The sequence below is a fragment of the Flavobacterium sp. PL12 genome (assembly GCF_039123485.1).
GTDB classification, from domain to species: Bacteria; Bacteroidota; Bacteroidia; order Flavobacteriales; family Flavobacteriaceae; genus Flavobacterium; species Flavobacterium weaverense.
Map to the genome: position 1 here is coordinate 1 of NZ_JBANDI010000007.1, position 57,671 is coordinate 57,671.

The following is a 57,671-nucleotide window of genomic DNA, read 5'->3' on the forward strand; positions in this document are numbered from 1 at the left end:
TATCTCCGATTTTAGCCAGGAAACTGGAAAATAAAACTAAAAAAAAACTATCTTAAGTTTTTGAAAAAGTTGTCTTAACAAAGGGTCGCATCATATTAGTAAACCTAATAATACAGTCATACCATAAATCGCTAATGCTCCTAATGTAGTGAAATCTGGAATTTCTACCATCAGCGAAGCCATTAATGCAAATACTCCGATTGGAGCCGCAAGCATTATAATATCAATAATTTTTAAAATAACTTCATTTAATCCTTTGAAAAAATCAACTACAGGTTGCGATTTTTTTTCATCAACTAATATAATTCCAATTCCTAAAAGAATAGTAAACAAAATTACTTTCAACATACTTGCATTATCAGTCAACGCTTGGAAAAAATTCTCTGGAACAACATCTATCAAAGGTTGTAAAGGACCTTGATTTTTAGCGGTTTCAGCCATTTGAATTTTAGCATTAGCATCGCCAGTAAAACTTGATAAAAGAGTATCTCTCGATACTTCATTGATGTAACTTCCAGGTTTAATTACGTTTGCTAAAACTAAACCTATGCACACTGCAAATACGGTAGTAAACAAGTAAAGAGCAACAGTCCTTCCTCCTAATTTTGAAAGCTTAGAAATATCTTTTAAATCAGCAAGTCCAGTTATTAATGAAACCACAATTAGTGGAACGGCAATCATTTTTAAAAGGTTAATAAAAATTGTCCCAAAAGGTTTTATCCAATCAGTTACGGCACCCACCATTCCGATATTCTTCATGAATATTCCAAACAGCAGACCGAGAATCATCCCAATCAATATTTTCCAATGTAAAGCTAATTTCATTTCAAAGTTTTATTAATCAAGTGGAAATCAGCCAATACAATAGCAGCCATTGCCTCAACAATAGGTACAGCGCGTGGAACAACACAAGGATCGTGACGACCTTTTCCAGTCATCTCAGTGATGTTGCCTTTGTTATCTAGCGATTCTTGTTTTTGCATAATTGTTGCAACAGGCTTAAATGCAACACGAAAATATATATCCATTCCGTTACTTATTCCGCCTTGTATTCCTCCTGAAAGATTAGTTTTTGTAGTTCCGTCAGTGTTATACAAATCATTATGTTCGCTACCTTTCATTTTTGCTCCACAAAAGCCGCTACCGTATTCAAAACCTTTAACAGCATTGATTGATAACATTGCCTTTCCTAGTTCCGCATGAAGTTTATCAAAAACCGGTTCGCCTAATCCTACTGGTACATTTTGAATAACGCAAGTTACTGTTCCACCAACGGTATCACCCTGTTTTCTAATATCGCGTATATAATCTTCCATTACAATTGCCATCTCTGGATCTGGACAACGCACTGGATTATCTTCAATTTTCGAAAAATCTAAATCTTGATATGGTTTTTCTAGAAATAATGGACCAACCGAAGAAACGTAAGCATTAATCTTAATTTCAGGTAACATTTGCTTTGCAACTGCGCCAGCAACAACTCTACTTGCTGTTTCTCTTGCAGAACTACGTCCACCTCCACGGTAATCACGTACGCCATATTTTTGCTCGTAAACGTAATCAGCATGACTAGGTCTGAAATTATCTTTTATATGCGAGTAATCGTCTGATTTTTGATTGGTGTTAGGTATAATAAAACCGATTGGTGTTCCTGTAGTTTTTCCTTCAAAAATTCCGGAAAGAAACTGAACAGCATCTGGTTCTTTACGCTGCGTTACAATTGCAGATTGACCCGGTTTTCTGCGTGACATCTCGAATTGAATTGCTTCTAAATCTATTGTTATTCCTGGAGGACAACCATCTATGATTCCGCCTAAAGCTTCACCGTGAGATTCTCCAAAAGTTGTTATTCTAAATAGTGTTCCGTAGCTATTACCTGCCATTATAAATAGTTTTAAACAAAAGTAACCTTTTACTTTAAAGTTCAAAATTTTTGCATTCAAAGTTTTATGAAATAAAGGCTTAATTTGTATGATTCAATTTTTTCTCATGAAATTTATAAATTATTATAAATTTCATTTCTCTTTCGAAGATTACAAAAGTTTTAATGAAATTGTGCAACAATAGTGCAGAATAAATCACAAAATTTTATTGCTAACAAATCATTAAACCCCAGTATATTAATCAAAATAAAACACCTCGGATACGCAGTAGCGCTAAGAAAATTGAAAAAATAAATGTGGTAATTATATAACTTTTTGCGAGAATTACATAAATGGTAAGAACTCTAATTAGATACATTTGTACCAATAAAAACAAACTTATGAAAAAAATAATTTTATCCGCTATAATGCTAATGGGTTTAGCGTTTACAGCACAAGCACAAGATATTTCTAAAAACGCTTTAGGATTGCGTTTTGGTAGCAATGGTGGATTTGGAACTGAAATTTCTTATCAAAGAGAGCTTTCTAAAAACAATAGACTAGAATTAGATTTAGGTTGGAGAAACAGAAAAGATTATAATGATGATGATTTTGATGATACTGCAATCAAATTAACTGGTTTATACCAATGGGTTTGGAATATTGATGGTGGTTTCAACTGGTACGCAGGTGTTGGTGGTGGTGTAGGAAGCTACAACAGAGATTATTATGATAAAAGAACTTACAATAATGATGTTTTTGTTTTTGCTGCTGGAGATATCGGTATTGAGTATAACTTCGACTTTCCTTTATTGATCTCTTTAGATTTCAGACCTGAATTTGGTGGAAATGGTGGATACTATAAAAATAATTATGGTTCTGATGTAGCTTTAGCTCTTAGATACCAATTCTAATATTATTTAGAATCTTATTGAAAAAATAGGCTGTTCACTATGAACAGCCTATTTTTTTTTACTTTATAATTATTTCCTTTTTTGAATTTATTTTAACCACACAAAATGGATTTGTCAAAGCCTGCGTAACCATACTTCCCGCGGCGGGAACATTTTCTTTTACCGTTACAACAATATTTTTCTCCGTTTCTACCACATTGTCAATTCCTATGCTATATCCACCGGATGTTTTCTCACCCATATTTAATATAATAAAATTAGATTTTTGAATATCAGTTGGACTAATTTTATTTTTTAAGTTCTCATCTTGTTGAAGCATCTTAATTTCTTCTGGCAGAGATAGTATTTCAAAAAATCGAATGCTTGCTCCTCCATACGATTCTTGCGATAAAACTTCGTATAATTTATTTGTTTCGACAGTTTTAATCGAAGCACTACTACAAGATACTAACGAGATTGCAAATAATGATAGAATGACATTTTTCATTTATTTTCTTGTTTACTTAAAGTGCGTTTGAATTTATTTAATAAAATAGCAAAGAACAATTAAGCGTTATTAAAATTTAGATGTACTTATTTATAGCTTTCTGATATAACGATTCGTACAAAGGTAAGATGTTTTTAATGTCAAATTGTTTAGCAACGGACAGCGCATTTTCTTTAAATTTATTCAAAGTGTCATCGTCTTTTAAAATTCGCAATGCATTTTGTGCCATTTCTTCTATGTTCCCAACGTCACTTAAATATCCGGAAATACCTTCAAAATTAACCTCAGACAATCCTCCTGAATTACTAGAAATAACTGGAACACTGCATGCCATCGCTTCAAGAGCTGCTAATCCGAAGCTTTCAGTTTCTGATGGAAGCAAAAACAAATCTGTTAAACATAAAATTTTATCAATTTCATTACTGTTTCCAAAGAAAATAACTTTGTCTTCAATTCCCAATTCTTCACATAATTTTTCTGCCTTTTCTTTTTCAGGTCCGTCTCCTACCATCATCAACTTAGCAGGAATTTCTTTCTGAATGTTATAGAAAATTTTAATAACATCCGGAATTCTTTTTACTTTTCGAAAGTTACTAATATGCGTAATAATCCGTTCGCCTTCTTTCGCCATTACAGAGCGCTGACAAGGTTCGCCTGAATCTTTTGTGTTTTTATTTATTTCGATAAAGTTTGGAATAACCTCAATCTCATTTTTAATATTGAATAATTTAATCGTATCGTCTTTTAAACTTTGGGAAACCGAAGTAACAAAATCAGATTTATTGATGCTAAACGTAACTGCAGGTTTGTAAAATGGATGATTACCTACTAATGTAATATCGGTACCATGCAACGTTGTTACCATAGGAAGATTAATTCCTTCGTCTTTTAGCATTTGTTGAGCCATGTATCCCGCGTAAGCATGAGGAATCGCATAATGCACGTGAAGTATTTCAATTTTATACAACTTCACCATATCAACTAGCTTACTTGATAAAGCTAATTCATAAGGCTGGTAATGAAACAGTGGATATTCAGGAACATTCACTTCGTGATAATGTACATTGGGACTTAAAAGCGCTAACCTCACTGGCTGACTGTACGTTATGAAATGTATTTCATGTCCTCTACGAGCTAACTCTAGACCTAATTCTGTAGCGACAACACCACTTCCTCCGAAGGTTGGATAACAAACTATTGCAATTTTCATGTATGTAATTTAATAAAAACGAATTTAATAAAAATAGAGCCTAATTTTATGGAAATTTAAGTTAAAACTTCTAATTAATTAGAATTTCATCCTTTGGATTCGTACCGCGTTTAATATAGCCAACAACGCAACGCCGACATCAGCAAAAACCGCTTCCCACATAGTTGCTAATCCACCAGCACCTAAAACTAATACAATCAGTTTTACTGCAAAAGCTAATGTAATATTCTGCCAAACTATTTGTTTAGTCTTTCGACCAATGTTAATGGCTGTGAAAATCTTTGTAGGTTGATCGTTTTGAATTACTATATCTGCGGTTTCAATTGTAGCGTCACTTCCCAGGCCACCCATAGCAATTCCAGCATCAGCAAGTGCAATAACTGGTGCATCATTTACTCCATCACCTACAAAAGCAACTTTGTACTTTTGCTTCAGTAAATCTTCGACTTTTTGCACTTTATTTTCCGGTAATAAACCTCCATGTGCCTCATCAATATTCAACTCTTTTGCGACAGCATCCACCACAGCTTGATTGTCCCCTGACAACAAAATTGTTTTAATTTTTATTTTGTGTAAACTTTGAATAGCAGCTTTAGCATCTTCTTTAATTTCGTCAGCAATTATAAAATACCCTGCATATTTCTGATTGATGGCTACAACAATTGTAGTAAATGGAATAGAATCTAAGACTACATCATAAGCAATATTTAATTTCTTCATCAGTTTTGGACTGCCGACAGCGATATCGTTTCCATCCACTTTTCCTTTAAGTCCTAATCCTGGAATTTCTACTACTTCACTAACAATAACATCTTCAAAACTTAAATTGGCATATTGTACTATGGCAGAACCAACAGGATGCGTCGACTTAGACTCAATAGCTGCAGTATAGCACACTAGATTTGCTTCATCATTTTCAACTGAAACTACTTTTTGTACTTTAAAAACACCCTTTGTTAGCGTTCCTGTTTTATCCATTACTACGACTTGAATACTTGCCATAATGTCTAGAAAAGTAGAACCTTTAAATAAGATACCGTTTTTACTTGCTGCACCAATTCCTCCAAAATAACCTAATGGAATAGAAATGACTAATGCGCAAGGACAAGAAATTACTAAGAAAATTAATGCTCGATATAACCAGTCTTTAAAAACATAATCATCTACAATCAAAATTGGAACAAGACAAATTGCGATAGATAAATAGACAACTATAGGAGTGTAGACTTTTGCAAACTTTCTAATGAATAATTCTGTTTGCGCTTTCTTTGTAGTTGCGTCTTGCACCATCTCTAGAATTTTAGACAATTTGCTGTCTTCAAATGCTGTAGTAACTTCGACAAGCGCTATGGAATTTAAATTAATCATTCCTGCTAGTATAAAATCGCCCTTCGACTTAGAATCTGGTTTACTTTCTCCAGTTAAAGCTGCAGTATTAAATGTTGCAGTATCTGACAGTAATATTCCATCAAGCGCTAATTTTTCTCCCACTTTTAATTCGATAATCTCACCTATTTTTATTTCTGATGCTTTTTTAGATATAGACTTTTGCCCTTCTATCACGGTAGCTTCGTCAGGTCTCTGATCTAAAAGTAATTTTATATTTGATTTGGCTTTTGTCACAGCCAATGTTTGAAACAATTCTCCAATACCGTAAAACAACATCACAGTCACACCTTCAGCATATTGACCGATTCCAAATGCACCAACAGTTGCAATACTCATCAAGAAAAATTCAGAAAAGACATCTCCTTTTACAATACTGGAATAAGCATCTCTTAGGACAGGAATTCCAACGGGAATGTAAGCGGCAACGTATAAAGCAATTCGTATCCATCCTGTAAACCAAGATTGAGGAAATAAATTATCTATTGCTAAACCTATTCCTAATAATACAAATGTTATCATCGCTGGCAAAAACAATAGGAATTTATTGCCGTCTAAATCATCGTGTTCATGGCTGTGATCGTGTCCAGAATGATCGTCTAATTGCTCATCATCAATTGTACAGCAAGATGATTTTTTTCGCGATTTTTTATTAGCTGAACTGCTGTTTTCTTCCTTTTTATGAAGGTGAGTGCTATGGTCTTCTGTAGTATTCATTACGAATTTATATTTTTAAGTAGGTTGGATATTGTATTATTAGAGAAGTCTTTCATTTCTTAACTCTTTTCTTATTTACCCATTTGTTCATTTTGTAACTTAGATATGCAGCTCCGCTACCTACAAGCGCACCTGCCAAAACATCAGTGGGATAATGAACTCCTAAATGCATTCTGGAATAACCTACAGCTGTTGCCCATGCAAAGGTGGGTGCAATAACATACCATTTAGGATATTCTATACTTAGTGAGGTTGCAGTTGCAAATGCAGTTGAAGTGTGACCTGAAGGAAATGAATATCCCGATGCATGTCTAACTTCTTCAATATCGAGATATGAGTTAAACGGTCTTTCCCTTTTTATTGAATATTTTAAAGCAGTAGTAACAAAGGCAGAAACTAAAAAAGTTTGACCTATAAAAAGTGCCTGCTTTTTAACTGTACTATCTTTCTTAATCAAACCTATTGAGTATATCACCAAGGGCGTGCCAATACTGATAGGAACTGCACTTTTAGTGATTAAGATAAAAGCAGGATCTAATGAAGTGTTCCTATTCACATTGATATCGCGGAGTAATTCAATATCAATATTTTGAGCAAATGAAAAGTTAACACAAAATAATAATGTTATTAAATTTAAAACAGTTGAAAATTTATTCCTTCTACTCATAATGAATGCATTCAACCCAAATATAACATAATCCTCTTAAAAAAATAAAACATAATAACAAAAATATAATGTAAAGCTAAAAGTTAAAACAAAAAAAAATACTCTCAAAAATATTGAGAGCATTTGATAAATTCTATCAATAGTTTTATTCTAATTTAAATAAGATTTAATTTATAATTGCCTCATAAATCACTTGCTGAATATCCTCTCGAATATTAGCTTTAGATAATCTGTTTTCTGCAGCTACTGGAAAAGTTCTATTAGACAGAAAAACATAAACGATTTGATTTTCAGGATCAGCCCACGCCATTGTCCCTGTGTACCCTGTATGACCAAAACTAGTCATTGAAGCACAACCACATGTTGGTCCTGAAGAACCTAATTGCGGTTTATCAAAACCGACGCCTCTCCTATTTCCCGCAGCACAAAAATAACAGGTGTTGAAATCTTCAAAAGTTTTCTCCGAAAAATACCGGTGATTTCCATAACTCCCTTTTTGCAGATAAAGCTGCATCAACTTAGCAACATCCATAGCATTCGAAAAAACTCCTGCATGGCCCGATACTCCACCTTCTAATGCAGCTGATAAATCATTTACATATCCTTGTAAAAGTTGACGACGAAAATAAGTATCGGTTTCTGTAGGCGGTATTCTGTTCTTATCGAAATTATTTAGCGGATTAAAACTTGAATTATTCATACCAAGCGATCGGTAGAAATTTTCTTGAATTAAAACATCTAATGTTTTGCCTGTAGTTTTTTCTAAATAATCTTTTAATATCATAAAAGTAAGATCACTGTACTTATACTCTTTCTTTCCAGATAGTTTACTTTTTACAATCATATCAACCATTTTATCACTAAAATCATTTCGTATGTAAAGGCTATCGCCAACTCGTTTATTAAAATTTTCTTCAGGAGATTTTCGAAAATAAATATCAGAAGGTAATTTTGCTTCATTCATTGCCGCTTTGTAAAAGGAAAGTCCGGCAGCTAAACCTGCATAATGTGATAATAAATCCTTTAAATTGATGCTCTCTTTATTCGAACCTTTAAAAACAGGAGACATGGTTCCTAAAGTTGTTTCTAAATTTATCTTTTGCTCATCATATTGCAACATTACATTTGGCAAAGTTGCTAGGATTTTAGTTAAAGATGCCACATCATAAATATCAGAATTTTGTACTTTAATTGATTTTTCATACCTGTGGTAACCAAATGATTTTTGATAAATCACCTTTCCCTTTCGAGCCACCAAAACCTGAATTCCGGGTGTCATTTTTAAATTGATTGCTTTATTAGCAATACCATCAATTTTAGAAAGTATTTCAGAATTCATACCTACATTTTCAGCGGTAGTAAATCCTAGACGATCTAATTTTTCTGTTGACAATCCGTCATTTACTTTAAACTTAGAATTAATGGAAACTGGTAATTTACCTTTCGCTTCTACCGCTCCAAAGATTAATTCAGCTGATACAATTTGGGATATAGCACTATTTTGATACGAAATTACTAATCCTTCAAAAGCATCAAAGTTGTCAAAAGGAAGTAATGCATACGGTTTTGAAAATAGATTTAAAATAACATTATTATTCTGTGCTATAAAATTAATTTTAGCTAATTCATCTAATCGTAAATCATCATTTTTAAAGGCACCATCCGCTTTGTGAAAGCCAATAATTACAGTTGTAAAAGATTTTAACTTTACTTGTAAACTGTCTAAATTTCGATCTTCGACCACAGTGACATCCGCATATTTTTGTAAGGTCGAAATAAAAGAATCGTTGTTACCATCACCAATTTTTACATAAGCTATCTTTTGCTCTGCTAAATTTTTAATTGGCAAAATAGCATTTGTGTTTTTAAGGACAGTAATAGCATTCTCGTAAAGCTCATATTGTAAAACTTCATTTTCAGCTTTATTTAAATCTTTATACAAATTATCTGTTACAATAGACTGATACTTATTTAAGCCAGCTTTAAATTTAAATTTTAATATTTTCTTTACGGAGAAAGCTAGTCGTTCTTCCGGTAATATATTTTGAGAATACGCTTCTTTAAATTTTTCAATCGTCGCAGGAACATTTTCAGGGAAAAGTAAAACGTCATTTCCAGCCATGAAAGCTTCAAAATTCACTTCACTAGGAATTTTAAAATCACTAACTCCTTTCATGTTCAAAGCATCAGTAAAAATAAGTCCTTTAAAACCAAGTTCTTTTTGAAGAACATTTGTAACTACATCGTAGGAAATCGAAGAAGGATAATTGCGACGTGATTCTAAGCTTGGAACGTTTAAATGTCCAACCATCACCGAAGAAAGACCTTCGTGAAACATTTTTTGGTATGGGTAAAATTCGATATCAATCAAACTTTCTTTTGTCGAACTTATAGTTGGTAGTTCTTTATGAGAATCCTTAGAAGTGTCACCATGTCCTGGGAAATGTTTTGCTGTTGCAAAAACATTCTGACTCTGTAATCCTTTCATTAAAGAAACCGCACGTTCCGCGACTTTGAATTTATCTTCGCCAAATGAGCGAAAACCAATAATAGGGTTTTTAGGATTTGAATTGATGTCTACTACTGGAGCAAAGTTAAATTGTAGTCCTAACCTTCTACTTTGCTGACCCATTTGGACTCCAAGTTTCTCAATCAACTTTAAGTCTTGAATGGCGCCAAGGGTCATATTCCAAGGATAACGATACGTAGAGTCAAGTCTCATTCCTAATCCCCACTCCGCATCAACACCAATAAATAAAGGAATTTTTGAAATCGATTGATATCTATTAGTCAATTTAGCTTGACGTAATGGACCTCCTTGAAAGAAAATAATGCCGCCAACTTTACTTTCTTTAACCAGTTTTTCAATAGAATTAACATGTTTAGCATCTTTATTAGAATAAGCGGCAATCATAAACAATTGACCGAACTTTTCCTCTAAACTCATTGAGCTGTAAACGCTATCAACCCACTTCATGCCCTCTAACTTAACATCAAAAAGTAACGGAGTATTGGTAATTGCAATACTATCAACATTTTTAATTTTGACAGGAATGTTGGTGACAATTACTTCATTCTTATTAATTTTTGTACCAACACAACTAGCAGCAACAAAAAGAATTAAGACACAAAAAGTAAAAATTTTAATGTCTATTTTTTTCATTGGACAGTATTTTATTTAAAAGAAGCGACTATGCCAGCTATCAATTGCTGGTACTTCCCATGATTCATTAAATTCTTCAATATTATTTACTAAGTTGTTAAAGACAACTGTATTCTCTGTAACGGCTTTATCTTTAACCATTTTTTTAAAATCAATCAATGGTTTGTGTGCGATATGTTCACCTAATTTAAAAGTAACATTCATTTTGTCCAAAAGATCAACTGAATACTTTTGTTCTAAACTTTGGATAAATTCTACAGATGAATCGATTGAGCAACCTGTAGCAGCTTGCACGTCTTGATTTACCGCAATAATAATAAATCTATTGTATTTTAATTGGTATGAAGATTCTAGACTTGTACCATGCGCAGCCCAATCCTCAAGAAAAGCTTTAAGAGCGATTTCTATTTCAGAAAATTCTGCATCAGAAAATTTTCTATTCGATTGATATATCCAGATTTTAGATTCTTCGGGTAAATTTTCAAATGGAACGTACATTATAATTTATAATTTTAAGTGCAGATTAAATTAATTCAGATTTACTACAAATCTTGAGCATTTGCGATCAATTCAGCTATATCCATAACTTTCACATCACCTTCTTTATCTTTAGCTTTGATTCCGTCAGTCATCATTGTATTACAGAACGGGCAACCTGTAGCAATTATTTCAGATTGTATCTCTAAAGCATCTTCCGTTCTTTCAACGTTGATTTCTTTATTTCCAGGTTCAGCATCTTTAAACATTTGAGCACCTCCTGCGCCACAGCATAAACCGTTTGCTTTAGAACGTTTCATTTCAACCAACTCAGCATCTAATTTAAGAATCAAGTCTCTAGGCGCTTCATAAACTTTATTAGCTCTTCCTAAGTAACATGGATCATGAAACGTAATACGCTTTCCTTTAAATTGACCACCTTCAATGGTTAGTCTACCATCATCGAGTAAGGATTTTAAAAACTCAGTGTGATGAACTACTTCATACTTACCACCTAATTCTGGATATTCATTTTTTATTGTATTAAAGCAGTGCGGACAAGCTGTTACAATCTTTTTTGCTTCGTATGCATTTAAGACCTCGATATTCATCATGGCTTGCATTTGAAATAAAAACTCATTCCCTGCTCTTTTTGCAGGATCTCCGGTACAACTCTCTTCAGTTCCTAAAACTGCAAATGAAATATTAGCACGGTTCAATATTCGAACAAATGCTTTAGTAATTTTTTTTGCTCTATCATCAAAACTCCCAGCACAACCTACCCAAAATAAAACCTCTGGTTGTTTGCCTTGAGCTAACATTTCAGCCATTGTTGGCACTATTAAATCCTCTGACATAACTTTTATTTTTTTTCAAATAGTTAAAAAACCATCTGTAATTATATTTTATATTCTAATGCGGGAATAAACTTTTTAATTCTCGTTTTTCCAATTCAATCGGTCTTGCTGATTGTATTGCCATGGAGCTCCGTTATTTTCAATATTAGTCATCATAGCATTTAGTGGCATTGGCGCAGCACTTTGCTCCATAACTAAATAACGACGCATATCCATAATTATCGAAAGAGGACTAATATTTACTGGACATTCTTCAACACAAGCATTACATGATGTACATGCCCACAATTCTTCAGCTGTGATATAATCGTTTAGTAAAGATTTGTTGTCTGGAATAAAAATTCCTTTATTAGCATCTATATTTTTACCTACTTCCTCTAATCGATCTCTTGTATCCATCATAATTTTACGAGGAGACAATTTTTTACCTGTAATATTTGCTGGACAAGCTGAAGTACATCTACCACATTCAGTACATGTGTACGCATTTAGTAGTTGTACCCAATTCAAATCTTGAACATCGCTAGCACCAAATTTACTTGGCACAGCATTCGCATCTACGGGCGCTGCTGCAAAAGGATCAGCATTAGGATCCATCATTAATTTTACCTCAGTAGTCACAGAAGCTAAATTATCAAATTGACCTAATGGATTTAAGTTTGAAAAATAAGTATTAGGAAAAGCTAATAGAATGTGTAAATGTTTTGAAAAGTACAAGTAATTCATAAAAATCAAAATACCTGTAATATGCAACCACCAGAAAACTTCCGTTAAAAGCATAACTAACTCATTTGACATTCCATTAAAAACAGGTTCAATAAATTGACTAATAGGAAAATATCCCGCTTTTATAAAATGAGAAAAACCACCTGGAACATTTTGTAAATGTAAATCAGAGGCGTTCATTAATAAAAACAAGGTCATCAAAACAACTTCAAAATATAGAATGTAGTTAGCATCGTTTTTCGGCCATCCTGTTAAATCAGAGCTTATGAAGCGCTTTAACTTTATAACATTTCTTCTAATCCAAAAAACAAATACAGCTATAAGAACTAAAACAGCTAATATTTCGAAGGAAGCAATCAAAACGTCATAAGTAGTTCCAAGGAAAGCAAAAATACGATGTGTGCCAAAAAGCCCATCGATTATGATTTCGAGTAACTCAATGTTAATAATTATGAAACCTAAGTAAACAATAATATGCATGATTCCAGCCACAGGTCTTTTAACCATTTTTGACTGACCTAATGCAATCATGGCCATATTTGCCCATCTTGCTTTAGGATTATCATAACGATCAACGTCAGTTCCCAAATTAATGTTTCGTCGGATTTTCTTTACACTCATAAAGAAATAACCGAATCCAACAGCTAGAAGAATTGCAAATAAAATATTGTCTAAATAACTCATAGGAACTAATTTTTTATAGTAGAAACAGAATCTTGTACGGGAGCAACATAAGGTTTATCTTTTTTACCAAAAACAGATATGTTTACATAACGTGTTGGGTGAAGTCTCACATCCTGCAGTAGTAATTCAAGTTCTTTTGTAGAAGTTTTAATGTTTTGGTAGAAAGCCTCATCGTTTAGCAATTTACCCATAGAACCTTTCCCTGATTCTAATCCATTGACAATTCCATCTACTTTTGCCAAAGTTGCATTTAAATTAGTTACTGTTTTACCAACGTCAGCTTTGTTTAATGATGCAGAAATTTGAGAGAAGTCTCCGCTAATTTTATCAAACTTAGTAACAACACTTGTTATTTGAGATCTATTGTCGTCAAGTAAACCGTTAACATTTTTAGATGCTTTATGGAATTGCTCCATAGTTTTACTTAATTCTGCTAAAGTAAGTTTTAACTCTTGCTGCCCTTGTTGATCTAACACATTATTTAAGCCTGATATTAGTTTTTCAGTACTTCCTAAAAGTTTTTCAAGTTTTTCCTGAAGTGGCGCTAGTTGATCTCCTACTTTATCAGTAAGACCCATTTTTACTCCTGCTTTAAGCCTTTGACCATCGACTGCTAAAGTTTTGTCAGCAAAATTCGGAATAATAGCAATTTGTTTTCCTCCAATGAATCCTGGCTCATAAATAGAAGCCACACTAGATTTAGAGATTGGAAAATCAGTTTTCAGCTGTAATTCTACTAATAATGTACCCGTGTTTTCATTGATAGCAATACTACTTACCTTACCGACTACTAAACCGTTTAAAGTTACGGGAGCAGAAGTAGCTAAACCTTCGACACTTTTATATTCAACGTAAAAAGTTTTATAGTTAATAAAAAGGTCTCTTCCTTTCAAAAAACTATATCCCCAAATGAATAATAATATTGACGCTATTACTAGAATAGCCGTTTTAATTTCTCTTGTTATTTTCAAAATTTAAGTATTTTTGACAAATTTAATATAAAATATTTGACTTGTTGTTATTATTTCAGCGCTTCTTCGACACTGACGTTTTTTCCGTCTTTAAATGCTATAATATACGCTGAAGTGTAGCCTTTGGATTTCACTTCTTTCAAATCTTTTTTAGATTGGTTGTAATCATCAGTTTGTCCATAAGCGTACTTATAAAAATTTCCGTTGTTTGTTCGAACTGATACATTCTTTAATCCTTTAAAGTTAGAAGGTACTAATTTAATGTTTTGATTTCCTGCCGCAAACTGCACTTTAAAAATAACATTTGCACTTTTCGACTTTTGGCCACTAGCATTGTTTTTATCCTTAGCAGATGCTGAAGATTCACTTATTTCCTTACCGCTTGTTTTATTCGAACTCGCTTTGTCATTTTTTGATGAATAGCCATTCCCAAAATATTCTTTCTTATAGGAAATAATAGCAGAAGCAATTGCCCCAGCCATAGCTTCTTGCCCTGCATTAGAATTTAGATAAAGTCCTTCTTTATTATTAGACAAAAAACCAAGCTCAATCAAAACGCTAGGCATATATGCCGCATCAAGCACCCATAGAGGAGATTGCTTTATACCACGTGATTTGCGGTTTAATTTGTGTTTAAAATTACTTTCAATCTTTGACGCGAGTTGAATGCTTCGCTCCAGATAATCTTCTTGAAGCATTTTTAAACCAATTAAAGTAGTAGGATTTTTTGGATCAAAACCTTTATAAGTTTGCTTATAATTTTTCTCCAATAAAATAACAGAATTCTCTTGCTTTGCAATTTCTAAATTGCCTTTGCTTCGAGTCAAACCCATTACAAAAGTTTCAGTACCAAAAGGAATTGGATTACTAACGGAATTACAGTGAATGGATACAAATAAATTAGCATCCATACTATTAGCTTTCTTAGGTCTATCTACTAATTCAATAAAAACATCTGACTTACGTGTGTGAACGACTTCAATGTCGCTATCTTTTTTTAAAAACTTTTCTAATTTCAGCGCTGTTTTAAGCGCAATCTCCTTTTCGACAAAACCGTGATATGAATTCCCAGGGTCTTTACCACCGTGACCTGCGTCTAAAATAATTACAAATTTATTCTTGGATTGTGAGAAAGTATTTTTTGGAGATAATACTATTAAGAGTACAATTATTGTTTTAATCGTTCTAACTAAAGTCAAAGTTTTATTTTTTTGTTTATAATAATAAGTCGGAAATAGAAATTATTTCAAGGCGTCTTGAACGTTTATTTTTTCTCCGTTTTTAAAGGCAATTAGAAAAGCTGTATCATAACCTTTTAATTTTGCTTCTTGCAACTGCTGTTTTGCTTCGTCATAATCAGAAGTTTCACCATACATATATTTGTATACCCTGTTTTCATATGCAACAGAAATATTTCGTAGTCCATTAAAATTTCTAGGAATTAAATCTAGCCTTTTACTGCTTGCTGATAACTGCACTTTAAAAATTGGTTTAGTTGTATCAACTACTTTTCTTGTTTGGATTGGTTCCTCAACTACAGGTACTGGTTTTGCCTTAATTGGAACAATGTTTTCTTGTATTGGTTTCTCATTGATTTTTTGAGAAGGCAATTCCCCTATTAATTCAATTTCGCCATTACCGTAATACTCTTTTTTATAGCTTATAATTGCTTCAGCAATCGCTTTAGAAATTTCAACTTGTCCTTCTTCTGAATTTAATAAGTTTCCTTCAGTAGTATTGGATATAAATCCAGTTTCTATCAAAACTCTAGGCATATAAGCTTTATGAAGTACCATAAAAGGAGCTTGTTTCACTCCACCGCCTCTAATCTTTTTTCCTAAATCAGCAAAAGCATCTTCTATTTTGCTCGCCAATGAAATACTATTATCTAAATATTCCTCTTGCATTAATGTCATTCCAATCATTGTCTCAGGCGAATTCGGATCAAAACCTTCGTATTTCTGCTTGTAATCTTTTTCTAAAGTAATTACCGAGTTTTCCTTTTTTGCAGCAGCAAGATTAGAAGCTACTTTACTCAAACCCATTACATACGTTTCAGTTCCGTCTGCAGCGGTATTTCTATTAGCATTACAGTGAATTGAAACAAAAATATTAGCATTAAATCGATTGGCGATATTGGCTCTTTCGATTAAATCAATAAAAACATCTGTTTTGCGAGTGTAATTAACCTGCATTTGTGGAGTCGATTCCAATATTTTCCCAACTTTTAAAGCAATTGCGAGCGCAATATTTTTTTCGATCCTGCCTTCATAAACTGCACCGAAATCATGTGCTCCGTGACCCGCATCTAAAGTTACTTTGAACGTATTAGATTGACTAAATCCAGATGCCGAAATCATGATTAAAATAAAAGTTACTACTATTTTAATTTTATATATTTTATGCATAAAGCTATAAGTTAATTTAATTAAAAGACTACCGCCATAAATTTATTTATTTGTCTATTTTTGACAAATAATAATATGTAATTCTGAGATGTCAAAAAACAAGCCACAAATTACAAAAATAGCATTTAAACCTTTGTATACAAACTTATTTAATATCGTTTTAATATCATTTTTCCTATCATTAGGTTCTGGTAAATTATACTCTCAAGATATAATAAAAAAAAAGACGGCTATACCCGCTAATAAACAAACAGATAGCGCTAACAAGATCATTTCACCAATTGAGAAACCTAATTTGATTCCAATTAAAGAAAATGACACTATAAAAAAGGATACGGTAAAAGGTAAAAAACCATTTCTCGATGGAAAAGTAAGATACAAAGCAGATAAATACGCAAAGATTGATCAAAAGAAAAAATTACTGACATTGTACGACAAGGCAGAACTTTTTTATCAAGATATCGAATTAAAATCAGGAATCATAGTTATGGACTATGAGAAAAATGAAGTTTACGCAGGACGAATTAAGGATTCTACTGGAAAATATACACAGTTTCCAAATTTCAAACAAGGTACAAATGTTATTGAACCCGATTCCATCCGATTTAATTTTAAGACAAAAAAAGCCTTAATTTGGAATTCTCGATCTGAACAAGGAGAGTTTAAAATAAAAGCAGCAATTACTAAAAAGGAAAACGACTCGGTTTATTTCTTAAAAGGAGCTCGTTTTACTACTTCAAAAGATATAGACAATCCAGAATATTATTTCCAAACCAATAAAGTGAAATTTATTCCAGGTAAAAAAGTAGTTACAGGATTGACAAATATGGTTATTGCTAATGTACCAACTCCTATAGCTTTACCGTTTGCTTTTTTTCCTATGAGTAAAGAAACTAGTATTTCAGGACTCATTCTACCAAGTTACAATGACTCAAATGATAGAGGTTTTTCATTACAAAATTTAGGATATTATTTTGCACTGAGCGATAATTACGATTTAACTGTTTTAGGTGACTACTATACTAATGGTAGTTACGGAATGCGTTTTGAGTCTAGTTATGCCAAAAGATATAATTTTAGAGGAAATGTAAACGTTAGATTCGAAAATTTAATTAGTAGTGAACGTGGATATCCTGATTATTCGAAACAAAATATCTATAATATTCAGTGGTCTCATTCTAAAGACAATAAATCAAGTCCAAATTCTAGTTTCTCAGCATCTGTGAATCTTGGTAGTAGTAAATATTTTAAACAGTCAATAAACCAAGTCAATATTGGTTCCAACTTGAATAACACATTGAGTTCGTCAGTTTCGTATTCAAAAACATTCAATTCTGTTCCTCAAGTACGAATGTCTTTGACCGCTACACATTCGCAAAATACGCAAACCGAGGAAATTAATATGACCTTACCAACATTGCAGTTGAGTGTTGACAGAATTTATCCTTTTGTAGGGAAAGATGGCGTTAAAAAAGGTTTTTTCAAAAACATAAATTTACAATATAACTTAAACGGACGCAACAGTATCGTTACAACCGATTCTCTATTTTTTAAACCGCAAATGTTTAGAGATGCAAAAGTTGGTTTTCAACACAGTATTCCTTTGAGCACTAATTTCAAAATATTCAAATATTTCAGTGCATCCACTTCGATGAACTACGAGGAAATTTGGTATACAAAAACAATTGAAAGAGGATACGATAACGACTTAAGTAAGGTAACAGACAAAGTAGTCAATGGATTTGATGCTTTTAGAACGTATTCATTCTCGTCCAGCGTAGGAACAACGGTTTACGGTACATTTAATTTTGGAGAAAACAAAAAAATTAAATCGATTCGTCACGTCATGAGACCTTCCGTATCGTATGGCTACACTCCTAGTTTCGAAAAGTATTACGATACTTATGCTTCAGATGCTAGTGGGACAATGGACAAGCAATATACACGATTTGAAAATGGAATTTTTGGTGCGCCAGGCTTAACAAATTCTAACACTTTAGGTTTTGATTTGAGTAATACCTTTGAAGCAAAAGTTACTGACAAAGACAGTACAAGAACGGAAGCCAAGAAAATTATGTTATTAAATAACTTAAACTTCTCTACTAGTTATAATCTAAATGCGGACGGTGTTAACTCGCTTGCCCTGGCTCCTGTTAGAGTTAGTGGTGGAACGCAGTTATTAGATAATAAAATGAATGTGAATTTTGGTGCGACTTTAGATCCTTATGCGATAGATAATTCTGGAAAGAGAATCAATAGATTTAATATCGATAATGGCGGAAGCCTTTTTAGAATGACAAGTTCAAATATGACTTTAAATTACTCTCTTTCAAGTAAAGGGAAAGATGATACGAAAAAGGATAAAAACGAACAAAGTCAGCGGAATGGTGGTCGTGCAGATGATTTGTTCGGAACCAACACCGATTTAGGAGACAGCAGAAAAAGTCAATTTGGCGACGAAGAGTCAGAGGGTGAAGACAAAATTTCAGAATTTTTTAATTCGAAATTACCATGGGATATGACTTTTGCTTATTCCTTAACCTACGGAAATAACAACAGAGAGAATAAAATTATTGGGAACTCAATAATGATTTCTGCTAATGCTGATATAACTCCTAAATGGAAAGCAGGAGTTTCTACTGGTTATGATTTTGTACAAAAAGGCGTTACGTTCACACAGTTTAGATTTGAACGAGATTTGCTTAGCTGGAGAATGGATTTTAACTGGTCTCCTTTTGGAGATAATGCGAATTGGGGATTCTTTATAGGAATAAAATCTGGAGTGCTTAGCGATATCAAATGGGATAAGCGAAGCGTTATTAACCGATAATCTTCTCAAAAAATCTACCTACCAATAATTAAGTATTTAAAATATAAAACAAATATGAAAAAGATAATTTTTACTGAAAATGCTCCAGCTCCAATAGGACCTTACAATCAAGCCGTTTTAAAAGGAAATACTTTATATACTTCTGGCCAAATTGCTATTAATCCAGCAACGGGAGAGTTAGTAACTACGAGTATCGAAGAGGAAACGAAGCAAGTTATGGAAAACATGAAAGCAGTTTTAACAGCTGCAGGAATGACATTTGATCAAGTTGTAAAAACTACGATATTCATTATGGACATGAATGACTTCGCTAAAATAAATACAGTTTATGGATCTTACTTCGACGAAAAAACGGCACCAGCTCGCGAGACCGTTCAAGTAGCTTGCTTACCAAGAAACGTTAATGTAGAAATATCGATGATTGCAATTTTATAATACCATTTGATATTAAATAAGAAATTCCAAACTCCTTTGTATTACATTGGAATTTGGAATTTTTTATTTACTTTTTTTTGTACTACTTATTTGCTACGTGATAGGCAATAAGTCCGTCAATAGGTCTTCTAAGTACATTTCCTAGCTGAAGTTCATATTTATCAAAAGTCTCCTGCAATTCATCTTTTAAATAGAATGCTATAGAACCTACAAAGTGTACTGGAACTTCTTTATGATTATCAAACTGTTTGATATAATTTTTTACGAAAGATTTCATCCCTTTGAAAATTATTTTTCTACAAAACTCAGTTTCCTTATTTTGAATTAAGAATTTAGCAAAAGTCGCTAAATAAGCATTAGGATTTGGTTCTTTGTACAATTTGCTTTTTACAGCGTCTGCGCTCATATCATATTCTTTTTCAAATTTTGCCGCTAATTCTTTTGGCATCTTATTGAAATAATATTTTCTGATTAATTCTTTACCAAAAACATTTCCGCTGCAATCATCCATTACAATATATCCTAAAGACTGCACTTTTTGATGCAATTCTTTACCATCGAAATAACTACAATTTGATCCAGTACCTAAAATACTAACGATCGCTTTTTCTCCTTTAGGAGTCGTAGCGTAAACTGCCGCATACGTATCTTCTTCCACAGAAATAATAGCATTCGGAAAATACTCTTGAAAAACTTGAGATAACATAATTTTCATTCGATCTGTACCACAACCAGCGCCATAAAAAAATAAGTGAGTAGCGGCTTTCTTGTTTTGTAAAATATCAAAACGATCATTCAATCGGTCAATTATTTCATCTTTCTCCAATATTTCTGGATTCAAGCCTAATGTTTGCGTTGTAAAAAGCACTTTTCCTTCTTCATTTATCGCTATCCAATCGGCTTTGGTTGAGCCACTATCAACAATTAATCTCATTTCGTTTGGTTTTTTTGGTTTTTGGTTAAATTAACCGAATATAAAATTGAATTTTTGTAAAAAAATAAAATCCCGCTAAAATGAAAATAACGGGATTTTTGTAAATATAGATAATTATTTTAGTCCTGCAATGTGTACCGATAAATCGATTAATTTACTAGAATAACCATATTCATTATCGTACCAAGATATAATTTTAAAGAATGTAGAATTCAATCCAATACCTGCATTTGCGTCAATAATTGAAGTTCTAGGATCAGAAACGAAATCTTGCGAAACTACCAAATCTTCAGTGTAACCTAGAACACCTTTCATCGTGGTTTCAGAAGCAGTTTTCAATACCGCCATGATTTCTTCATAGCTCGTTTCTTTTGCCACTTTCACAGTTAAATCTACAGCCGAAACATCTGTTGTAGGAACACGGAAAGCCATTCCAGTTAATTTACCGTTCAACTCAGGAATTACTTTTCCTACCGCTTTAGCAGCACCAGTTGATGATGGTATAATATTACATGAAGCTGCTCGTCCACCTCTCCAGTCTTTTTTTGATGGACCATCAGTAGTCATTTGTGTTGAAGTAGTAGCGTGAACTGTAGTCATTAACGCTTCAACTATTCCAAAATTATCATTGATAACTTTAGCTAATGGAGCAAGACAATTTGTAGTACAAGATGCATTTGAAACAATCGTATCTGAAGCTAAAGCCTTGTGATGATTAACTCCCATAACAAACATTGGTGCATCTGCAGATGGCGCCGAAATAATAACTTTTTTAGCTCCACCAGTGATATGTGCGTTTGCAGTTTCTAGAGTGGTAAAAAATCCGGTACATTCAGCAACAACATCAACATCAACTTCATTCCATTTTAAATCAGCAGGATTTTTCTCTGCAGTAACTCTAATATGTTTATCGTTCACATAAAGATTACCGTCTTTTACTTCTACTTTTTCAGAAAAACGACCGTGAACCGAATCATATTTCAGTAAATATGCTAGGTGATCAACATCTAATAAGTCATTAATTGCAACTACCTCTACGTTATCTCTATTATATGATTCTCTAAATACAATTCTTCCTATTCTTCCAAAACCGTTTATTCCTAATTTAACTTTTGACATTTTACTTTAATTTTTTAGTTTATTTTATTACCTCCACATAAAGTCTAATTTCCTCACAATAAACTTTAACAAATCTTGTAGACATGCTGTCTGATATTCTCTTTATTCTTAATTTTCCAAATTTTTAACATAATCTAACTTTCTCACGATAGATTAAAACAATTTAGGTCGACATGATATCTGAAACTCTTAATAATTCTCTATCAATCTCTGTTTTTCCTTTTATGGCTTGTACCAAAGGAGTCAATGAAATTTTATCACACTGAAGTCCTACCATATAACTTGACTTACCTTCGATTAACGATTCAACAGCTTTAACTCCTAACCTACTTGCAAGAACTCTATCAAAACAAGAAGGTGAACCGCCACGTTGCATATGACCTAAAACTGAAACTCTAACATCGTATTCGGGTAAATTAGCTTCTACATAATCTTTTAATTCGAAAACATTTTTACCAATTTTGTCTCCTTCAGCGATCACAACGATACTAGAAGACTTTCCAGAAGCTTTACTTTTTTGTAATGATTCTAAAAGACGCTCTAAACCTAAATCTTCCTCAGGGATTAGAATCTCTTCAGCACCAGCGCCAATTCCAGCATTCAAAGCAAGATGTCCGGCATCTCTACCCATCACCTCTACAAAGAACAAACGATTGTGCGAACTGGCTGTATCTCTAATTTTATCAATTACTTCAATAACTGTGTTTAAAGCAGTATCATAACCAAGTGTGTGACTTGTTCCAAAAATATCATTATCAATAGTACCTGGAATTCCCATTATTGGAAAATTAAATTCGTTACTAAATAATAAACCTCCTGTAAACGTTCCATCACCACCAATAACAACCAAAGCATCAACTCCAGCTTTTAAAAGATTTTCATGAGCTCTTTTACGACCTTCAGCCGTTTTGAATTCATTTGAACGAGCCGACTTTAAAATCGTTCCTCCTTTATTGACAATATTATTTACACTTCGAGGTCCCATATCTTTGAAGTCGCCTTCAATCATTCCTTGATACCCTCTATAAATTCCGATACATTCTATATTATGATAAGCGCAAGTTCTAACAACCGAACGAATAGCAGCATTCATTCCTGGTGAGTCTCCTCCTGAAGTAAGAACTCCTACTTTTTTTATTGTTTTTGGCATTTCTTTAAAGTATTAAAGTGTAAATTTAACAAACATTACCCACTTTCAAGGCTGCGTTATTGATAAATTAGGAAAGCCTTTTAAATTCAAACGTTTTCGTTGATAAGTTTTTAGAAAACTCAATAAATTGAATAATATTTAATAAAATTAAAAAATATTCAAATTATGTTTAATGATTTTCGAATCAGACCCTTATTTTACTATAAATCAGTAGTTATAAAAATAGTAATTTTAAAAGTGAAATCATGGAGGTTTAATTGTGCATATTTAAAAATAAACACATTTATAATGTATAGAGATTACGATTTAAAAAAACGTAAATTCAAATAAAACTGGTAACGAATCATATACGTCTTTCGGGAAAAATAGATTCTTTGGGATATAAAAAAGCCTGCAAGATTACTTTAATCTTGCAGGCTTTATAAATTTTAAATTTAACGGGGTTATATTAAATTTCGTCCGGAATTAATCCTTCCTGATTTTTTTTGACCTTCTCTGTTGAAGATTTTTTGGACCTTTGAAACTTAATATATTCAGGTGATAAATTAGAATCTTGATCTTCAGATGCAGGGCTTGAAACTTTTTCGAATTTTAGATTCTTAAAAATCTTATTTACAAATTCTTTGAATGTATCAAAATCGACTTCATAAGAAACCCCTAAACCTTGTGTATATCCTATTCCTTGACCAACGTAATTAATGTCATTTTCTTTGTTGAAAAGCCTTAAGTTTAATGTACCATCCTCATTCACTCTAAAAAGAACTTCAACATCACCTACAATAGCAGATTCATTGATTCCACCAAAAGGAACTCCTAATTTTCCATTAATGGTAACTCGATCATTAATTTTCGACGAAATTGTTGCTACAAATCGACCATCTGTTTCTTTCCCTATTCTTCTATCAGCACCAATAAAATTCAGACCAACTTTAAATTTCTCGTCATCAGACTGAATAATTCCTCCAAGAATGCTAGAAGCTGTCTCAAATAAACTTCCTGAAAAATCAGACTGACTCACTCCTTCTGGGCTTAAGAAAGTACCTGATGATAATAAGTATAGAGCTTGTGTTTGTCTGACGTCTTTATCATTCAACTTATATTGAATCTCTGATTTTAACACATTACTAACTGTTGGGAACTCAATATTAAAATCGGGTTCTGGACTCGTTAAATCGCCTCTTACTCCTATTATAACTTCTACAGGAACTTTAGTATTAAAAGAAGAATTATCTAACAAAACAGCTGGATTTGCAGAAGTTTTATAAATGGCCTCAAGATTTAGTTGCGCTTTCATAGGATTTCCTTCCCACGTAATCGAACCTCCTTTTTTAACCTCAAACTTCTTATCAATCAAACCACCATATTTAAAATTATAACTTCCTTCATATGCCTGGAAATCTCCCCACATATTAAATCTACCAAGCGTATTAATTTTGAACAATAATGATCCGAATCCTTTTCCACGCATTCCATGACCCGTATTACGATCTAGAATAACTTCTACCTCCGCATCTGGTGTAATATCAAAATCAAATTCTAATTCAAGTCCGTTGTAATTTCTAGTATTGTCAACAATACCATTTTGTAAATTGTACTTTTCCTTTTCTGTTACAAAATGTATAAATATATTGTCACTTACACTTTCGGCATTATTGATAGGAATTTTAACGGCTGTTCCCTTTTCTGACTTCGCATCAACTTTAATGAATAGAGAATTTGTAGGTCCTTTAATAGTTGCTGTACCATCAATGAAGGCAGTTCCATAATAAGCAGCATCCTCACTGTCCTTTGTGTCCAAAGCGAGTAAACGTTTAGATCGAATAGCCAAATCTAGCTTCCAGTCGGTAAAATTATTATGTTCTATATTTCCATTGAGACTTCCCGTTGTTCCGTATTTTGTATCGGTCAGCGTATTGTTTCTAAATAAAAATTTCTCGTCCGTCAAATCAATGATAGTATTATCGCCCAAGCCGTAATCAACATTTAAATAAGGGATTGTAATTCCCGCCTTATCTAAGAACAAGCGACCGTTAATATTAGGTTTTTTCACGTTACCTTCAATTGTTGCATTACCAGAGATTGAACCTCTAATATTAGATAAAACATCACCTCCCAAAGAATTTAAAGCAGCAATGTTGAACTTATCAAATTTTAATTTCAGATCTAAAAGAGTCTCCTTGTTTACAATTTCTAAACTACCATCAGCATCAAAGGATTCTAAATTCTTGTTTTCTAGATTAGAATTAATTTTAAATTTCTGAAGGTTTTCATCTCCTTCAATATCAAAGTTTAACGTCCCTAAATCAGTTTTATTTACGTTTAAATTGTCAATGATAATTGAAGCCGTGGGTTGGTAAACATCCTTGTTCTGTTTAAAACTCACTTCACCATTAATATTTCCTTCCAATAGGAATTTTTCGTTTGTAGGTGTGATTTGATTTAAATCTACATCTTTGAAACTTAGCTTTAAATCCTTGACTGTGGGTCCTTTAAAAATACCACCTAATGCAATAGATTGTTCTTCGTGCGAAAGAATGATATTATCTATCGTAAAGTTTTTAAACGATTTATCAAAAACGATTTGGTTATCAGCTGATTCATTTTCATTCAGAAACCATAAATAATCCTTGAATTTCACTTCAGATTTACTAATGCCCACTACATTATTATTATCCTTATTAATAGTGTGATATAAATTCAGATTGTAATAATCTTCGGCATTTTTCCCTCCTTTAAATTCAGACCTAAAATACAAAGTATCTTTCATGGTAACATTGATCAAACTAAAATCTTGAATTTTATAGTATTTAGTTTTGATACTGTCTAGTTCGATGTACGCGTTATAAAGCGGATTTTTGTTATCGATTGATACATTAATATTATCAAAAGTATTATCAGAAGCAACGATTTGCGGAGAGTTGAAATTAAGTTTGAATTCCTGATTGTCAGAATTCATATTTCCTTTAACAATGGTATTTGCTCCTATCGCAATGTCTGGAAAAAATATTTCGATGATTTTATTATAGATCGAAAAGTTGAATTTTAAAAACTGTCCCTTTTTAACTTTATGTGGCTTAAAATTAGTGTATAAACTACCTAAAGAGTTTTTTACTAAATTCTCTAATTGATTGAATTCATATCTTCCTACGATCTCTCCTTGTACAATATCTGGAGAGTTAACAGTTATTGTTCGTACTCTATTTTGATCAAATACAGAATTAATGGTAAAATCATCAAAATTGTAAGTGTCTTTTGCATTTTGATAAGAAGTCTTGTTGATATAAACATTACCCTGGAAATTTTCTATATTATTTCCACTGGCTTGTACAACAACATCTCCTCTAAATATTGATACCGAATCTTTTACTAATTTTAATTTATTCAAATCAGCATTTTCAACATTTAAATGAAAATCATAACGGCTGTCTTTTTTAGTAATATCAAGTAAACCGTCAAATGTCATACTTAAATTTGGGTCGTTAACTGATATTTGGCCTTTATACATTGGGCTTTTAAGCGTTCCATCGACAACAATATTAGAATAAGTATAATTCCTAAAATCTACCTTTGTAATATCACCTTTAATTGCTGTATCTAGAAATTTTTGCTTAAAACCTTTACCGTCAACGTCTATATTCAAACTTACTCTTCCTAAGTCTTTTTCTTCTAACAAGTTTCCAATGTCAAAATTATCTAAAATTACATTTCCAACATAAGAAGCTTTGTCAATTACATCAATATTTTGAATTGCTAAATTTGAAGTTACATTTCCTAAAGCAGTTATCATGAAGAAATCAGCTTCTACGGCAGTAGTCGAAACGGTAGAAGTTCCTTTTGCAGAGAATCTACCTAATTTTTTTAATGAAGTCGGTAATTTATTTCCTAAGATATTTGGTAAAATAACCACTAAGTCTTCATAGGTTGAAGTCAATTTGTCAAACTTAGCGTCCATTGAAAACTTTTGTCCTTTCTTGGCAAAAAGATTATTAAAGTGAATATCTCCAACAATCTCTGTTTTTCGATCATCAATTAATTTAAGATTATTCAATTTCAAATTATTCAATGTTCCTTTTACATTCGATTTTACATAAAAATGCTGGTTTTTCCCAATTTCTTTATAGAAGTGACGAATGTCATTTGAACCAATAGAACCTGACTTTATCTTAATATCAAAAACGACCTTGTCATTAAAGTTTATAAAATCCTCAATTTTATAATTTAAAAGAACGGTTCCCACTAAAGCGGATTCTTTAGTAAGTAAGTCTAATTCCTCTAGTTTAATACTCTTCTTGGAATACGAAAATTTAGATTTCAGGTTTTTTACGTATAATCCTCTGAAATCCATGAACGACATTTTATTGATGTTAGTGGTAACATCTGGACCAAAAATCATAAAGTCAGTTACCGATGCATTTAATTTAGTAAAATCAACATCTTTAGGATTTTCTCTATTCTCATCCGTTAAAATGAAATGTCCATTATAGATTTGTAAATTATTAGCCTTCAGTAAAAATTTTCTAGTAGATGGTTTTCCGCTTTCAAATGCCTCTACAAATTTATCTAGATTAGAATCCTTTTCATTTTTATAAGTCTTTAGGTTAAATAATAGACCCTTAAGTTCTAAACCATCAAAAATCAAATCACCATCTAACAACTTTTTTCCTTCTAGAATTGTCGTAGCTATTCTTTGTGAATAGATTAGGGTGTCTTTGTGATGATCCCGAATCAAAACGTTTTTAAACTTTATTCCTCCAAAAACAGATACAGCAACGCCCTCTATGGCGATATTTGTGCCAAAGTCTTTGTTAATACTGTTTGTAAAATAGTGAGCAATTTTTGTTTGAACAACTGGCAAAGTAAGTGCAATAGCAGCAACCAACAAAAGGAGGATTAGTCCAAGAAGGAAACGAAATACTATTTTTATTATTTTTTTGATACCTATTTATTGTTTAAATTTTCTAATATTTCATTTTGCCTTTGTAAACGCAGCACCTTTGATAAAAATTTTCTAATTTTGGACTTTGACAAAAAGAATATTTTTTGTGGTAATTCACTTGTCAAAAGTAATTCAAAATTTGTGCCTTTTTATGCAAAATCCCGAGGTTTTTATTCTTGCTATCGAAAGTTCCTGCGATGATACTGCTGCAGCCATTTTACAGAACGATAAAGTGCTATCAAATGTTGTAGCAAATCAGTTAATTCACAACCAATATGGTGGTGTCGTACCTGAGCTAGCTTCCCGTGCACACCAGCAAAATATCGTTCCTGTTGTTGACGCAGCGCTTCGTAAAGCAAATATACAAAAAGAACAGTTATCTGCAATTGCATTTACTCAAGGTCCAGGACTAATGGGCTCACTATTAGTGGGAAGCTCTTTTGCTAAATCGATGGCATTAGCATTGCAAATACCATTAATTGCTGTTAATCATATGCAAGCGCATGTCCTAGCACATTTTATAGCTGAAGAAAATTTCGAAAAACCTAAATTTCCATTTTTAGCTTTAACCATTAGTGGTGGACATACACAGATTATTAAAGTTGATGATTTTTTTGAAATGAAGGTAATTGGCGAAACTACAGATGATGCTGTAGGTGAAGCATTCGACAAAAGCGCAAAAATCTTAGGTCTTCCGTATCCTGGAGGTCCTCTAATTGATAAATATGCACAACTAGGAAATCCAAAAGCTTTTGTATTTACAAAGCCAAAAGTTCCCGGATTAGACTTTAGTTTCTCTGGATTAAAAACGGCAATATTATATTTTATTCAAAAGAAAAAAATAGAAAATCCGAATTTTGTTGACGAAAATTTAAATGACATCTGTGCGTCAATACAACATACAATAATCGAAATTTTAATGGATAAATTAAAATTAGCGGTTAAGGAAACAGGAATCAAACAAATCGCAATTGGCGGAGGAGTGTCCGCAAATTCAGGAATTAGAAATACATTAAAGAAAGCAGAAGATTTATACGGCTGGAAAACTTTTGTTCCAAAATTTGAGTACACTACGGATAATGCTGCAATGATTGGAATTGTAGGTTATCAAAAATTTTTAAATCAAACATTTGAAACTTCATCTGTCGTTTCTAAAGCAAGAATTCAATTATAGGTTATGCAATTATTTTACAATCCCAACATAAACGAAGCAACAGAAAGTTTTTCTTTTGATAAAGAAGAGAGTAAACATATAATTAAAGTATTACGTAAAAAAGATACAGATATATTACACGTTACTAATGGATTAGGTTTTTTATTTACTACTGAAATTACTTTAGCTTCTGACAGTAAATGTACCGTTAAAATTATTTCGATAGAAAAAGCAGAAGCTTCAAAATTCAGATTGCATCTTGCTGTCGCACCAACAAAAATGAACGATCGTTTCGAGTGGTTTTTAGAAAAAGCGACTGAAATAGGGATACACGAAATAACGCCAATCATCTGTGATCGTTCCGAAAGAAAAACGATTAATAAGGAACGTTTTGATAAGATCTTATTAGCCGCAATGAAACAATCCAATGAATTATTTCTGCCAATTTTAAATCCTGCAATGACTTTTAAAGAATTTGTAAATAGTGAAAATCAAGATTTAAAAATGATTGCGCATTGTGAAGAGACAGATAAAAAAACATTTAAATCTATCTTACGACCTAATGAAAAAATAACCATGTTAATAGGTCCAGAGGGTGATTTTTCAGAAAAAGAAATAGGATTAGCTCTCAGTAATAATTTCACAGCTGTTTCTCTTGGAAACACTAGATTACGTACAGAAACTGCCGCAATTGTCGCTTGTCACAGTGTACTATTTGTTAATGAAGTCTAATATAAGCCATTGGTTATGAAAAAAATATTTTATTTATTAGTGCTCTTATTTTCTTTATCGTCGTATTCGCAAGAAATTGCTTTGCTGAAGTATAACGGCGGCGGCGATTGGTATGCAAATCCAACTTCATTGCCTAATTTAATAAAATATTGTAATTCAAATATTAATACGCAAATTAAACTTAAACCAGCTACTGTTGAACCAAGCAGTCCAGAATTATTTTTGTATCCATTAGTTCATATGACAGGCCATGGAAATGTGGTTTTTAATGAGAATGAGGTAAGTAATTTAAGCAATTACCTTTCGGCCGGAGGTTTTCTTCATATCGATGACAATTACGGGATGGATCAATACGTTCGAAAGGAAATAAAAAAAATATTCCCAAATAATGATTTAGTAGAAATTCCAGCCAATCATTTAATTTTTCAAAAACCAAATTTTTTTCCAAATGGATTACCAAAAATTCATGAACACGACGGAAAACGACCTCAAGCATTTGGTATATTTTTAGAAGGTAAACTAGTTTTACTTTACACTTATGAATGTGATCTAGGAGACGGATGGGAAGATGCAGAAGTAAATAACGACCCTAAAGAAGTTCGCGAAAAAGCATTAAAAATGGGAGCAAATATTGTAAATTATATATTTAATAATTAGATAGTTAAATTTAATTTTTATCCTGTTCTTTAATTCTAACTTCAGAAAGATTTAGAAAAATTCTAAGTCAATTTTATTGTAGACATTCTAGAAGGTTACTAGACTATATGATCTTTCCAAATAATTTGAATTTTCATCTTTACTAGCTAGTTATAATTATTTTAAGGATTTAGAAATTTACATTTAGTAAGAATATACTTTATTTTTATAAATATCCATATTGCTGTTTCTGCAGTAAAACCACCTTAAAATTTTTATTTTTATAAAAAAAACATATAAAAATTTTTTATATTGATAAAATGTTATAAAATTGTGAAATAATTAACTAAAACCACTAATTTATAACAAACCATTTATGAAAAAAATCTTTTTACCAGCTGCGGCATTATTAATGCTATTTTCTTGTCAGAACGACACAACAGAAACAGATTTTCAAACAAACGCAGTTTTACAGCGTGGTTGTGCATCACAAGAAGTGTTAGCCGCACAAATGAAAGCTGATCCAACATTAGCTTTGAGAATGAACAAAATTGAGGACTTTACTCAAAAATCAATGTTAAACGGTCGAATTGTTAATGGAAAAGTCGAAATTCCAGTAGTAGTCAACGTTTTATACAAAACAGCTTCTGAAAATATTTCAACAGCTCAAATTCAATCACAAATTGATGTTTTAAACCGTGACTTTAATGCTGCGAATTCTGATTTCAATAAAGTTCCATCATTATTTTCAGGAGTAAAAGCTAATGTCGGGATTAAATTTGTTTTGCAAAATATAGTAAGAAGATCAACTACTATAGCTTCTTGGTCTACTGATGATGCTATGAAAAAATCAGCGTCCGGAATTGCACCTACGTCACCAGCTACAGTACTTAACATGTGGGCATGTAATTTAGGTGGTGGAATATTGGGTTACGCTCAATTTCCAGGAGGATCATTATCCACTGATGGAGTTGTAATTGACAATAATGCTTTTGGAACAACTGGATCAGTTAGTGCTCCATTCAATTTAGGAAGAACAGCTACTCACGAAGTGGGTCACTGGATGAATTTACGCCACATTTGGGGTGATGCAAACTGTGGAAGTGATTACGTTTCTGATACACCAACACATAATGAACCTAATTACGGTGTTTTGAATTATCCTCATTATAGTACTTGTTCAGGAACTCCGGTTGAAATGACTATGAACTATATGGATTACTCAGATGATAGTGGAATGTATATGTTTACAAATGGACAAAAGTCTAGAATGGCAACGTTATTCGTTTCTGGAGGTTCTAGATCAAGTTTTAGAAATTAATATTTTTTGTTTTTTTTTTTGAATTTAAAACTCGCTACTTGTTAGCGAGTTTTTTTTATATTTACCAATTAAATTCAAAACATGATTACATCAAAAATTATTTCTAATGGTATCCTTCGATCAGTACTGACGATAGTTGTAGTAGGATTGATACTTTTATTTTTATACAAAATACAATCGGTGCTTATCTATCTTGTGATATCTCTAATACTTGCCTTGATAGGTACTCCAATTCTAGATTTTTTCAAACGAAGACTGAAATTCAATCATATTTTTGCAACGATAGCTGTATTAGTGATATTCATATTAATAATATTTGGTTTCATAATGTTGTTTGTACCATTAATACTCTCACAGGGGCAAAACTTATCGCTTTTAAATACTGGTGAAATCGAACAAAAAATAATACTACTAGTAAATCAAATTACTGCTTTTTTAGATAATCACAGTATCGATTCAGCGCAGGTTTTGAAAGAAGCGAATATAACTTCAAAAATTAACTTCAACTTTATTCCAGACTTTTTAAATGCATTACTAGGAACAATTAGTAGTTTCGGAATGGGACTCGCTTCTGTATTATTTATTACATTTTTCTTTTTAAAGGATAGCAAAAAGTTCTTAATAGGATCAAAAAAGTTAATTCCAGATAGTCATGAAGATCAAGTTATAAACTCTGTGGAAAAAACAAATCATTTATTGTCTCGTTATTTCATTGGTTTACTGCTACAATTATTTATTGTTTTCATTTGTTACCTAATCGTTTTAATAATTTTTGGTCTACCAAATGCTATTATAATTGCTTTTCTATGCGCAGTGTTAAACATCATTCCATACATAGGTCCATTAATCGCTTCGCTTTTAGCAGCGCTTTTAACAATGCTTAGTAATTTAGGTAGCGATTTTCAATCTGAAATTTTACCTACAACTATCTACGTTTTAATTGGTTTCTGGATTGTTCAAATTATAGATAATAATTTATCACAGCCTATTATTTTTTCGAAAAGTGTAAGTTCACATCCTTTAGAAATTTTTCTTGTGATTCTTATTGCTGGTTTTCTGTTTGGAATTTTAGGAATGATCATCGCAGTTCCATTATACACTATACTTAAAGTTATTAGTAAAGAGTTCTTTCCTGAAAACCCGGTTATCAAGCTATTAACTAAAGATCTGTAATGTTGGATTTAAAGATTCTTAATGATAATGCACAAAAGTTTATAAATGAAAATATTGGTAAAAGTATATCAAAATTAGCATTGCAGAAAAATCCTTTTCCTTACTTGAATTGGCTTTCAGTTTTAAACCAAATTGAAGCAAAATCCAAAGCGAGGGAAAAACTCCCAACTTGGTTTGCAACTGAAAATATAATATATCCTGCCAAAATTTCGATTGAACAAACTTCGTCAGAGAAAACAGCCTCTTATAAGGCATCACTTGTGGATGGTGAAACATTAATAGATTTAACGGGCGGTTTCGGAGTTGACGATTATTACTTTTCGAAAAAAATCAAGCATATCACTCATTGCGAAATCAATACGGAACTTTCCATGATGGTGGCTCATAATTTCACGCAATTAAATGTCAATAACATTAAATGCTATGCAGAGGATAGCATAGAGACTCTAAAACGGTTAGATATTAAGTGGGATTGGATTTATATTGATCCTTCCCGAAGAAATGATGAAAAGGGAAAAGTTTTTTTACTAAAAGACTGCTTGCCTAACGTGCCTGAAAATCTAGATTTCTATTTAGCGAAATCGAAATCAATTCTGATCAAAACAGCTCCGTTACTAGACATTTCTGCTGGATTATCAGAACTAAAAAATGTAAAAGCGATTCATATTGTAGCAGTAGAAAATGAAGTCAAAGAATTATTGTGGGAAATAAATCCGTTGTTCTCAGGATCTACTAGTATTAAAACTGTAAACATTTTAAAAGACCGATTGGAAACTTTTGATTTTACACTTAACCAAGAGATTGATTACGTTCCATATACTAAACCGCAAGCCTTTCTTTATGAACCCAATAGTGCAATTATGAAATCAGGTGGTTTTGATGAAGTTGGTGCTTTCTACAAAGTAAATAAGCTTCACAAGCATTCTCATTTATATACTTCAAATGAACTAGTACCTTTTCCAGGACGTGCCTTTGAAATTCGAAAAAGCATTCCTTATAATAAGGTCGCTATGAAAGAATTTTTAGAAAGTAAACAAGCAAATATTACCACCAGAAATTTTCCTGATAGTGTTGACAGTATTAGAAAAAAATGGAAAGTAAAAGATGGAGGAAATACATATTGTTTTTTTACAACTGATATGAATAATGATAAAATAGTTTTAATTTGCACCAAAATTTAATCATAATGAAAAACGTAATTGTAATAGCTTTTTTTCTTTTTAGTATTAGTGTATTGGCTCAAAAGCCATGTGATTATAGCGCTAATGTTACTGACTCAATTGGTACTTACAAAGAAACTAAAGAATATATAATTTCTGAAAAGCATTTTGCAAGTAGTTCTAGCTATATTTTTTATTCGCTAGCGAACACAGATGGTATACCAACATTGAACTTACAATTGCTACAAAAAAGTAAGGATTTTATAAAAGCCAATTGTTTTGATAAAAATTCAAGGCTGTTTTTACAACTAAATAATGGAAAGATAGTTACGTTAATTCATATCGACCAAGAGAATTGCGGAACGATGATTCGCGATGAAAAAGGTTTTGACAACCGAGTAAATTCTGGAGTATTTATGTTTGCAAAAGATAATTATGAAGAACTTAAAAATTCGCCAGTATCAATGATGCGTATTAAATATCTCACTGAAACAGAAGATTATATTTTAAAGAAAGAGCTTAAATCAGAGCTGAATAATCAAACCTATTATCCAGAAACTTACTTTATTGATAATCTTAGATGTATTGAATAATCTAGTTACATTCCCATTTCACATTAGATACTTTGTCATTTAAACCTTCTTTAAGATTATAATGCCACCACTCTGAATTAAACGGATTAAATCCACTTTCCATCATTACTGACTTAAGCAATATTCTATTGTCTTTTATATTTTGAGATAAGTTGGTATAGTTATGACCCGCTTCTATTCCAAAAAAATCAAAACCAGTACCCATTTCTAACTCTTTACCAGAGCTATCAACTAAAGTGATATCAACCGCTCCTCCTCTATTGTGAATTGAACCTTTTGCAGGATTTGCAACATACTCAGGGTTTGACACGATGGTCCACATTTTCTTTTGAATATCTAAAGGACGATAACAATCAAATAATTTAATGCGATAACCTTTTTTAATAAATTTTTTATTTGCCTCAACTAATGCGGTAACTGTTTTTAATCGTAGAAAACACTCCGCACAGTCGTAAACTTGTGCTTTTAAAAAATTATCTGAAGTAGCATATTTCATATCATATATAAAATCCTCGCTATAGTCTTTCAAATTTACAAATGTGGTATCACTTAAAACTACGACAGCTGTTGAACTTGCATTTACAGTTCTGTTTTGTGATTTGCAAGATATGATGCAAAAAAAGGAGAAGATGGCTAAAATTAATTTACTGCTTTGAGACATAAAAAGTTTTTTATAAAAATAAGATAAATTGAATAAGTACCGGCACGTACATTTCGAAATAAAATTTCAAGTTACATTATATCTTTAATTATTCTTATAAATAGAAATTTACTATTCACTTTTTGAAAATTAAACGTACTACCAATACGAAACATCAACACTTAATATAGTCATAGAATGTTTGTATCGCTTAGTACTCTTATAATACTAAATTTAGACAACATTTATTGTAAATTAAGTCTGAATTTAATTTCTAAAATTCTAAAAAAAAGGTTATAAAAACAAATAAAAGAGCCATTTTTCCAAGGGTATTAAGGTTCTGAATTTGGAAATAAAGGCTAAAAATCGTATTTTAGCAGTATTACCGAATTACATAATTCAAAACGGAAGATTTACTAATTGGTCATCGACCAATTTATTTCCATTTTTAGAGTCTTGCACTCTATCCGCTGCATCCTGCAGCAAATTTTCATTAGCGAGTATTAATTATTGAGCTTTGACTTTTTATAAAAGGTCAAATTCTCTTGTAATCCTAAAAAATAAAAAATATGAATAAAAATTCTATGAAAGACAAACGTATAGGTATAATTGGTGCTGGACCAAGTGGTTTAGCGCAAATTCGTGCTTTTGAAGCTCTTAAAGAACAAGGATATGCAATGCCAGAAATCATCTGCTTTGAAAAGCAAGATAACTGGGGCGGCATGTGGAACTACTCTTGGAGAACTGGCGTTGGAAAATATGGCGAGCCACTTCACGGAAGTATGTACAAATACTTATGGTCTAATGGTCCCAAAGAATGCTTAGAATTTTCCGATTATTCGTTCGATGAGCACTTTAAAAAACCAATTTCCTCTTATCCACCAAGACCAGTTTTATTCGATTATATACAAGGTCGTATTAAAAAAAGTAATGCCAGAGATTACATTCGATTTGACACCACGGTAAGATGGGTGAGTTTTGACGAAAATTCGAAGAAATTTAATGTAATTCTAGATGATCTAAAAATTGACAAAACGTATAGCGAAGAATTAGATTACTTAGTAGTGGCATCTGGACATTTCTCGACACCAAATATGCCCTACTTTAAAGGAATTGAAAATTTTCCTGGTACCGTTATGCATGCACACGATTTTAGAGGAGCGGACCAATTTAAGGATCGAAATATACTCTTAATAGGTAGTAGTTATTCTGCAGAGGATATTGGTGTACAATGTTACAAGCACGGTGCGAAATCAGTGACCTTAAGTTATAGAAGCAATCCTATAGGTATCGAATGGCCTGAAGGAATAAAAGAATTGCCGATGGTAACACATTTTGAAGGTGATACTGCATTTTTCAAGGATGGAACAACAGAAGTTTATGATGCAGTGATTATGTGTACTGGATACCAACACAAATTTCCCTTTTTACCAGATGAACTTCGATTGAAAACAAAAAATAATCTTTTCCCAGATAATTTATATAAAGGAATTTTATTTAATGCACTTCCGCAATTGATTTATTTAGGTATGCAGGATCAGTATTACACTTTTAATATGTTTGATGCACAAGCTTGGTTAGCTAGAGACTTTATGATGAATCGTTTGACTTTGCCAAAAGAAACAGAAAGAAGAATGGATATTGACAAGTGGCTTGATCGAAATAATAAATTGGAGAATAGCTTAGATAATGTTGATTTCCAATCAGACTATATCAAAGATTTACTTTCACTTTCAGATTATCCGCACTTTAATGTAGACAAAGTCGCTGAAATGTTTAAAGAATGGTTACAAGATAAAGAAGAAAACATTTTAACGTATCGTGATAAAACGTATCAGAGCGTTGTAACAGGAACAATGGCATCACAACATCATACAGAATGGATGGATGAACTTGATGATAGTAAAGAGCGTTATCTCTATCAAGGAGAGCAAGAAGAGGTTTTACAAGATAATCTCTAAATAACTTTACACAAAAAAATATCCTTCAGAATCCTGAAGGATATTTTTTTTTCTTATTTGACACGATTTTAAAACGGGTTTTTTTCTACTTTTAATAAAATTAATTTCTAGTAAAATTAAAAAGTTACGAGAGGTGAATCCATTTTTTATCGCTGTTCAACTTAAATGTGCCAATATGCTCTTTGTTCCATTCATTAGGACCAATTAACGAAAGAAAATCATTACCATCAATACTTCGATACAAATGATAAATCTCCCCTACAACAGGCTCAAAAGAGAATTTAGAATTATAAACCAATTCGTTCCACTCAAATTCTTCGATTAAACTTTGATACTGCGCTTTAAGCTCATCAAACTTACTTTTAAATTCCTTGTTTACAGTAGTAATACCTCTACTCTTCCATGAAACTAAGTCGTCCATTCTAATTACTGGAGCACCTACGCTTGTTCCATAAGGTAATAAATTAGCATTGTATCCTTCAGTTTCCGAATAGACTATATTATCTGGTTTTTTATTTTCCATTGTAGTATTAATTGTTTTTCTGTTCTATTATTCCAATTAAGAAATGTCAACTTTAAAATTAGTATCAATCATCACAATCAAAATAAAATTACTTAAACCAATGATGATTTTGCTTTTGCAAATATAAAAATAATTAATTGTTTAATAATATTAAAAAAAGAATAAACAAAATAAATTTTAAACACAAAAAAACCGATACTAATAAAAGTATCGGTCTTTGTGAAGGCAGAAGGATTCGAACCTTCGACCGCCTGCTTAGAAGGCAGGTGCTCTATCCAGCTGAGCTATGCCTCCATTTATCTTTTAAAACTTAAATGGAAAAAGTTTAATTAGTCGGGGTGGCAGGATTCGAACCTGCGGCCTCCTGCTCCCAAAGCAGGCGCGATAACCGAGCTACGCTACACCCCGAAAAACAAAATTATAAAAGCGGAGAGACAGGGACTCGAACCCTGGCACCGATCACTCGATGACAGTTTAGCAAACTGCTCCATTACCACTCTGGCACCTCTCCAAGCTCAAAGAAACGTGTCTTGTTTTGCGGTTGCAAACTTAGGACTTCTTTACGTTACTCACAACTATTTTGAGGCTTTTTTTTATTCTTTTTCACCTTATTTGCAAAAGCTCTTCACAATCAAACATATAGAATAGAAATAAATTTAAAAAAGATTATATCTGTGTCAAAATATGAAATTGTTTAAAAAAGATTAAATTTGCTAGATAAACCAACATTATCAAAGTTATGAACAAAAGAGTTGTTATCGTTTCTGCCGTTAGAACACCTATCGGAAGTTTTATGGGGGGATTATCTACAGTTACCGCTCCTAAGTTAGGTGCAGCAGCAATCAAAGGCGCATTAGACAAAATAAATTTAGACCCAAATTTAGTTGACGAAGTATTTATGGGCAATGTAGTTCAAGCTGGAACAGGACAAGCTCCTGCTCGTCAAGCTGCTATATTTGCTGGTCTTAATGAATCTGTTGCTTGTACCACTATTAATAAAGTTTGTGCTTCAGGAATGAAAGCAGTTATGTTGGGAGCTCAAGCTATTCAATGTGGCGATGCAGAAATTGTTGTTGCTGGTGGAATGGAAAACATGAGTTTGATACCTCATTATTTAAACTTAAGAAACGGTACTAAATTTGGTCCTGCTGCTATGGTTGACGGTATGCAGAAAGATGGACTTACAGATGCATATGATAACAGCGCAATGGGAGTTTGTGCTGACTTATGTGCTAGCGAATATAATTTTACCCGCGAAGACCAAGATAATTACGCAATTCAATCATATGAACGTAGTGCAAAAGCATGGGAAAGTGGGAAATTTGATAACGAAATTGTTCCTGTAGCGGTTCCGCAAAGAAAAGGAGACCCAATAATGGTTTCTAAAGATGAAGAATTTACAAACGTAAAATTAGATAAAATACCGTCGTTAAATCCTGTTTTTACTAAAGATGGTACAGTTACCGCAGCAAATGCTTCAACTATAAATGATGGTGCAGCAGCAGTAATATTAATGAGTGAAGAAAAAGCACTTTCTTTAGGATTAAAACCTCTAGCGTACATAAAAGGATATGCAGATGCAGCTCAAGAACCGAAATGGTTCACCACAAGCCCTGCTAAAGCTTTACCAAAGGCTTTAGACAAAGCAGGAATTACAATCGATGCTGTAGACTACTTTGAGTTTAATGAAGCATTTGCAGTCGTTGGTTTAGCTAACGCTAAAATTTTAGGTCTAGCAAATGACAAAGTTAACGTAAATGGAGGTGCAGTGTCTTTAGGTCATCCACTTGGATGCTCTGGAGTTAGAATTATTGTTACCTTATTGAATGTTTTGGAACAAAATAATGCTAAAGTTGGTGCTGCTGCAATTTGCAACGGTGGTGGCGGTGCATCAGCTATCGTAATCGAAAGAATTTAAATAATAATAAATGATGGGTTATATGCCAAAAACATATAGCCCTAATTTTTAACTTCTAATTAAAGATAAATGTTTGGAATTTGTAATCTAGCAATGATACCACTTCGGTTTGAACCTAGTGATAGAAGCGAAATTGTTTCTCAGGTTTTGTTTGGAGAACATTTTGAAATTTTAGAGCAGTTGAAGCAGTGGACTCGCATCAGAATGCAATATGACGGATATGAAGGTTGGATCGATTTTAAACAATTACAACTTATCTCTGAGGAGAGTTTTAATAAATTATCTTCAGAAAAAATCGTGCTCAATGCAGATTTGATCGAATATATTACAACGCCATCAAACTTATTAATTCCGATTCCTTTAGGATCTTCGTTATCCTTTTTAGATTATAGCGAGATGAATATTTCAAATTTTGAATTTGAAGGAGAGCGAACCAGTGCAGTAAAAGATAAATCACATTTGATTGATACTGCTTTTATGTATTTAAACGCGCCTTATCTTTGGGGAGGAAAAACGCCTTTTGGCATTGACTGCTCCGGTTTTACACAAATGGTGTATAAGCTAAACGGTTATAAATTACTACGTGATGCTTCACAACAATCTGCGCAAGGAGAACCTTTAAGTTTTATAGAAGAAAGTGAGGCTGGAGATTTAGCCTTTTTTGATAATGATGAAGGAAATATTATACACGTTGGTATCATCATGGAGGATAATTATATCATTCATGCCAGCGGAAAGATAAGAATTGATCGCTTAGATCACTTAGGTATTTTTAACGCCGAAACAAATAAACATACGCACAAGTTAAGAGTGATTAAAAAAATTATATAAAAAAACCGGTTTGAAAATTTCAAACCGGTTTTTTTTATACTTAAAGATTAGAACTACATCTTAGCTTTCAATGCTTTTGACTCTGCAGTCATTTCTAAAGCACTATAAACATTTAATAGAGTCTTAGCAACATCTACATTTTTAGGATCTAATTCATATCCTTTTTTAAGGAATGGAATCACACTTTTAAAAATGTTATCTCTCTTAACTTTTAATTCGTCGTAACGCTTCATGTCTTTAGTAGAAGTACCTAACTTATTCATTTCATCAATGATTGGTTTCTCTCCTTCTAATTTCAAAGCTGCTAGATTAATATAAGCGTTGATGTAATCAGGCTTAATTTCCATTGCACGTAAATAATACTTTTCAGCATCTGCTTTATTTCCTGCATTTCCACTGATTACACCTAAATTGAAAGTCAAATCAGCATCATTAGGATTTTTTGCTAAAACTTCTCCAATTAATTTTTTGTAAGTCTCATAATCTTTAGACTCTAAATATAAATTAGCTTCAGTTAATACTAAAGAAGTATCATCTGGATTAGCTAATCTCGCTTCAGAAATTGCTTTTTTAGCTTCATCCGTTTTACCGTTTTCTACTAAAATTAAAGCCATGTTTTTATAGATTTCTCCTCTTTTTGAAGGAACATCTTCACTTCTTGGCTTTTCGTGCGTACCAATTTTTACAGATAAATCTCTTTCTTTAGATGTGTTGAAAAAATCTTCTGCATTTGTTAATTTATTCATTGCAAAGTAGCTTTTACCTTTTCCAGAATAATTTAACTTTTTCAAATTTTCATACAACTCTAAAGCTTTATCATACTCTTTAGCATTAATATAAGTTGATGCTGCATAATACAAGTTTATTGTATCTTTTTTATCTAACAAATACGCGTCGTATAATTTTTTAGCACTTGCTGAATGTTTATCTGCTTTTGATTCTTCAATCGCAGTATTAATCAGCTTAAATTTAATGTCAGTGATTGAAGATGTCGCTTGAGGTGTAAACTTTACTTTTCCTGAAGTTTTCTCAACATCCATCAAATCTTGATACGCCTTTGCAGCCATAGAAAGATTTTTATCTGCATCCACCTTTTTGTTTGCTAAATCCAAAAGAGCATTCCCTTTAATAAAATAGAATTGAGCCTTTTCAGCGTCTGAAGCATTACTAATTAAAGATTCAGCTTCCGTTAAAATAGTAGCTGCTTCTTGAGACTTACCACCTTTCATCGCTTTTTCAGCTGCTTTAATTTGATCTTTTTGAGCAAAAGTAGCTACTGATACCAATAACGCTGATGCTAGTAATACATATTTACTTTTCATAACATTGTTTGTTTAATTTAAATTTATTGTTGGTTCACTATAACAATCTACGTCTATTCGTCAGAATCATCTTCTTCCGACTCGTCTTCTAATTCTTCTTCAACATCAGTTTCATCCTCGTCATCTTCCTCTTCAGCACCTTCGTCTTCAAGAACTTCCAATACTGGTTTAACTCTTTCGATAGCTTCTGTTTCAATTACGTTTCCATCTTCATCAACTACAACTTCAACTACGTCATCTTTCATTACTTTAGTAACTGCAGCGATTGAGTCTTTACCTTTAAGGTTGATTAATTTAACTCCTTGAGTAGCACGTCCCATAACGCGTAAATCTTCAATAGCCATTCTTATTGTCAATCCTGATTTATTAATAATCATTAAATCATCTGCATCAGTAACTGCATTTATCGAAATTAACTTACCTGTTTTCTCAGTAATATTTAAGGTCTTAACTCCTTTACCACCACGGTTTGTGATTCTATAAACATCTTCGCCGTCCTCAACAAGTTTAGTACGTTTACCGTAACCGTTTTCAGTAACAACTAAGATCTGAGAATCATTGATATTTTCCTTATCTACAGTAACCATACCAATTACTTCATCAGTATCATCTTTTAACGTAATTCCACGAACTCCAGAAGCAGTTCTACCCATTGGACGAGTCTTAGTTTCTTCAAAACGAACCAATTTACCTGACTTAACGGCTAAAATGATTTGGCTTTCACCATTTGTCAATTTTGCTTCTAAAAGTTCATCACCTTCCTTAATTGTAATTGCAGCAACACCATTAACTCTAGGTTTAGAATATTTCTCTAAAGATGTTTTCTTAACCTGACCTTTTTTGGTCACCATAATAAGATTATGACTAGTGATATAATCTTTGTCTTTTAAATCTTGAGTACAAATGAAAGCTTTCACTTTATCGTCGCTTTCAATATTTACTAAGTTTTGAATCGCTCTACCTTTAGCAGTTTTACTACCCTCTGGAATTTCGTATACACGCATCCAGAAACATTTTCCTTTTTGAGTAAAGAACATCATGTACTGGTGATTTGTAGCGACAAACATGTGTTCTAAGAAATCTTGATCTCTTGTTCCAGCGCTTTTTTGCCCTACTCCTCCTCTATTTTGTGTTTTATACTCTGTAAGGTTGGTACGTTTGATATAACCTGCGTGAGAAATTGTAATAACCACATTTTCATCCGCAATCAAATCTTCGATACTTACATCTCCACCAGAATATTCAATAATTGAACGACGCTCATCTCCGTATTTTTCACGAATTTCGATTAGCTCCTCTTTTATCAAATTTGTTCTTAAATCAACGTTTTCTAATAATGCTTTTAAGTGTGCAATCAATTTCATCAACTCTTCATACTCAGCTCTCAACTTGTCTTGTTCAAGACCAGTCAATTGACGCAAACGCATTTCTACAATAGCACGCGCTTGAATATCTGATAATTCAAATCTTTTTATTAATTTTTCACGAGCTTCTTCTGTATTTTTCGAACTTCTAATTAAAGCGATTACTTCGTCAATGTTGTCAGAAGCAATGATTAATCCTTCTAAAATATGCGCGCGTTCTTCTGCTTTACGCAATTCAAAACGAGTTCTTCTCACCACAACATCATGACGGTGCTCAACAAAATAGTGAATCATTTCTTTTAGATTCAGCATTTGTGGACGTCCTTTAACTAATGCAATATTATTTACACTGAAAGAAGACTGAAGTTGCGTGTATTTATATAACGTATTTAAAACTACGTTAGGAGTAGCATCACGTTTCAAGATGTAAACGATACGCATACCGTTTCTATCTGATTCATCGCGAATATTTGCTATTCCATCTATCTTTTTATCATTAACTAAGTCGGCAGTACGTTTAATCATATCTGCTTTGTTGACTTGGTATGGAATCTCAGTTACAATGATACATTCTCTACCATCTACTTCTTCAAAACCAACCTTTGCACGCATTACAACACGTCCTCTACCTGTTTTGAAAGCTTCCCGAACTCCATCGTAACCGTAAATAACTCCACCTGTAGGAAAATCTGGTGCTTTAATATAGTTCATCAACTCATCGATTTCGATTTCATTGTTGTCCATAAAAGCTAACGTACCATTGATTACCTCCGTCAAGTTGTGCGGCGGCATATTTGTAGCCATACCCACTGCAATTCCTGTTGCTCCGTTAATTAACAAAGTAGGAACTCTTGTTGGCATTACTTTTGGCTCATATAAAGTATCGTCAAAATTCAATTGAAAATCAACTGTCTCTTTTTCGATATCAGCCATAATTTCTTCCGAAATCTTGCGCATTCTAGCTTCTGTATAACGCATTGCAGCTGGACTATCTCCATCTACAGATCCAAAGTTACCTTGACCATCCACTAATAAATAACGTAAACTCCATTCCTGAGCCATACGAACCATGGCATCATAAACAGAAGTATCTCCGTGTGGGTGATACTTACCTAAAACTTCACCGACAATTCTGGCGGATTTTTTATGGGCTTTATTTGAAAAAACTCCTAAATCATACATTCCGTAAAGAACCCTTCTATGAACAGGCTTCAAGCCATCTCTAACATCTGGAAGTGCCCTTGATACAATTACTGACATCGAGTAATCGATGTAAGCTGATTTCATTTCATCTTCTATGTTAATAGGAATTAACTTTTCTCCTTCAGACATAAGTTGTTATATTAAAAAATTATATTAGTTTCAAAACGTGCCAATATACATCTTTTTGAAATTTTTTGGCCCATTTTAGCAGACTTATTTCAATGATTTATCAACAAAAGAATCTCACTATTTAGTTGATAATTTAAGGTAAATTTAACGCTGCAGTTATGATATTTTTTGTCTATTAGCTGACAAGACTAGTAATGGGAATACTTTTTGTTTTCCAATCACTAATTCACTAAATTTACGATATCAAATATATATTATGGATGATAATTTTTCACCGCGAGTAAAAGATGTTATAACCTACAGCAAGGAAGAAGCTTTGCGATTAGGCCACGACTTTATAGGCACGGAACATTTAATGCTAGGTATTCTAAGAGATGGTAACGGAAAAGCAATTCAAATATTGAACAATCTCAATGTTGATTTAGACCATTTGCGTAGAAAAGTAGAAATCCTTAGTCCTGCCAGCACAAGCATAGAAGTTAATATTGAAAAGAAGAATCTACATTTAACACGCCAAGCGGAAAGGGCCTTAAAAACAACTTTCTTAGAAGCTAAAGTATTTCAAAGTTCTTCAATAAGTACTGCACATCTCTTGCTGTGCATACTCAGAAACGAAAACGATCCAACAACAAAGCTATTGAATAAATTGAAAATCGATTATGATTTAGCGAAAGAAAATTATATAAATATGACTCCAAACGAAGAAGATTTTATCGAAAAATCCCCGCGAAATGAATCGTATAATGACGATTCAGGACAAGATGACAGTCTTAAAGAAGGAACTTTTAATAATCCCGCCAACAAATCAAACAAAAAATCGAAGACTCCTGTTTTAGATAATTTTGGGAGAGATTTAACAGAAATGGCTGAGGAAGGAAAACTTGATCCAGTTGTAGGACGTGAAAAAGAAATTGAGCGTGTTTCTCAAATTTTAAGCCGTCGTAAAAAGAATAATCCACTATTAATTGGAGAACCTGGAGTTGGAAAATCTGCTATTGCAGAAGGTTTAGCACTTCGTATTATTCAAAAGAAAGTGTCTCGAACATTATTCAATAAACGCGTAGTTACTTTAGATCTAGCCAGCCTTGTTGCTGGAACTAAATACCGTGGACAGTTTGAAGAACGCATGAAAGCTGTTATGAACGAACTAGAGAAAAATGATGACATCATTCTTTTTATAGACGAAATTCATACAATTGTTGGTGCCGGTGGTGCAACAGGTTCTTTGGATGCATCCAATATGTTTAAACCTGCGTTAGCTCGTGGCGAAATCCAATGTATAGGTGCTACGACTTTAGACGAATACCGTCAATATATTGAGAAAGATGGAGCTTTAGAGAGACGTTTCCAAAAGATAATTGTAGAACCAACATCTGTTGAAGAAACGATTACAATTTTGCACAATATCAAAAACAAATACGAAGACCATCACAATGTTACCTACACTGATGATGCAATCGAAGCTTGTGTTAAATTAACGGATAGATATATGTCTGAGCGCTTTTTACCTGACAAAGCTATTGATGCTTTAGACGAAGCGGGTTCGAGAGTTCACATTACGAATATTGAAGTTCCAAAGCAAATTTTAGATCTTGAACGTCAGTTAGAAGATGTTCGAGAACTTAAAAACGTTGTTGTAAAGAAACAAAAGTACGAAGAAGCAGCTAAGCTTAGAGATGACGAAAAACGAATTGAAAAAGATTTGGCAGTCGCACAAGAACAATGGGAAGAAGACGCTAAAAATAATCGTATTGAAGTGACTGAAGACAATGTTGCTGATGTCGTTTCAATGATGAGTGGTATTCCTGTAAATAGAATTGCACAAACAGAAAGCAACAAGTTAGCTAAATTACCAGAACTTATTGAAGGTAAGGTAATTGGACAAAGAGAAGCAGTTATGAAAATTGCACGATCGATACAAAGAAATCGTGCGGGTTTGAAAGACCCAAATAGACCAATTGGTTCATTTATTTTCTTGGGACAAACCGGTGTCGGAAAAACGCAATTAGCTAAAGTATTAGCTAAAGAATTATTCGATTCTGAAGATGCTTTGATTCGAATTGACATGAGTGAATACATGGAGAAGTTTGCTATTTCAAGACTTGTGGGAGCGCCTCCAGGATATGTAGGTTATGAAGAAGGTGGACAATTAACAGAGAAAGTTAGAAGAAAACCATATTGTGTTGTGCTTTTAGATGAAATTGAAAAAGCGCATCCTGATGTTTTCAACATGCTTTTACAAGTATTAGATGACGGTTATTTAACGGATAGTTTAGGACGAAAAATCGACTTCAAAAACACTATAATTATCATGACTTCAAATGTTGGAGCCAGACAATTAAAAGATTTCGGTCAGGGTGTAGGTTTTGGAACTGCCGCTAAAGTGGCTCAGGCTGATGACAATTCGAAAAGTATTATCGAAAATGCATTGAAAAAAACTTTTGCTCCTGAATTCTTAAATAGAATCGATGATGTAATTGTATTTAATGCTTTAGAAAAAGAACATATTGATTTAATTATCGAAATTGAATTGAAAAAATTATATGCTCGTGTAGCAGAATTAGGATATCAATTGAATCTTTCTGCTGAAGCAAAAGCATTTATCGCTGATAAAGGTTTTGATAGACAATTTGGCGCCAGACCACTTAAAAGAGCAATTCAGAAATATGTTGAAGACGCACTAGCGGAAGAAATAATTACTTCTAAAATTGCTTCTGGCGATGAAATTTTTATGGATATTGAGGAAGGTGCTTCAGAGCTAACTGTTCAAGTTCATAAAGCTGGAGAACCAACTAATTTATAGATTTAGTTACAATTAATTACAATAAACCCGTTACGTTTTCATAACCTAACGGGTTTATTCTTTATGTTAAATAGTCTTTTTTTCGAAAACTAATATTTACATTTGGTTTAGAAAAATGATTCAATTAAAATTAATATATGTCAGATAATAAAGTCATTCTAGGGAGTGAAGAGTGGTGCTCTTTTCCAGAATTAGGAATTCCTACTATAAAAGCGCGTGTAGATTCAGGTGCGAAAACATCAGCGCTACATGCCATAAACATTGCGCCGTTTATTAAAAATGAAGCCAATTGGGTGAAATTTGACATTAATCCAATCCAGAATAACTTAAAAACGGTAATTCACTGTGAAGCAAAACTGATTGACAAGCGAATTGTGAAAAGTTCAAGCGGATTCAGAGAACAACGTTATGTTATTCAAACAAATCTCCAAATTGGAAACTCTTCTTGGCCAATAGAAATGACATTGACAAATCGCGATTCTATGGGATTCAGAATGCTTTTAGGTCGTGAAGCCATGAGCGGTAGAGTTTTAGTGGATCCAGAGCAAAAATATCTTCTGGGCCAACCAACAACGGACACTTTAAAAGAATTATACAAGAATTCTGAGAAAGCAAGTTCAGGACTTCGAATAGGACTTTTAGCTAGTAATCCAGAATTATACAGCAATAAGCGGATCATGGAAGCCGGTGAAATGCGAGGTCACGAAATGCACTTTTTGAATATCAAAGAATGTTACATGAAATTGGACGCAAAAACTCCAGAAATTCATTATCGTGGTGGAAAAATATTGAATCAATTTGACGCAATTATTCCTAGAATAAGACCAAGCATCACATTCTACGGCTGTGCTTTAACTAGACAATTTGAAGCATTGAAAGTATATTGCTTGAATTCATCGCATGCAATTACGCAGTCCCGTGACAAACTGTATTCTTTACAACTATTACTAAATCACGGTGTCGAAATTCCTACCACAGGATTTGCAAATTCACCTTTGGATACGGATGATTTAATTAAAATGGTAGGTGGACCACCTTTAATTGTAAAATTATTAGAAGGAACTCAAGGAAAAGGAGTCGTATTAGCAGAAACAAAAAAAGCAGCTGAAAGTGTTATTAATGCATTCAAAAGTTTAAATGCTAATATTTTAGTGCAAGAATTCATAAAGGAAGCAAACGGAAAAGATATTCGCTGTTTCGTAATTGATGGTAAAGTAGTTGCTGCTATTCAGCGCGAAGCTATGCCAGGCGAGTTTAGAGCAAATATACATCTTGGCGGAACCGCTTCGATCATAAAAGTCACTGCAGAAGAGAAACGCATCGCTATTAAGGCAACTAAAGCGATGGATCTAAAGGTAGCAGGTGTCGATATTATTCGTTCTTCAAAAGGTCCGCTTTTACTTGAAGTAAACTCTTCTCCAGGATTAGAAGGAATTGAAGGCGCAACTAATAAGGATATTGCCGGTGAGATGATTAAAGCTATTGAGAAAAACTTCAAACTAAAATAATCAATGCATTTAACTGAAATATGATAAATCCATATCTTGATATAATAATTCGCAGTGCTGCCGTCTACTTTTTCATGGTGATAGCATTGCGTGTTTTTGGCAAGAAGGAATTATCGCAATTAAACACCGCTGATGTTATTCTGATATTACTGATAAGCAATTCGGTTCAAAATGCAATGGTTGGAAACAACACGACTTTATGGGGCGGATTAGCCGCAGCCTCTGTGCTTTTCTTTATCAATTTTGTACTAAAAAAATTGATGTTTAAAAATAAAAAGTTCAGTGATCTTATGCAAGAAAAGCCAGAGATATTAGTACATAACGGAACTTTAGATTTCAAAATATTAAGCAAGTTAAACATTACGTCTGACGAACTGAAAGAAGCGATGCGTGAACACGGAATTGAATACTTTAAAGACGTAAAGCTTGCTATGCTTGAGATTGATGGTAATATTAGTATTATTTCAGGTGTGGAAAATTTGAAGCAAACGTATCACAGACGTAAGCACGCTCATAAAAGCCTAAGCGGAAGTATTTAGAAGAAAATAACAACTACTCAAACCTTGTAAAAATTAAGCACTATAAATAATTTTCATTCTGTTTTTCGAAAAAAAAAATACTTTACTATGGATAAAATTACTGCACATATAGGATCAGCGTTTTACAAAACGGAAATTAAGTCAGCAACAAATACTATTATTTCAGACGAGCCTAAAAGCGATGGAGGAATGGATTTAGGTTTTTCGCCTTATGAGTTGCTGGCTTCTTCGCTAGCTGCTTGCACTTGCATCACTTTAAGAATGTACGCTAATAGAAAAGGCTGGGAATTACAAGATATTAAAGTAGAAGTGAACATAGTAGAAGAAGCTGAGGAAAAGAAAACAACGATAGTTAGATCTATTGAATTATTTGGAAGTTTAGATACGGAGCAAAAGAAAAGATTACTAAATATTGCTAACAAGTGTCCAGTTCACAAGATTTTGACAAATACTATTGAAGTCAAAACCGATATTATCCAATAGTATTATTTAAGATAATGTTAATCACCTTGAGTAAACAAAAAAGCCATTCGTAAGAATGGCTTTTTTGCTTTTAAAATGTATCAAATACTAAAGAAAGATACTTAAAACATAATATATTATCGCTGCTAAAATAGCTGAAATAGGAATTGTTAAAACCCAAGCCCATAACAAACTTACCGTCATTCCCCAACGAACTGCAGAAACTCTTTTGGTTAATCCTACTCCAATAATAGAACCAGTGATAGTATGTGTAGTACTTACAGGCACTCTGAAATGCTCCGTAAAGTATAATGTTAATGCTCCCGCTGTTTCTGCTGCAACTCCTTCAAAAGAAGTTACTTTAGTAATCTTGGAACCCATAGTTTTTACAATTTTCCAACCTCCGCTTAATGTTCCAGCTGCAATAGCAGAATAACACGCTAGAGGAATCCATTCTGGCATTTTAAAATCACCATCAGCGTTTGGCAAGACTACATCTAACCAATCCGGTAAACTATCTTGCGTGATTCCGCTCGTGTGGATGTAAACGGTAACCGCTGCTGCAATGATTCCCATTACCTTTTGCGAGTCATTACCACCGTGACCTAAACTAAAAGCTGCAGATGAAATTAATTGCATCTTTTTTAACCAATAATTGGATTGATGTAAATTTAAACTACTAAAGGTCAAGCAAAAACCGCTAACCGAAAGTACAATAAACGCGACCAAAAACCATTTAATATTATGCGACTCTAGAGCGATACTCCAAAAATGAGAGTCGAATCTAGGTTTCTTTATTTGATCGTAGTATATCATTTGGCTTTCGACAAACCAAATAGTTAGTAGCATTAAACCAATAGTAAAAAGCTTTGGATAAATACTTTTTTTAGAGGCGTTAAGAAGCCAAATCGATATTAAATAAGAAATTAGCGCCCCTAGAAGAGGAGCTATAACTATAAAAGCAATAATAATTAAAACTCCTGAAGGAAATCCTCCTTCAATACCTGGAGTATACCAGTTTACTGTATCATACCAATAAGCAGAATGGCTTTCAGAGCCATCTATAACTGTATATTCAAAAAAACCATGAACTGCAATAGCGTGAGCAATAGCAGCACCAGCAAAACCGCCAATTAAAGTGTGAGAAGAACTAGAAGGAATTCCTTGCCACCAAGTAAATAGATTCCAAATTATCGCTGCAATAACTCCTGCAAGAATTACAACCAAATCTATTTCTAATGTATTTGCAGTTTTTGCAACCGTATCAGCTACACCAAAACCAAAAACCCAATAGGCTAAAAAGTTAAAAAAAGCAGCCCAAACAACTGCTTGGAAAGGAGTTAATACCTTAGTAGCAACAACCGTTGCAATAGCATTAGCAGCATCGTGAAAACCATTGATGTAATCGAAGATTAAAGCTAAAACTATGATAACTATAAGTAGAGTAAATTCCATAATTATAATTTCAGAATAAAACGGATTAAATTAAGAATGTTTTACAGAAATTGATTCTAGAACACTTGCTACACTTTTACATTTATCAGCAGCATTTTCTAGAACAGAAAGAACTTCCTTGTACTTAATAATGTTTTTAGCATCAGTTTCATTTTCGAATAAATCAAGAACTGCTTTATCGTAAACATTATCTGATTTATTTTCTAGCTTGTTGATTCGAACGATAGCATCAGTGATGTTTTTCATTTTTTTCAAATCTCTCAACTCTCTAACAGCTACATCAATATTTTGACAAGCCTCAAGATTTATCTCTGTTAATTTTCGAATTGACTTTGTAATCTTGTCAACTTGATACAATCTCATCCTACTTGCAGCACCATGGAGGTAATCAGCAACATTGTCAATAGAAGTAATTAGCGCGTGAATATCTTCTCTATCAAAAGGGGTGATAAAATTTCTACTTAATTCTAAATTAGTTTGGCGCGTGATGTCCTCCCCTTTTTGTTCTAAAGTATCAATCTTTTGAAAAAGAACTTCACGCTCTTTTAAAGGCAGATTCACAGCTTCGTGTAAATTTGTCGCAATCTCAATTAAATTGCTTGACGCTTGTTCGAAAAGAGGAAAGAATTTTTTATCCTTAGGAACTAGAAACTGGAAAAAGTTATTTATGTTCATTTACTTTTAATTTAGTGCGACAAAATTACTGCATTCTTGACTTTTAATGTTAAGTTAATATTAACAAATCGGTTTCGATCTGAAAAGTATTTAAAAATTTAACCGTCTTTTCAATATCATAGTGTAAAATTCTGTCTTCTTTAATAAAAGGGACCTCTTCACGGTAAGCGCTCAAAAACATTTCTATAAAATCACTTGACTGTAAAGGACGTCGATATTCTATCGCTTGAGAGGCATTTATCAATTCAATTGCTAAAATTCGCTCTAAATTATCTAAAACGCGCAGCGCCTTTGTTGCCGCATTTGCTCCCATGCTTACGTGATCTTCCTGTCCATTACTAGAAACAATACTATCAATGCTTGCTGGTGTTGCTAATTGTTTATTTTGACTTGCTATACTTGCTGCGGTATATTGTGGAATCATCAAACCAGAGTTTAAACCGGGATTATCAACTAAAAACGCAGGAAGATTTCTAGTTCCTGATATCAATTGATAGGTTCTTCTCTCCGAAATACTTCCTAATTCAGCTAAGGCAATGGCCATAAAATCTAAGGCTAAAGCCAAAGGTTGTCCGTGGAAATTTCCACCAGATATAATTTGGTCGCTTTCAATAAATATATTTGGATTATCTGTAACAGAATTTATTTCAGTTTTAAACACTTTTTTGACATATTCAATGGCATCTTTTGATGCTCCGTGTACTTGTGGCATACATCTAAAAGAATATGGATCTTGAACATGTGCTTTTGTTTGCCCTATAATTTCACTTCCTTCAAGAAAACCTTTAATGCGCTTTGCAGTTACAATCTGTCCTTTATGAGGTCTTATAAAATGGATTAGCTCATGGAAAGGTTCTATTCTACCGTCAAAACCTTCTAGAGAAATTGTTCCTATTAAATCAGCTAAATAAGAAAATTTGCTAACTTTCATTAAAATGTGAGCTCCATAAGCGCTCATAAATTGTGTTCCGTTTAACAATGCTAATCCTTCTTTTGACTGTAGCATTATTGGTTCCCAATTAAATGCTTTCATTAACACACTAGTGTGAACTTTTTTCCCTTCATAATACACTTCACCTTCACCAAGTAATGGTAATGACAAATGCGCTAAAGGTGCTAAGTCACCAGATGCTCCTAGAGATCCTTGCGTATAAATTACAGGTAAAATATCATTATTATAGAAAGCGATTAAACGTTCTACTGTTTGTAATTGAATTCCGGAGTGTCCGTAACTTAAAGACTGAATTTTCAACAATAACATCAGTTTTACAATATGACTTGGAACTTCTTCACCTGTGCCACATGAATGTGATTTGACAAGATTTTCTTGGAGTTTAGATAAGTTCTCGTTCGATATTTTCACGTTACAAAGCGAACCAAAACCTGTATTAATACCATATATAGCATCAGATTGTGAAGCCATTTTTTTGTCTAAATAGTCTCGGCATTTTTGAATATTTATTTTTGCCTCTTCAGACAAAGATAATTCTTTATGATGTGATATAATTTCCTCTAAAGATTCCAAGCTAAGTAATTCAGTACTAATATAATGCGTATTGTCCATTTTGATCGTGTTTAAAAGGTAAAATTGAGTAAATCTTTAGTATTACACAACATATATTGGCAATAATTTAAAAAATGCGGTTAAACAAAACCAAAATATGAATTCTGTGCAACAATAGCATCCTCTCGAACCAAATTTACAACACTACATTCCTACTACTTCAATAGTAATTTTATTTATTGATAGTTTAAAGTAAATTGGAAACAATAACGATAAAAGTTATCAAAGTGAGAATATAAAACATAAATAATCATCAAAAATTAGTATCGAATAATTTTGTATGGTTCTTATTTCTACGAATAGTTAAAAAGCAATGTTTATAAATTACAGAATCTATAATTAAGAACGAATAGCACTTCATATTCTACGCTATTCGTAAAAACGATTGGAAAGTTTTCTGCTTTTATAAAAAAGGGTAGTTTTGTAATATCAAAATGATAAATAACAGCATTACATATCAATCTTCGACAACAACTCAAATTTGGGTTGCAACTGCTGCTACATTTACTACAACAACTACAACTACCCCTTTGGGGTAAATTTTCTTCATATAATCCTGTTCATTATATCTTTTTTTTCGAAAGAAGATAGCTCTTGGGGTTGTAAAAAATATAATTTCTAAAATCAAAATACCCACTGACTTTTTCTATTTAATAACGAATAGACAAAGTCAAAAAAATAAAAGCTTGACATGAAAGTATTAAAATTTGGAGGATCTTCCGTTGCGAATGCGCAAAATATTAAACTGGTTATAGACATAATCGTCAATTCAGCAAAAGACGAAAAATTAATTGTTGTAGTTTCTGCTTTTAGTAAAGTTACTGACCTTCTACAATTAGCTTCAAGAAAAGCTGCGGCAGGAGATGAGAGTTTCAAAGAAATTCTCATAGAAATAGAGAAAAAACATCTTGAGGCGATAAAAGAATTAATTCCTATAAGCGAACAGAGTAGCTTATTAAGTCATATCAAAAGAATTATCAATCACCTTGAAACTTTATTAGATGGCTGCTATCTTCTGGGTGAGTTATCACTACGAACTGCTGATACTATCCTGAGTTTTGGTGAATTATTATCTTCTTATATAATCGCAGAGGCGCTAAAGCAAAATCTAAAAAATAGTGGCTACAAAGACAGCCGCGAGTTGATAAAAACAAATAGTCATTTTGGAAAAGCATCAGTTAATTTCGAAATTTCAAATCAGCTTATAATTGATTATTTTGAATCGAACGAAAATCAAGTTGTTGTACTACCCGGATTTATAGCAGCATCGCTTGATGGGATAAACACGACTCTTGGACGCGGTGGATCTGACTACTCTGCAGCTATTATGGCAGGTGCATTAAATGCAAATCAGCTCGAAATCTGGACTGACGTAAACGGAATGTATACTGCAAATCCAAAAGTAGTGAAACAAGCACAACCAATTGCTTTTATTTCCTACCAAGAGGCAATGGAGTTATCGCATTTTGGTGCCAAAGTGTTGTATCCACCAACAATTCAGCCTGTCTTAAGAAAAAATATTCCCATTCTTATTAAAAACACATTCGAGCCAGACGCAGAAGGTACTTATATTTCGAATCAAGAAATGACTTATAAAAATCCTGTGAAAGGAATAAGCCATATCGATAATATTACTTTAATTACACTAGAAGGCCCTGGAATGATTGGTGTTACAGGTTCTTCTAAAAGGCTTTTTGAAGTTTTGTCACACCAAGAAATTAATGTAATATTCATTACACAAGCTTCTTCTGAACATTCTATTTGTATTGGAATTCTAAATTCTGATGCAGATTTAGCGCAAGAAGTTATTAATAAAGCTTTTGAAGTTGAAATTTCACAAAACAAAATCGATCCGTGCATTGTAGAAAGAAATCTATGCATCATCGCTTTAGTTGGTGAAAATATGAAAAATCATCAAGGTTTGAGCGGAAGAATGTTTAGTACTTTAGGGAAAAACAACGTAAATATTAGAGCAATTGCTCAAGGTGCATCCGAGAGAAATATTTCAGCGGTTATAAATGAAAGAGATGTCAAAAAAGCTTTGAATACGTTGCACGAAAATTTCTTTGAAGAGAATACAAAACAGCTTAATTTATTTGTAATGGGTGTTGGTAATGTAGGTGAAAAATTTATCGAGCAAATCCACCAACAAAATAATTATCTTAAAGAAAATCTCAAAATAAATGTGCGTGTGGTGGCGATTTCAAATTCTAGAAAGATGCATTTTGATGAGGAAGGAATAGACTTGAATGAATGGCAATCGTTACTACAAAATGGAGAAACTGCCGATCAAGAAAATTTTATCTCAGCAGTAAAAGATCTGAATTTACGCAACAGTATTTTTGTGGATATCACAGCTAACGAAAGTATATCTAAAACTTATGAGCATTATTTAAAACGCAATATTGCAGTTGTCACTTGTAATAAAATAGCTTGCGCATCTGAATATGATAATTATAAAAAGCTTAAAAATTTATCACAAAAATTCAATGCACCCTTCTTGTTTGAAACTAATGTTGGAGCTGGATTGCCAATAATTGATACAGTGAAAAATCTAGTTGCTTCTGGTGACAAAGTCCATAAAATACAAGCGGTTTTATCAGGAAGTTTGAATTTTATTTTTAATAATTTCGACCAAAAAAACACTTTTCATGATGTCGTCAAAGAAGCTGGAGTACAAGGATTTACTGAGCCAGATCCTAAGATTGACTTAAGTGGAATTGATGTAGCTAGAAAAATACTTATTCTAATTAGGGAGAGTGGTTACCAAATGGAAATTGACGCCATCACTAACGAATCATTTATGCCTGCAGAATGTCTTGAGACAACATCAAACGAAGCCTTTTTTGAGTCTTTGAAAGTACATGCTTCCCATTTTGAAAATATTTATAAAGAAGCATTAAGCAAAGATTCAAGACTCAAATACGTTGCCCAATTTGAAAATGGTAAAGCAAATGTAGGATTGCGTTTTATACCGAAAGATCACCCTTTTTACAATTTAGAAGGTAAAGACAATATCGTTTTATTTTTCACGGATCGTTATGTTGACCAACCTTTATTAATTAAAGGAGCTGGTGCAGGAGCTGCGGTTACCGCATCTGGAATCTTTGCAGATGTGATCAGAATTGGGAATAATTAATTAGTTTAAAGTAAACAGTTTTTGTCTTATCGGTAACAGATAAAATACCAAAAGGCAAAAAAACTTTAAGCTACAAGATTTAATAATATCATGAATGAAATAAAAATATTTTGTCCCGCAACTATCGCAAATCTTTCGTGTGGATTTGATGTGCTGGGACTTTGCTTAGAAACTGCGGGTGACGAAATGATTATTCGCAAATCAGATGTAAAAGGAGTTCGAATTACTAAAATAGTTGGTGCCGATTTACCGCTAGAAACAGAAAAAAATGTAGCAGGTGTTGCAGCTTTAGCCATGCTTGAAAATTTAGAAAGTGAATTTGGATTCGAAATCGAAATTTATAAAAACATAAAAGCCGGAAGTGGAATTGGAAGTAGTGCTGCTAGTTCGGCGGGAGCTGTTTTTGGAATAAACGAATTACTTGGTAGACCTTTTACAAGAAAAGAATTGGTATTGTTTGCCATGCAAGGTGAAAAGCTTGCTAGTGGAAATGCGCATGCTGATAACGTTGCTCCTGCTCTTTTGGGTGGTTTAACGTTAGTAAGAAGTTACAATCCACTAGATATAATTAAGATAGAAAGTCCATCTGAATTGTACGCAACAGTGGTACATCCACAAATTGAATTAAAAACTTCCGATGCACGTTCGGTATTAAAGCAAAATGTATCGTTGAAAAGCGCCATTGTGCAATGGGGAAATCTAGGTGGATTAATCTCAGGATTGTATACTAAAGATTATGATTTGATTGGTAGATCACTTCACGACGAAATTGTAGAACCTTTACGAAGTGTTTTGATTCCAGGATTTGACTTAATTAAGCAAACTGCTATTGACAACGGCGCATTAGGATCTGGAATATCAGGATCTGGACCATCAATATTTGCTTTAAGCAAAGGTGCAGCAACTGCAGAAAAAATTGCAAAAGCGATGAGTG

General features: G+C 32.8%; 43 protein-coding genes and 3 tRNA genes (1 of these 46 running past the window's edge). 19 read left to right on the forward strand and 27 right to left on the reverse strand.

Translation table 11 applies throughout. The features are described 5' to 3' along the window. Window positions 1–90: 90 nt before the first annotated feature. Complete coding sequence (locus RCH19_RS04810; RefSeq protein ID WP_343022272.1) at window positions 91–825, reverse strand: cation:dicarboxylase symporter family transporter; 735 nt, start codon at window positions 823–825, stop codon at window positions 91–93. Further along, window positions 822–1,883 (reverse strand): chorismate synthase, encoded by a 1,062-nt coding sequence (gene aroC, locus RCH19_RS04815; protein WP_121925436.1) that lies wholly within the window; start codon window positions 1,881–1,883, stop codon window positions 822–824. Before aroC ends, RCH19_RS04810 begins: the two co-directional genes overlap by 4 nt. Window positions 1,884–2,263: 380 nt before the next feature. On the opposite strand from aroC, the gene RCH19_RS04820 reads away from it, so the two are divergent. Continuing rightward, window positions 2,264–2,776: a hypothetical protein gene (locus tag RCH19_RS04820; RefSeq protein WP_121925437.1), complete on the forward strand. Its 513-nt coding sequence runs from the start codon at window positions 2,264–2,266 to the stop codon at window positions 2,774–2,776. 58 nt (window positions 2,777–2,834) lie between these two features. On the opposite strand, the gene RCH19_RS04825 is transcribed toward RCH19_RS04820, so the two are convergent. The 11 genes from RCH19_RS04825 to RCH19_RS04875 all read right to left on the reverse strand — a co-directional run bounded on the left by RCH19_RS04825 (window position 2,835) and on the right by RCH19_RS04875 (window position 16,529). Continuing rightward, window positions 2,835–3,263, reverse strand: a complete 429-nt coding sequence (locus RCH19_RS04825) for a protease complex subunit PrcB family protein (RefSeq protein ID WP_343022273.1) — start codon at window positions 3,261–3,263, stop codon at window positions 2,835–2,837. Between the two features lie 76 nt (window positions 3,264–3,339). Next, a complete protein-coding gene (gene bshA / locus RCH19_RS04830) occupies window positions 3,340–4,473 on the reverse strand; it encodes an N-acetyl-alpha-D-glucosaminyl L-malate synthase BshA (protein WP_121925439.1) in 1,134 nt (377 codons plus the stop codon). Window positions 4,474–4,551: 78 nt separating this feature from the next. Beyond that, window positions 4,552–6,576, reverse strand: coding sequence for a heavy metal translocating P-type ATPase (locus tag RCH19_RS04835; protein ID WP_343022274.1), 2,025 nt, complete (start codon window positions 6,574–6,576; stop codon window positions 4,552–4,554). A gap of 52 nt (window positions 6,577–6,628) precedes the next feature. Further along, complete coding sequence (locus RCH19_RS04840; protein WP_343022275.1) at window positions 6,629–7,243, reverse strand: phosphatase PAP2 family protein; 615 nt, start codon at window positions 7,241–7,243, stop codon at window positions 6,629–6,631. A 166-nt stretch (window positions 7,244–7,409) separates the two neighbouring features. Beyond that, window positions 7,410–10,406, reverse strand: a complete 2,997-nt coding sequence (locus RCH19_RS04845; protein WP_343022276.1) for a glycoside hydrolase family 3 N-terminal domain-containing protein — start codon at window positions 10,404–10,406, stop codon at window positions 7,410–7,412. A 15-nt stretch (window positions 10,407–10,421) separates the two neighbouring features. Continuing rightward, window positions 10,422–10,904, reverse strand: a complete 483-nt coding sequence (locus RCH19_RS04850; protein WP_121925443.1) for an ABC transporter ATPase — start codon at window positions 10,902–10,904, stop codon at window positions 10,422–10,424. Window positions 10,905–10,948: 44 nt separating this feature from the next. Next, window positions 10,949–11,740, reverse strand: coding sequence for a (Fe-S)-binding protein (locus RCH19_RS04855; protein ID WP_121925444.1), 792 nt, complete (start codon window positions 11,738–11,740; stop codon window positions 10,949–10,951). Window positions 11,741–11,815: 75 nt separating this feature from the next. Next, on the reverse strand, window positions 11,816–13,150 hold the full coding sequence (locus RCH19_RS04860; protein ID WP_343022277.1) for a (Fe-S)-binding protein: 1,335 nt from the start codon (window positions 13,148–13,150) through the stop codon (window positions 11,816–11,818). Window positions 13,151–13,155: 5 nt separating this feature from the next. After that, window positions 13,156–14,121, reverse strand: coding sequence for an MlaD family protein (locus tag RCH19_RS04865; protein WP_121925446.1), 966 nt, complete (start codon window positions 14,119–14,121; stop codon window positions 13,156–13,158). 50 nt (window positions 14,122–14,171) lie between these two features. Further along, window positions 14,172–15,320, reverse strand: a complete 1,149-nt coding sequence (locus tag RCH19_RS04870; protein ID WP_343022278.1) for an N-acetylmuramoyl-L-alanine amidase — start codon at window positions 15,318–15,320, stop codon at window positions 14,172–14,174. Window positions 15,321–15,362: 42 nt separating this feature from the next. After that, on the reverse strand, window positions 15,363–16,529 hold the full coding sequence (locus tag RCH19_RS04875) for an N-acetylmuramoyl-L-alanine amidase (protein ID WP_343022279.1): 1,167 nt from the start codon (window positions 16,527–16,529) through the stop codon (window positions 15,363–15,365). 88 nt (window positions 16,530–16,617) lie between these two features. Between RCH19_RS04875 and RCH19_RS04880 the strand changes: the two genes are divergently transcribed. Next, window positions 16,618–19,359, forward strand: coding sequence for a putative LPS assembly protein LptD (locus RCH19_RS04880; RefSeq protein WP_343022280.1), 2,742 nt, complete (start codon window positions 16,618–16,620; stop codon window positions 19,357–19,359). 54 nt (window positions 19,360–19,413) lie between these two features. Then, entirely contained in the window at window positions 19,414–19,794 is a 381-nt protein-coding gene (locus RCH19_RS04885; RefSeq protein ID WP_343022281.1) for a RidA family protein, read from the forward strand. An 82-nt stretch (window positions 19,795–19,876) separates the two neighbouring features. On the opposite strand, the gene RCH19_RS04890 is transcribed toward RCH19_RS04885, so the two are convergent. From RCH19_RS04890 to RCH19_RS04905, 4 genes are all read right to left on the reverse strand, one after another. Beyond that, window positions 19,877–20,728, reverse strand: a complete 852-nt coding sequence (locus RCH19_RS04890) for an N-acetylglucosamine kinase (RefSeq protein ID WP_121925450.1) — start codon at window positions 20,726–20,728, stop codon at window positions 19,877–19,879. A gap of 114 nt (window positions 20,729–20,842) precedes the next feature. After that, on the reverse strand, window positions 20,843–21,847 hold the full coding sequence (gene gap, locus RCH19_RS04895) for a type I glyceraldehyde-3-phosphate dehydrogenase (RefSeq protein ID WP_121925451.1): 1,005 nt from the start codon (window positions 21,845–21,847) through the stop codon (window positions 20,843–20,845). A 163-nt stretch (window positions 21,848–22,010) separates the two neighbouring features. Further along, a complete protein-coding gene (gene pfkA, locus RCH19_RS04900; RefSeq protein WP_343022282.1) occupies window positions 22,011–22,997 on the reverse strand; it encodes a 6-phosphofructokinase in 987 nt (328 codons plus the stop codon). Window positions 22,998–23,445: 448 nt separating this feature from the next. Further along, entirely contained in the window at window positions 23,446–27,876 is a 4,431-nt protein-coding gene (locus RCH19_RS04905; RefSeq protein WP_343022283.1) for a translocation/assembly module TamB domain-containing protein, read from the reverse strand. A 208-nt stretch (window positions 27,877–28,084) separates the two neighbouring features. Between RCH19_RS04905 and tsaD the strand changes: the two genes are divergently transcribed. The 7 genes from tsaD (at window position 28,085) to RCH19_RS04940 (ending at window position 34,701) form a co-directional block, all read left to right on the forward strand. After that, window positions 28,085–29,107 carry a tRNA (adenosine(37)-N6)-threonylcarbamoyltransferase complex transferase subunit TsaD gene (gene tsaD / locus RCH19_RS04910; RefSeq protein ID WP_343022284.1) on the forward strand — a complete coding sequence of 341 codons (1,023 nt, stop codon included), beginning with the start codon at window positions 28,085–28,087 and terminating at the stop codon, window positions 29,105–29,107. Window positions 29,108–29,110: 3 nt separating this feature from the next. Further along, window positions 29,111–29,818: a 16S rRNA (uracil(1498)-N(3))-methyltransferase gene (locus RCH19_RS04915; protein ID WP_343022285.1), complete on the forward strand. Its 708-nt coding sequence runs from the start codon at window positions 29,111–29,113 to the stop codon at window positions 29,816–29,818. A gap of 15 nt (window positions 29,819–29,833) precedes the next feature. After that, window positions 29,834–30,475, forward strand: a complete 642-nt coding sequence (locus RCH19_RS04920) for a DUF4159 domain-containing protein (RefSeq protein WP_343022286.1) — start codon at window positions 29,834–29,836, stop codon at window positions 30,473–30,475. Window positions 30,476–30,830: 355 nt separating this feature from the next. Continuing rightward, window positions 30,831–31,775, forward strand: coding sequence for a zinc metalloprotease (locus RCH19_RS04925; protein WP_343022287.1), 945 nt, complete (start codon window positions 30,831–30,833; stop codon window positions 31,773–31,775). A gap of 81 nt (window positions 31,776–31,856) precedes the next feature. Further along, window positions 31,857–32,948 carry an AI-2E family transporter gene (locus RCH19_RS04930; RefSeq protein WP_343022288.1) on the forward strand — a complete coding sequence of 364 codons (1,092 nt, stop codon included), beginning with the start codon at window positions 31,857–31,859 and terminating at the stop codon, window positions 32,946–32,948. A 2-nt stretch (window positions 32,949–32,950) separates the two neighbouring features. After that, a complete protein-coding gene (locus RCH19_RS04935) occupies window positions 32,951–34,129 on the forward strand; it encodes a class I SAM-dependent methyltransferase (protein ID WP_343022347.1) in 1,179 nt (392 codons plus the stop codon). Between the two features lie 5 nt (window positions 34,130–34,134). Beyond that, window positions 34,135–34,701 carry a hypothetical protein gene (locus RCH19_RS04940; RefSeq protein WP_343022289.1) on the forward strand — a complete coding sequence of 189 codons (567 nt, stop codon included), beginning with the start codon at window positions 34,135–34,137 and terminating at the stop codon, window positions 34,699–34,701. Window position 34,702: 1 nt separating this feature from the next. Here RCH19_RS04940 and RCH19_RS04945 read toward each other — a convergent pair whose 3' ends face one another. After that, entirely contained in the window at window positions 34,703–35,362 is a 660-nt protein-coding gene (locus RCH19_RS04945) for a M15 family metallopeptidase (protein WP_343022290.1), read from the reverse strand. Between the two features lie 563 nt (window positions 35,363–35,925). On the opposite strand from RCH19_RS04945, the gene RCH19_RS04950 reads away from it, so the two are divergent. Continuing rightward, entirely contained in the window at window positions 35,926–37,302 is a 1,377-nt protein-coding gene (locus RCH19_RS04950) for an NAD(P)/FAD-dependent oxidoreductase (protein ID WP_121925698.1), read from the forward strand. Between the two features lie 124 nt (window positions 37,303–37,426). Here the strand turns inward: RCH19_RS04950 and RCH19_RS04955 are convergent, their stop codons facing one another. The 4 genes from RCH19_RS04955 to RCH19_RS04970 all read right to left on the reverse strand — a co-directional run bounded on the left by RCH19_RS04955 (window position 37,427) and on the right by RCH19_RS04970 (window position 38,336). Continuing rightward, a complete protein-coding gene (locus RCH19_RS04955; RefSeq protein WP_121925461.1) occupies window positions 37,427–37,825 on the reverse strand; it encodes a DUF2452 domain-containing protein in 399 nt (132 codons plus the stop codon). A gap of 220 nt (window positions 37,826–38,045) precedes the next feature. Next, window positions 38,046–38,119 (reverse strand) — tRNA-Arg (locus RCH19_RS04960). 39 nt (window positions 38,120–38,158) lie between these two features. Then, window positions 38,159–38,233, reverse strand: a tRNA-Pro gene (locus RCH19_RS04965). A gap of 19 nt (window positions 38,234–38,252) precedes the next feature. Further along, a tRNA-Ser gene (locus tag RCH19_RS04970) sits at window positions 38,253–38,336 on the reverse strand. Window positions 38,337–38,564: 228 nt separating this feature from the next. Here RCH19_RS04970 and RCH19_RS04975 point away from each other — a divergent pair. Both RCH19_RS04975 and RCH19_RS04980 read left to right on the forward strand, forming a co-directional pair. Next, window positions 38,565–39,743, forward strand: coding sequence for an acetyl-CoA C-acyltransferase (locus RCH19_RS04975; RefSeq protein WP_343022291.1), 1,179 nt, complete (start codon window positions 38,565–38,567; stop codon window positions 39,741–39,743). 69 nt (window positions 39,744–39,812) lie between these two features. Then, window positions 39,813–40,574, forward strand: coding sequence for a C40 family peptidase (locus RCH19_RS04980; protein WP_343022292.1), 762 nt, complete (start codon window positions 39,813–39,815; stop codon window positions 40,572–40,574). Between the two features lie 53 nt (window positions 40,575–40,627). Here RCH19_RS04980 and RCH19_RS04985 read toward each other — a convergent pair whose 3' ends face one another. Further along, window positions 40,628–41,896: a tetratricopeptide repeat protein gene (locus RCH19_RS04985; protein ID WP_343022293.1), complete on the reverse strand. Its 1,269-nt coding sequence runs from the start codon at window positions 41,894–41,896 to the stop codon at window positions 40,628–40,630. A 53-nt stretch (window positions 41,897–41,949) separates the two neighbouring features. Continuing rightward, window positions 41,950–44,592 carry a DNA gyrase subunit A gene (gene gyrA, locus RCH19_RS04990; protein ID WP_343022294.1) on the reverse strand — a complete coding sequence of 881 codons (2,643 nt, stop codon included), beginning with the start codon at window positions 44,590–44,592 and terminating at the stop codon, window positions 41,950–41,952. A 256-nt stretch (window positions 44,593–44,848) separates the two neighbouring features. Between gyrA and RCH19_RS04995 the strand changes: the two genes are divergently transcribed. From RCH19_RS04995 to RCH19_RS05010, 4 genes are all read left to right on the forward strand, one after another. Continuing rightward, window positions 44,849–47,395 (forward strand): ATP-dependent Clp protease ATP-binding subunit, encoded by a 2,547-nt coding sequence (locus RCH19_RS04995; RefSeq protein WP_343022295.1) that lies wholly within the window; start codon window positions 44,849–44,851, stop codon window positions 47,393–47,395. Between the two features lie 137 nt (window positions 47,396–47,532). Then, window positions 47,533–48,903 (forward strand): 30S ribosomal protein S6--L-glutamate ligase, encoded by a 1,371-nt coding sequence (rimK, locus tag RCH19_RS05000; protein WP_121925467.1) that lies wholly within the window; start codon window positions 47,533–47,535, stop codon window positions 48,901–48,903. Window positions 48,904–48,923: 20 nt separating this feature from the next. Continuing rightward, complete coding sequence (locus tag RCH19_RS05005; protein ID WP_343022296.1) at window positions 48,924–49,442, forward strand: YetF domain-containing protein; 519 nt, start codon at window positions 48,924–48,926, stop codon at window positions 49,440–49,442. A gap of 87 nt (window positions 49,443–49,529) precedes the next feature. Continuing rightward, on the forward strand, window positions 49,530–49,925 hold the full coding sequence (locus tag RCH19_RS05010; RefSeq protein WP_343022297.1) for an OsmC family protein: 396 nt from the start codon (window positions 49,530–49,532) through the stop codon (window positions 49,923–49,925). A gap of 87 nt (window positions 49,926–50,012) precedes the next feature. On the opposite strand, the gene RCH19_RS05015 is transcribed toward RCH19_RS05010, so the two are convergent. Genes RCH19_RS05015 through hutH form a run of 3 tightly spaced genes read right to left on the reverse strand, consistent with a single transcriptional unit; the run spans window position 50,013 to window position 53,598 of the window. Next, window positions 50,013–51,359: an inorganic phosphate transporter gene (locus RCH19_RS05015; protein ID WP_343022298.1), complete on the reverse strand. Its 1,347-nt coding sequence runs from the start codon at window positions 51,357–51,359 to the stop codon at window positions 50,013–50,015. A gap of 30 nt (window positions 51,360–51,389) precedes the next feature. Next, complete coding sequence (locus RCH19_RS05020; RefSeq protein ID WP_121925471.1) at window positions 51,390–52,034, reverse strand: DUF47 family protein; 645 nt, start codon at window positions 52,032–52,034, stop codon at window positions 51,390–51,392. A 49-nt stretch (window positions 52,035–52,083) separates the two neighbouring features. Continuing rightward, on the reverse strand, window positions 52,084–53,598 hold the full coding sequence (hutH, locus tag RCH19_RS05025; protein WP_343022299.1) for a histidine ammonia-lyase: 1,515 nt from the start codon (window positions 53,596–53,598) through the stop codon (window positions 52,084–52,086). Window positions 53,599–54,289: 691 nt separating this feature from the next. On the opposite strand from hutH, the gene thrA reads away from it, so the two are divergent. Further along, window positions 54,290–56,737, forward strand: coding sequence for a bifunctional aspartate kinase/homoserine dehydrogenase I (gene thrA / locus RCH19_RS05030; protein ID WP_343022300.1), 2,448 nt, complete (start codon window positions 54,290–54,292; stop codon window positions 56,735–56,737). A 90-nt stretch (window positions 56,738–56,827) separates the two neighbouring features. Further along, window positions 56,828–57,671, forward strand: partial view of a homoserine kinase gene (locus RCH19_RS05035; RefSeq protein ID WP_343022301.1) — the 5' portion only. Its footprint extends 80 nt past the window's final position; only the first 844 of its 924 coding nucleotides appear in the window; its start codon is at window positions 56,828–56,830; the stop codon falls past the right edge of the window.

What these genes read in the sequence shown, in the direction of transcription:
- RCH19_RS04810 (WP_343022272.1), bottom strand. Translation starts at nt 825, where the DNA reads ATGAAATTAGCTTTACATTGGAAAATATTGATTGGGATGATTCTCGGT.
- aroC (WP_121925436.1), bottom strand. Translation starts at nt 1,883, where the DNA reads ATGGCAGGTAATAGCTACGGAACACTATTTAGAATAACAACTTTTGGA.
- RCH19_RS04820 (WP_121925437.1), top strand. Translation starts at nt 2,264, where the DNA reads ATGAAAAAAATAATTTTATCCGCTATAATGCTAATGGGTTTAGCGTTT.
- RCH19_RS04825 (WP_343022273.1), bottom strand. Translation starts at nt 3,263, where the DNA reads ATGAAAAATGTCATTCTATCATTATTTGCAATCTCGTTAGTATCTTGT.
- bshA (WP_121925439.1), bottom strand. Translation starts at nt 4,473, where the DNA reads ATGAAAATTGCAATAGTTTGTTATCCAACCTTCGGAGGAAGTGGTGTT.
- RCH19_RS04835 (WP_343022274.1), bottom strand. Translation starts at nt 6,576, where the DNA reads ATGAATACTACAGAAGACCATAGCACTCACCTTCATAAAAAGGAAGAA.
- RCH19_RS04840 (WP_343022275.1), bottom strand. Translation starts at nt 7,243, where the DNA reads ATGAGTAGAAGGAATAAATTTTCAACTGTTTTAAATTTAATAACATTA.
- RCH19_RS04845 (WP_343022276.1), bottom strand. Translation starts at nt 10,406, where the DNA reads ATGAAAAAAATAGACATTAAAATTTTTACTTTTTGTGTCTTAATTCTT.
- RCH19_RS04850 (WP_121925443.1), bottom strand. Translation starts at nt 10,904, where the DNA reads ATGTACGTTCCATTTGAAAATTTACCCGAAGAATCTAAAATCTGGATA.
- RCH19_RS04855 (WP_121925444.1), bottom strand. Translation starts at nt 11,740, where the DNA reads ATGTCAGAGGATTTAATAGTGCCAACAATGGCTGAAATGTTAGCTCAA.
- RCH19_RS04860 (WP_343022277.1), bottom strand. Translation starts at nt 13,150, where the DNA reads ATGAGTTATTTAGACAATATTTTATTTGCAATTCTTCTAGCTGTTGGA.
- RCH19_RS04875 (WP_343022279.1), bottom strand. Translation starts at nt 16,529, where the DNA reads ATGCATAAAATATATAAAATTAAAATAGTAGTAACTTTTATTTTAATC.
- RCH19_RS04880 (WP_343022280.1), top strand. Translation starts at nt 16,618, where the DNA reads ATGTCAAAAAACAAGCCACAAATTACAAAAATAGCATTTAAACCTTTG.
- RCH19_RS04885 (WP_343022281.1), top strand. Translation starts at nt 19,414, where the DNA reads ATGAAAAAGATAATTTTTACTGAAAATGCTCCAGCTCCAATAGGACCT.
- RCH19_RS04890 (WP_121925450.1), bottom strand. Translation starts at nt 20,728, where the DNA reads ATGAGATTAATTGTTGATAGTGGCTCAACCAAAGCCGATTGGATAGCG.
- gap (WP_121925451.1), bottom strand. Translation starts at nt 21,847, where the DNA reads ATGTCAAAAGTTAAATTAGGAATAAACGGTTTTGGAAGAATAGGAAGA.
- pfkA (WP_343022282.1), bottom strand. Translation starts at nt 22,997, where the DNA reads ATGCCAAAAACAATAAAAAAAGTAGGAGTTCTTACTTCAGGAGGAGAC.
- tsaD (WP_343022284.1), top strand. Translation starts at nt 28,085, where the DNA reads ATGCAAAATCCCGAGGTTTTTATTCTTGCTATCGAAAGTTCCTGCGAT.
- RCH19_RS04915 (WP_343022285.1), top strand. Translation starts at nt 29,111, where the DNA reads ATGCAATTATTTTACAATCCCAACATAAACGAAGCAACAGAAAGTTTT.
- RCH19_RS04920 (WP_343022286.1), top strand. Translation starts at nt 29,834, where the DNA reads ATGAAAAAAATATTTTATTTATTAGTGCTCTTATTTTCTTTATCGTCG.
- RCH19_RS04925 (WP_343022287.1), top strand. Translation starts at nt 30,831, where the DNA reads ATGAAAAAAATCTTTTTACCAGCTGCGGCATTATTAATGCTATTTTCT.
- RCH19_RS04930 (WP_343022288.1), top strand. Translation starts at nt 31,857, where the DNA reads ATGATTACATCAAAAATTATTTCTAATGGTATCCTTCGATCAGTACTG.
- RCH19_RS04940 (WP_343022289.1), top strand. Translation starts at nt 34,135, where the DNA reads ATGAAAAACGTAATTGTAATAGCTTTTTTTCTTTTTAGTATTAGTGTA.
- RCH19_RS04945 (WP_343022290.1), bottom strand. Translation starts at nt 35,362, where the DNA reads ATGTCTCAAAGCAGTAAATTAATTTTAGCCATCTTCTCCTTTTTTTGC.
- RCH19_RS04950 (WP_121925698.1), top strand. Translation starts at nt 35,926, where the DNA reads ATGAAAGACAAACGTATAGGTATAATTGGTGCTGGACCAAGTGGTTTA.
- RCH19_RS04955 (WP_121925461.1), bottom strand. Translation starts at nt 37,825, where the DNA reads ATGGAAAATAAAAAACCAGATAATATAGTCTATTCGGAAACTGAAGGA.
- RCH19_RS04975 (WP_343022291.1), top strand. Translation starts at nt 38,565, where the DNA reads ATGAACAAAAGAGTTGTTATCGTTTCTGCCGTTAGAACACCTATCGGA.
- RCH19_RS04980 (WP_343022292.1), top strand. Translation starts at nt 39,813, where the DNA reads ATGTTTGGAATTTGTAATCTAGCAATGATACCACTTCGGTTTGAACCT.
- RCH19_RS04985 (WP_343022293.1), bottom strand. Translation starts at nt 41,896, where the DNA reads ATGAAAAGTAAATATGTATTACTAGCATCAGCGTTATTGGTATCAGTA.
- gyrA (WP_343022294.1), bottom strand. Translation starts at nt 44,592, where the DNA reads ATGTCTGAAGGAGAAAAGTTAATTCCTATTAACATAGAAGATGAAATG.
- RCH19_RS04995 (WP_343022295.1), top strand. Translation starts at nt 44,849, where the DNA reads ATGGATGATAATTTTTCACCGCGAGTAAAAGATGTTATAACCTACAGC.
- rimK (WP_121925467.1), top strand. Translation starts at nt 47,533, where the DNA reads ATGTCAGATAATAAAGTCATTCTAGGGAGTGAAGAGTGGTGCTCTTTT.
- RCH19_RS05005 (WP_343022296.1), top strand. Translation starts at nt 48,924, where the DNA reads ATGATAAATCCATATCTTGATATAATAATTCGCAGTGCTGCCGTCTAC.
- RCH19_RS05010 (WP_343022297.1), top strand. Translation starts at nt 49,530, where the DNA reads ATGGATAAAATTACTGCACATATAGGATCAGCGTTTTACAAAACGGAA.
- RCH19_RS05015 (WP_343022298.1), bottom strand. Translation starts at nt 51,359, where the DNA reads ATGGAATTTACTCTACTTATAGTTATCATAGTTTTAGCTTTAATCTTC.
- RCH19_RS05020 (WP_121925471.1), bottom strand. Translation starts at nt 52,034, where the DNA reads ATGAACATAAATAACTTTTTCCAGTTTCTAGTTCCTAAGGATAAAAAA.
- hutH (WP_343022299.1), bottom strand. Translation starts at nt 53,598, where the DNA reads ATGGACAATACGCATTATATTAGTACTGAATTACTTAGCTTGGAATCT.
- thrA (WP_343022300.1), top strand. Translation starts at nt 54,290, where the DNA reads ATGAAAGTATTAAAATTTGGAGGATCTTCCGTTGCGAATGCGCAAAAT.